Source organism: Isoptericola sp. NPDC057559 (genome assembly GCF_042801555.1).
In the GTDB taxonomy this organism is placed as follows: Bacteria; Actinomycetota; Actinomycetes; order Actinomycetales; family Cellulomonadaceae; genus Isoptericola.
On the sequence record NZ_JBHVFQ010000021.1, the window covers coordinates 1 to 51,464 of the forward strand.

The 51,464-nt window shown below is 75.5% G+C and carries 44 protein-coding genes; 30 read left to right on the forward strand and 14 right to left on the reverse strand.

The features are described 5' to 3' along the window. Positions 1–71: 71 nt before the first annotated feature. The 4 genes from pth (at position 72) to ACFU5J_RS16760 (ending at position 5,010) form a co-directional block, all read left to right on the forward strand. The gene (pth, locus tag ACFU5J_RS16745; RefSeq protein WP_430576983.1) at positions 72–674 is read left to right on the forward strand and encodes an aminoacyl-tRNA hydrolase; all 603 of its coding nucleotides are present in this window, start codon (positions 72–74) and stop codon (positions 672–674) included. 114 nt (positions 675–788) lie between these two features. Beyond that, positions 789–1,988 (forward strand): glycosyltransferase, encoded by a 1,200-nt coding sequence (locus ACFU5J_RS16750; protein WP_430579482.1) that lies wholly within the window; start codon positions 789–791, stop codon positions 1,986–1,988. Further along, positions 1,985–3,793 carry a hypothetical protein gene (locus tag ACFU5J_RS16755; protein WP_430579483.1) on the forward strand — a complete coding sequence of 603 codons (1,809 nt, stop codon included), beginning with the start codon at positions 1,985–1,987 and terminating at the stop codon, positions 3,791–3,793. Before ACFU5J_RS16750 ends, ACFU5J_RS16755 begins: the two co-directional genes overlap by 4 nt. Continuing rightward, entirely contained in the window at positions 3,790–5,010 is a 1,221-nt protein-coding gene (locus ACFU5J_RS16760; RefSeq protein WP_430579484.1) for a glycosyltransferase, read from the forward strand. Before ACFU5J_RS16755 ends, ACFU5J_RS16760 begins: the two co-directional genes overlap by 4 nt. On the opposite strand, the gene ACFU5J_RS16765 is transcribed toward ACFU5J_RS16760, so the two are convergent. The 4 genes from ACFU5J_RS16765 to ACFU5J_RS16780 are packed head-to-tail and all read right to left on the reverse strand — an operon-like array spanning position 4,949 to position 10,576. Then, positions 4,949–6,142 carry a glycosyltransferase gene (locus ACFU5J_RS16765; protein WP_430579485.1) on the reverse strand — a complete coding sequence of 398 codons (1,194 nt, stop codon included), beginning with the start codon at positions 6,140–6,142 and terminating at the stop codon, positions 4,949–4,951. The two genes, ACFU5J_RS16760 and ACFU5J_RS16765, sit on opposite strands and share 62 nt — an antisense overlap. After that, positions 6,139–7,164: a glycosyltransferase family 4 protein gene (locus ACFU5J_RS16770; protein WP_430576988.1), complete on the reverse strand. Its 1,026-nt coding sequence runs from the start codon at positions 7,162–7,164 to the stop codon at positions 6,139–6,141. The genes ACFU5J_RS16765 and ACFU5J_RS16770 overlap by 4 nt, the downstream gene beginning before the upstream one ends. Next, complete coding sequence (locus ACFU5J_RS16775) at positions 7,161–8,531, reverse strand: O-antigen ligase family protein (RefSeq protein ID WP_430576989.1); 1,371 nt, start codon at positions 8,529–8,531, stop codon at positions 7,161–7,163. Before ACFU5J_RS16775 ends, ACFU5J_RS16770 begins: the two co-directional genes overlap by 4 nt. After that, complete coding sequence (locus tag ACFU5J_RS16780) at positions 8,528–10,576, reverse strand: glycosyltransferase (RefSeq protein ID WP_430579486.1); 2,049 nt, start codon at positions 10,574–10,576, stop codon at positions 8,528–8,530. Before ACFU5J_RS16780 ends, ACFU5J_RS16775 begins: the two co-directional genes overlap by 4 nt. 197 nt (positions 10,577–10,773) lie before the next feature. Here ACFU5J_RS16780 and ACFU5J_RS16785 point away from each other — a divergent pair, with 197 nt between their 5' ends. The 3 genes from ACFU5J_RS16785 to ACFU5J_RS16795 are packed head-to-tail and all read left to right on the forward strand — an operon-like array spanning position 10,774 to position 14,305. Further along, on the forward strand, positions 10,774–11,808 hold the full coding sequence (locus ACFU5J_RS16785; RefSeq protein WP_430579487.1) for an NAD-dependent epimerase/dehydratase family protein: 1,035 nt from the start codon (positions 10,774–10,776) through the stop codon (positions 11,806–11,808). Further along, a complete protein-coding gene (locus ACFU5J_RS16790) occupies positions 11,805–13,109 on the forward strand; it encodes a methyltransferase domain-containing protein (protein WP_430579488.1) in 1,305 nt (434 codons plus the stop codon). The genes ACFU5J_RS16785 and ACFU5J_RS16790 overlap by 4 nt, the downstream gene beginning before the upstream one ends. Beyond that, on the forward strand, positions 13,106–14,305 hold the full coding sequence (locus tag ACFU5J_RS16795; RefSeq protein WP_430579489.1) for a class I SAM-dependent methyltransferase: 1,200 nt from the start codon (positions 13,106–13,108) through the stop codon (positions 14,303–14,305). The genes ACFU5J_RS16790 and ACFU5J_RS16795 overlap by 4 nt, the downstream gene beginning before the upstream one ends. Here the strand turns inward: ACFU5J_RS16795 and ACFU5J_RS16800 are convergent. Next, positions 14,277–14,843, reverse strand: a complete 567-nt coding sequence (locus tag ACFU5J_RS16800; protein WP_430576994.1) for a dTDP-4-dehydrorhamnose 3,5-epimerase family protein — start codon at positions 14,841–14,843, stop codon at positions 14,277–14,279. The two genes, ACFU5J_RS16795 and ACFU5J_RS16800, sit on opposite strands and share 29 nt — an antisense overlap. Positions 14,844–15,025: 182 nt before the next feature. Between ACFU5J_RS16800 and ACFU5J_RS16805 the strand changes: the two genes are divergently transcribed. Genes ACFU5J_RS16805 through ACFU5J_RS16830 form a run of 6 tightly spaced genes read left to right on the forward strand, consistent with a single transcriptional unit; the run spans position 15,026 to position 21,484 of the window. Continuing rightward, a complete protein-coding gene (locus tag ACFU5J_RS16805) occupies positions 15,026–16,447 on the forward strand; it encodes a glutamate-1-semialdehyde 2,1-aminomutase (protein ID WP_430579490.1) in 1,422 nt (473 codons plus the stop codon). After that, a complete protein-coding gene (locus ACFU5J_RS16810) occupies positions 16,444–17,292 on the forward strand; it encodes a sugar phosphate nucleotidyltransferase (protein ID WP_430579491.1) in 849 nt (282 codons plus the stop codon). The genes ACFU5J_RS16805 and ACFU5J_RS16810 overlap by 4 nt, the downstream gene beginning before the upstream one ends. Next, the gene (locus ACFU5J_RS16815) at positions 17,292–18,500 is read left to right on the forward strand and encodes a polysaccharide pyruvyl transferase family protein (protein ID WP_430579492.1); all 1,209 of its coding nucleotides are present in this window, start codon (positions 17,292–17,294) and stop codon (positions 18,498–18,500) included. Before ACFU5J_RS16810 ends, ACFU5J_RS16815 begins: the two co-directional genes overlap by 1 nt. Further along, entirely contained in the window at positions 18,497–19,144 is a 648-nt protein-coding gene (locus ACFU5J_RS16820) for a PIG-L deacetylase family protein (protein WP_430579493.1), read from the forward strand. The genes ACFU5J_RS16815 and ACFU5J_RS16820 overlap by 4 nt, the downstream gene beginning before the upstream one ends. Next, positions 19,144–20,013: a glycosyltransferase family 2 protein gene (locus ACFU5J_RS16825; RefSeq protein ID WP_430579494.1), complete on the forward strand. Its 870-nt coding sequence runs from the start codon at positions 19,144–19,146 to the stop codon at positions 20,011–20,013. The genes ACFU5J_RS16820 and ACFU5J_RS16825 overlap by 1 nt, the downstream gene beginning before the upstream one ends. After that, the gene (locus tag ACFU5J_RS16830) at positions 20,006–21,484 is read left to right on the forward strand and encodes a DUF4038 domain-containing protein (RefSeq protein WP_430579495.1); all 1,479 of its coding nucleotides are present in this window, start codon (positions 20,006–20,008) and stop codon (positions 21,482–21,484) included. The genes ACFU5J_RS16825 and ACFU5J_RS16830 overlap by 8 nt, the downstream gene beginning before the upstream one ends. Positions 21,485–21,491: 7 nt before the next feature. Here ACFU5J_RS16830 and ACFU5J_RS16835 read toward each other — a convergent pair whose 3' ends face one another. Beyond that, a complete protein-coding gene (locus tag ACFU5J_RS16835) occupies positions 21,492–22,688 on the reverse strand; it encodes a glycosyltransferase family 4 protein (protein WP_430579496.1) in 1,197 nt (398 codons plus the stop codon). 168 nt (positions 22,689–22,856) lie between these two features. Here ACFU5J_RS16835 and ACFU5J_RS16840 point away from each other — a divergent pair, with 168 nt between their 5' ends. Genes ACFU5J_RS16840 through ACFU5J_RS16850 form a run of 3 tightly spaced genes read left to right on the forward strand, consistent with a single transcriptional unit; the run spans position 22,857 to position 26,598 of the window. Continuing rightward, entirely contained in the window at positions 22,857–24,443 is a 1,587-nt protein-coding gene (locus ACFU5J_RS16840) for a lipopolysaccharide biosynthesis protein (RefSeq protein WP_430579497.1), read from the forward strand. Between the two features lie 23 nt (positions 24,444–24,466). Beyond that, complete coding sequence (locus tag ACFU5J_RS16845; RefSeq protein WP_430579498.1) at positions 24,467–25,525, forward strand: glycoside hydrolase family 99-like domain-containing protein; 1,059 nt, start codon at positions 24,467–24,469, stop codon at positions 25,523–25,525. Between the two features lie 8 nt (positions 25,526–25,533). Continuing rightward, positions 25,534–26,598 carry a glycosyltransferase family 4 protein gene (locus tag ACFU5J_RS16850; protein ID WP_430579499.1) on the forward strand — a complete coding sequence of 355 codons (1,065 nt, stop codon included), beginning with the start codon at positions 25,534–25,536 and terminating at the stop codon, positions 26,596–26,598. 43 nt (positions 26,599–26,641) lie between these two features. Here the strand turns inward: ACFU5J_RS16850 and ACFU5J_RS16855 are convergent, their stop codons facing one another. Both ACFU5J_RS16855 and ACFU5J_RS16860 read right to left on the reverse strand, forming a co-directional pair. Continuing rightward, complete coding sequence (locus ACFU5J_RS16855) at positions 26,642–28,027, reverse strand: hypothetical protein (RefSeq protein WP_430579500.1); 1,386 nt, start codon at positions 28,025–28,027, stop codon at positions 26,642–26,644. Between the two features lie 9 nt (positions 28,028–28,036). Continuing rightward, positions 28,037–28,711: a phosphatase PAP2 family protein gene (locus ACFU5J_RS16860; protein ID WP_430579501.1), complete on the reverse strand. Its 675-nt coding sequence runs from the start codon at positions 28,709–28,711 to the stop codon at positions 28,037–28,039. A 222-nt stretch (positions 28,712–28,933) separates the two neighbouring features. Between ACFU5J_RS16860 and ACFU5J_RS16865 the strand changes: the two genes are divergently transcribed. Then, the gene (locus ACFU5J_RS16865) at positions 28,934–29,926 is read left to right on the forward strand and encodes a GDP-mannose 4,6-dehydratase (protein ID WP_430579502.1); all 993 of its coding nucleotides are present in this window, start codon (positions 28,934–28,936) and stop codon (positions 29,924–29,926) included. Then, positions 29,923–30,879 carry a GDP-mannose 4,6-dehydratase gene (locus tag ACFU5J_RS16870; protein WP_430579503.1) on the forward strand — a complete coding sequence of 319 codons (957 nt, stop codon included), beginning with the start codon at positions 29,923–29,925 and terminating at the stop codon, positions 30,877–30,879. The genes ACFU5J_RS16865 and ACFU5J_RS16870 overlap by 4 nt, the downstream gene beginning before the upstream one ends. Positions 30,880–30,904: 25 nt before the next feature. On the opposite strand, the gene ACFU5J_RS16875 is transcribed toward ACFU5J_RS16870, so the two are convergent. Next, a complete protein-coding gene (locus ACFU5J_RS16875) occupies positions 30,905–31,162 on the reverse strand; it encodes a PqqD family protein (RefSeq protein ID WP_430579504.1) in 258 nt (85 codons plus the stop codon). Between the two features lie 243 nt (positions 31,163–31,405). Between ACFU5J_RS16875 and ACFU5J_RS16880 the strand changes: the two genes are divergently transcribed. The 4 genes from ACFU5J_RS16880 to ACFU5J_RS16895 all read left to right on the forward strand — a co-directional run bounded on the left by ACFU5J_RS16880 (position 31,406) and on the right by ACFU5J_RS16895 (position 34,176). Then, on the forward strand, positions 31,406–31,519 hold the full coding sequence (locus ACFU5J_RS16880) for a lasso RiPP family leader peptide-containing protein (protein ID WP_430577010.1): 114 nt from the start codon (positions 31,406–31,408) through the stop codon (positions 31,517–31,519). Positions 31,520–31,602: 83 nt separating this feature from the next. Further along, on the forward strand, positions 31,603–32,757 hold the full coding sequence (locus ACFU5J_RS16885; RefSeq protein ID WP_430579505.1) for an asparagine synthase-related protein: 1,155 nt from the start codon (positions 31,603–31,605) through the stop codon (positions 32,755–32,757). After that, positions 32,754–33,194: a lasso peptide biosynthesis B2 protein gene (locus ACFU5J_RS16890; protein WP_430579506.1), complete on the forward strand. Its 441-nt coding sequence runs from the start codon at positions 32,754–32,756 to the stop codon at positions 33,192–33,194. Before ACFU5J_RS16885 ends, ACFU5J_RS16890 begins: the two co-directional genes overlap by 4 nt. A gap of 4 nt (positions 33,195–33,198) precedes the next feature. Then, a complete protein-coding gene (locus ACFU5J_RS16895) occupies positions 33,199–34,176 on the forward strand; it encodes a hypothetical protein (RefSeq protein WP_430579507.1) in 978 nt (325 codons plus the stop codon). Here ACFU5J_RS16895 and ACFU5J_RS16900 read toward each other — a convergent pair. Further along, positions 34,107–35,996 (reverse strand): ABC transporter ATP-binding protein, encoded by a 1,890-nt coding sequence (locus ACFU5J_RS16900; protein WP_430579508.1) that lies wholly within the window; start codon positions 35,994–35,996, stop codon positions 34,107–34,109. The genes ACFU5J_RS16895 and ACFU5J_RS16900 overlap by 70 nt on opposite strands. Before the next feature lie 138 nt (positions 35,997–36,134). Between ACFU5J_RS16900 and ACFU5J_RS16905 the strand changes: the two genes are divergently transcribed. Further along, positions 36,135–37,283 carry a nucleotidyltransferase family protein gene (locus tag ACFU5J_RS16905; RefSeq protein ID WP_430577015.1) on the forward strand — a complete coding sequence of 383 codons (1,149 nt, stop codon included), beginning with the start codon at positions 36,135–36,137 and terminating at the stop codon, positions 37,281–37,283. On the opposite strand, the gene ACFU5J_RS16910 is transcribed toward ACFU5J_RS16905, so the two are convergent. Beyond that, entirely contained in the window at positions 37,250–37,912 is a 663-nt protein-coding gene (locus ACFU5J_RS16910; protein WP_430577016.1) for a phosphatase PAP2 family protein, read from the reverse strand. The two genes, ACFU5J_RS16905 and ACFU5J_RS16910, sit on opposite strands and share 34 nt — an antisense overlap. Before the next feature lie 28 nt (positions 37,913–37,940). After that, complete coding sequence (lhgO, locus tag ACFU5J_RS16915; protein WP_430579509.1) at positions 37,941–39,152, reverse strand: L-2-hydroxyglutarate oxidase; 1,212 nt, start codon at positions 39,150–39,152, stop codon at positions 37,941–37,943. Between the two features lie 246 nt (positions 39,153–39,398). Here lhgO and ACFU5J_RS16920 point away from each other — a divergent pair, with 246 nt between their 5' ends. The 3 genes from ACFU5J_RS16920 (at position 39,399) to mfd (ending at position 45,306) form a co-directional block, all read left to right on the forward strand. Next, complete coding sequence (locus ACFU5J_RS16920) at positions 39,399–40,040, forward strand: DUF4190 domain-containing protein (protein ID WP_430579510.1); 642 nt, start codon at positions 39,399–39,401, stop codon at positions 40,038–40,040. Positions 40,041–40,217: 177 nt separating this feature from the next. Beyond that, a complete protein-coding gene (locus ACFU5J_RS16925; protein ID WP_430579511.1) occupies positions 40,218–41,336 on the forward strand; it encodes a DUF4190 domain-containing protein in 1,119 nt (372 codons plus the stop codon). A 331-nt stretch (positions 41,337–41,667) separates the two neighbouring features. After that, a complete protein-coding gene (gene mfd / locus ACFU5J_RS16930; RefSeq protein ID WP_430579512.1) occupies positions 41,668–45,306 on the forward strand; it encodes a transcription-repair coupling factor in 3,639 nt (1,212 codons plus the stop codon). A gap of 43 nt (positions 45,307–45,349) precedes the next feature. On the opposite strand, the gene ACFU5J_RS16935 is transcribed toward mfd, so the two are convergent. Beyond that, positions 45,350–45,784 carry a TIGR03618 family F420-dependent PPOX class oxidoreductase gene (locus ACFU5J_RS16935; RefSeq protein WP_430579513.1) on the reverse strand — a complete coding sequence of 145 codons (435 nt, stop codon included), beginning with the start codon at positions 45,782–45,784 and terminating at the stop codon, positions 45,350–45,352. Between the two features lie 174 nt (positions 45,785–45,958). Between ACFU5J_RS16935 and ACFU5J_RS16940 the strand changes: the two genes are divergently transcribed. The 3 genes from ACFU5J_RS16940 to ACFU5J_RS16950 all read left to right on the forward strand — a co-directional run bounded on the left by ACFU5J_RS16940 (position 45,959) and on the right by ACFU5J_RS16950 (position 49,126). Beyond that, the gene (locus ACFU5J_RS16940; RefSeq protein ID WP_430577022.1) at positions 45,959–47,386 is read left to right on the forward strand and encodes a hypothetical protein; all 1,428 of its coding nucleotides are present in this window, start codon (positions 45,959–45,961) and stop codon (positions 47,384–47,386) included. Positions 47,387–47,491: 105 nt separating this feature from the next. Continuing rightward, the gene (locus ACFU5J_RS16945) at positions 47,492–48,400 is read left to right on the forward strand and encodes a phosphotransferase (protein ID WP_430579514.1); all 909 of its coding nucleotides are present in this window, start codon (positions 47,492–47,494) and stop codon (positions 48,398–48,400) included. Positions 48,401–48,457: 57 nt separating this feature from the next. After that, positions 48,458–49,126, forward strand: coding sequence for a DNA alkylation repair protein (locus ACFU5J_RS16950; RefSeq protein ID WP_430579515.1), 669 nt, complete (start codon positions 48,458–48,460; stop codon positions 49,124–49,126). Between the two features lie 7 nt (positions 49,127–49,133). On the opposite strand, the gene ACFU5J_RS16955 is transcribed toward ACFU5J_RS16950, so the two are convergent. Continuing rightward, positions 49,134–49,817 carry a hypothetical protein gene (locus ACFU5J_RS16955; protein WP_430577378.1) on the reverse strand — a complete coding sequence of 228 codons (684 nt, stop codon included), beginning with the start codon at positions 49,815–49,817 and terminating at the stop codon, positions 49,134–49,136. A 180-nt stretch (positions 49,818–49,997) separates the two neighbouring features. Here ACFU5J_RS16955 and eno point away from each other — a divergent pair, with 180 nt between their 5' ends. Then, a complete protein-coding gene (eno, locus tag ACFU5J_RS16960) occupies positions 49,998–51,281 on the forward strand; it encodes a phosphopyruvate hydratase (protein WP_430577025.1) in 1,284 nt (427 codons plus the stop codon). The last annotated feature ends 183 nt before the right edge of the window (positions 51,282–51,464 follow it).

Below are 51,464 nucleotides of genomic sequence, written 5' to 3' on the forward strand. Positions count from 1 at the left end.
GGCGCGAGCTCGGCGCCGTCCCTCGAGGGACGGCGCCGAGCTCGCGCCCACAGCGCGTTGAGAGGACTGGCATGACCGACACCCCCTGGCTCGTCGTCGGGCTCGGCAACCCCGGCCCGAAGTACGCCGGCAACCGGCACAACGTCGGGCAGATGGTGCTCGACCTGCTCGCCGAGCGCACCGGCGCCCGGTTCTCGCGGCACGCCCGCGCGCAGGCCGTCGTCGCCGAGACCCGCCTCGGCGTGCTGCCCGGCGGGCGCCCCGGCCCGCGCGTCGTGCTCGCCAAGCCCACGACGTACATGAACACGTCCGGGGGCCCCGTCGCCGGGCTGGCCAAGTACTACGGCGTGGACCCCGCGCAGGTGGTCGTCGTGCACGACGAGGTCGACATCCCGTTCGACACCATCAAGCTCAAGTCCGGCGGCGGCGAGGGCGGCCACAACGGGCTGCGCGACATCACCAAGGCGCTCGGCACCAAGGACTACGTGCGCGTGCGCGTCGGCGTCGGCCGCCCCCCGGGCCGCATGGACACCGCCGACCACGTCCTCAAGGACTTCTCCGGCACCGAGCGCAAGGACCTCCCCATCCTCGTCGACGACGCCGCCGACGCCGTGGAGATGGTGCTGGCCGAGGGGCTGCTCGCGGCCCAGGGGAAGTTCCACACGAAGGTCTGAGGGGGTCCTGACCGGCCAGTTCACCCGGGTGGAATGGCCCCGCCCGGGCCCATTCCGTGCTCCGGTCTCCTTACGCTCGACGGGCGGTCTCGACCGTCCGCACGAGGAGGAACCATGGGCCCGACGGTGGCACTGGCGCACGACTACCTGACGCAGCGCGGGGGCGCCGAGCGGGTGGCGCTGACGATGGCCCAGGCCTTCCCGTCGTCGCCGCTCTACACGACGCTGTACCACCCCGACGGGACGTATCCCGAGTTCGCGGACGTGGACGTGCGACCCTCGCGGCTCGACCGGGTCGGGCTGCTGCGGCGCAACCACCGGTTGGCCCTGCCGCTGCTCCGCGGCGCGGTCGAGAGCCAGGCCGTGGACGCCGACGTGCTCCTCGCCAGCTCCAGCGGCTGGGCGCACCGCTACCGCGGCGCCCGCCGCACGGTGGTGTACTGCTATGCCCCCGCCCGCTGGCTCTACCAGCGCGACCGCTACCTCTCCGGGGCCTCCGGCCGTGCCTGGAAGGACCGGTGGCGCACGGGGCTCGCCGGGGCGGCGCTCGACCTCCTCGGCCCCGGGCTGCGGGCCTCGGACACGGCCGCCGCCGCACGGGCCGACGTCTACCTGGCCGTCTCGACGGTCGCCCGGGACGCCGTCCGCGAGGCCTACGGCATCGACGCCGAGGTCGTGCCGCCCCCGCCGGCGATGGAGCCGGAGGGCCCCGCGTCCCCGGTGCCCGGCGTGGCTCCCGGCTACCTGCTCTGCGTCGCCCGGCTGCTGCCGTACAAGAACGTCGACGTCGTCGTCGCGGCCGCACGCCGGCTGCGGCTGCCCCTCGTCGTGGTCGGGGTCGGCCCGGACCGCGAGCGGCTCGAGCGGCTGGCCGGCGACGCCCTCGTCGCGCCCGGGACGCCCGCCGCCGGGCGGGAGGACGGCGTGCGGCTCGTCGGCAAGGTCGACGACGCGCAGCTGCGCTGGCTCTACGGCAACGCCTCGCTGCTGGTGGCCACGTCGTACGAGGACTACGGCCTCACGCCCCTGGAGGCGGCGGCGTTCGGCGTCCCGGCGGTGACGCTCGGCACGGGCGGCTATCTCGACACGGTGGTCGACGGCGTGACGGGGCTGTACGTGGAGCGCCCGGAGGCCGCGCAGGTCGCCGAGGGGATCGAGGCGGCGCTGAGGCGCTCCTGGGACCAGGAGGCCATCGGAGTTCACGTCAAGGGGTTCTCCCGCGACGCGTTCGTCGCCCGGCTCCAGGCCGTGGTGGCGCAGGAGGTCGCGGTGGCCCGGGCGCCGGGCACGCGCGGAGAGGTCGGGGTCCGATGACCGTCCGGGAGTTCCTGCGGGTGATGTGGGCGGGCAAGTACCTCGTCGTCGCCTCCGTCGTGCTCGCCCTCGCCGCCGCGGTGGTGTACGCCGACCGGAAGCCGGAACTGTACGAGGCGACCGCCTCGGTCCAGATCAACGCGGTCGACCTGGGCGGGGACACCGCCTCCACCGCCACCACCACCACGGTCGACACCGACCCTCGGCTGGTCGAGGCGCCGGGCGTCCTCAGGTCGGTCGCCAAGGCGGTGGGTGGCGGCGCCGACCCCAAGGCCCTCGCGGGACAGGTGTCCGGCCAGTACGACGCGGGCAGCCAGATCATGACCGTCACCACCACGGCCAGCACGCCGGAGAGCGCGGTCGAGCTGGCGAACGCGGTCGCCTCCGCGTACGTCGGGAGCCTGCCGGGCGTCATCGACGACCAGATCGCGGAGCTCGACGCCCGGCGCGACGCGCTGCGCGACCAGCTCGGCGCCGTCGACAAGCAGGTGGCGGACTCGCCGAAGGACCCCCTGGCCGGTGCGGAGCGCTCCACGATCATCGACCAGTACCAGACGCTCTCCGCGAGCCGGAGCACGCTCGAGTCGATCGTGACGCCCGCGCAGGTGCTGACGCCCGCGACCGGGTCGTCGGCGGTGGTCGTCGGGCTGCCGCGGGCGAGCATCGTCCTCCTGGGGGCGCTCGCGGGGCTCGCGGTCGGCGTGGGCCTCGCCCTGGCACGGCGAGCCCTCGACTCGCGGGTCCGGGCCCGGCCCGACGCTGCGGCGGCGGCCGGGGTCCCGGTGATCGCGGAGCTGTACGGGGTGACGCGCGCCGCCAAGTCCTACCGGCGCACGCCCGTCCTGCCGATCTCGAGCAGGGTCGCGTCCCCGTTCACCGAGTCGATCCGGGAGCTGCGCACCGCGCTGCACGTGGCGATGCAGGACGTGGAGCACGCCGTCGTCGTGGTGACGGCCACGGACCCGCACGCCCCCCGCTCGTTCATCGCGGCGAACCTCGCGGCGTCCTGGGCCATGAGCGGGCGCAGCACGGTCGCGGTGTCGGGCGACCTGCGCAGGCCGGACATGGAGAATCTGCTGCCGCGGCCGAACGGGCCGGGCACCGACCCCGACGGGATGCGACCCACCCAGGTGCCGAACCTCCGGTTCCTCGCGCTCCACGACCCGACGATGGACCCCGCCGACTTCCTGGCGACCGACCGGGTCCGGGCGACGATCGAGGCGGCGCGCGACGCCGGCGAGGTGCTCGTCATCGACGCGCCGCCCGTGCTGGCCGCCGCCGACGCGACGATCCTCGGTGCCTTCGCGGACTGCGTCGTGCTCGTCGCGACGGCGGGCCGCACCGCCCGGAGCGTCCTGGCCGAGGCCGCCGAGCGCCTGCGGATCAACGGGGTGCCGCTGACCGGCGTCGCGCTCGCCGGGGTGAAGGGCGACAGCAGGATGGTCTACGCCTCGACGTACGGCGACCCCGTCGACGCGGAGGCTGCCGCCGTGGCGCCCGAGCCCGAGGAGACGTCGTCCGACGAGTCGTCGCCGACGGGCGCGCCGCCCGTACAGGCGCCCGTACAGGCGCCCGATGACGACGCAGCGGCGCCGGAGGCGGGCGGGCCGCCCCGACCAGCCGCGACGCACCGGCCGGCCGGGCACGGGGGGCAGGCGGGACACTCCCGCCGGCCCCCGACCTTCCCGCCCACCGGCGCCGGCCCGGGCAAGACGACGGCGGACGCGGACACCGGGTCCGACCCGACGCCGGCGGACGTGGCTCCCACGATCGGTCGGCTCCTGCGGACCGCGCGCCGGTCGTGACCGGCCGTCGCCGCCGCGGCGCACGACCCGGGCCGCTGCGGGTGGTGGTCGTCGACCACACGGCGTCGCTGGGCGGCGGCGAGCTGGCCCTGCTGCGGCTCGCGACGGAGCTCGACCCGGAGCGCGTGGAGCTCCGGGCGGTCCTGCTCGACGACGGCCCGCTCGTGGCCCGGCTGCGGGCGGCCGGCGTGCCGACCGTGGTCGTGCCGGCCGGCCCTCGCACCCGGGGGATGGACCGGCACGCGCTCGCGGGCTCGTGGCGCGCGCTCCTCGCGGCGGGCGACGCCGCCCGCCTCGTGGTCCGGGTGGCGGGCCTGCTCCGAGGGTCCGGCGCGGACGTGGTGCACACCAACTCGCTGCGGGCCGACGTCGTCGGGCTGCTGGCCGCGCGGTGGTGCCGGGTCCCGGTGGTGTGGAGCGTGCACGACCGGATCGCCACGGACTACCTGCCCGCGGCGGCCGTCCGCGTGCTGCGCGCGCTCGCGCGGCGCGGCCCGCGGGCGGTGGTCGCGAACTCGCGCGCCACGGCACGGACGCTCCCCGGGGTGCGGGACCTCACCGTGGTGCACCCCGGATTCGCACCGGACCAGGCGCTGCCGTCCTTCGAGGCACGCGTCGTCCCCGACCGCAAGGTCGTCGGGCTGGTGGGCCGGCTCAGCCCCACCAAGGGCCAGCTGGAGCTGGTCCGGGCCGCGCCGGCGGTGCTGGACCGGCATCCCGACGCCCGCTTCCGCCTCGTCGGGGGCGCCCTCTTCGGCGCCGACGGCTACGCGGACGCCGTCGCGAACGAGATCGGCCGCCTCGGGCTGCGCGGCGTCGTGGAGGTCGTCGGGTTCAGCGACGCCCCGGCCGCGGAGATCGACCGCCTCTCCGTGTGCGTCCACGCCTCGCCCGTCCCCGAGCCGTTCGGCCAGGTGGTCGTGGAGGCGGCGGTGCGCGGCGTCCCCGTGGTGGCGACGGACGCGGGCGGCGTCCCGGAGATCCTGCGCCCGCAGGGCCGGGACCTGGGCGTGCTCGTCGCGCCGGGCGACGCGGCCGCGCTCGCGGCGGGGGTCCTGGCCGTGCTCGACGACCCGGGTGCCGCCCAGCAGCGGGCGCGGGCGGCGTACGACGACACGACCCGACGATTCCCGGCGCGCGAGACCGCCCGCGCGGTCACGGCGGTGTGGGAGCGGGCCGCCGCCCCGCGCCGACGGCGTCGACCACGTCCCGCATGAGCGCGACCTGACGCTCCCAGGTGGGGATCGGCTCGGCCGGCTCGTCGGGCGCGGTGGGCGCGTCGGACTCGGCGGAGCGCGACAGGACGGCGTCACGCACGGCGCCGGCGAACCGCTCCGCCGGCGCGACCACGACGTGCGGGTCGGCCGTGTCGCGGAAGCCTGCGACGGGGGTCGAGACGACCGGCCGCCCCACCGCGCGGTACTCGTACAGCTTGAGCGGGTCGAGGCTGTCCGTGAACTCGTCGACGACGTGGGGCACGACGAGGGCGTCCGCGTGCCGCAGGTAGGCCGGCACGGTGTCGAAGGCCCGGGCGCCGAGGAGCACGACGCCCGCGCGGCGGAGGCGGTCGGCGGCGGGCCGCTCGAGCGCGACGGGGCCGACCAGCACCAGGGTGCCGTCGCCGCCGAGCGCGCGGGCGGTGGCCTCGCACAGCGCGACGTCGAGGCGGTCGGTGTGCAGCGTGCCGACGTAGACCGCCGTCGGGCCGTCCGGGAGGTCGTGCGGCCGGGCCGCGGGGCGCCGGTAGCGCTCGAGGTCGACGCCGTTGGTGACGAGCACCAGCGAGCGGGCGTCGGCCTTGCGCGCGGCGAGGGCGGGCGAGCAGACGGTGACGGCCGCGGCGTGCTCCACGAGGTAGCGGTCGCCGTCGGCGACCCGGCGCGACTCCGCGGCGCCGCGGGTCGCGGCCGTCCAGTCGTCGGTCACGTCGTAGAGGGCGGGCCAGCGGCTGCGTCGGGCGAGGGTGGCGCCGTAGGGGTCGTTGACCCACAGCACCGGGCGGGCGAGGCCCAGGCGGCGGGCGGCGCGGACGACGCCGGCGGCCCGCCGGGCGTCGCCGCCCCCGTCGACGCGGCGCGGCAGGAGCTTGGTGGGCTGGAGCAGCCACAGCCGCCGCGGCCCGACGCCGTCCACCGGCGGCGCGGGCCGCAGCCCGCGGCCGCGCCGCGGCCACCCGCCCCGCGAGAGGGCGTGCAGCGGGTCGCTCACCGGTTCGACGAAGAGGACGCGCAGGGTGGGCCGCTCCCGCAGGAGCCCGGCGACGAGGTGCTGGTTGCGGCGCCAGACCTCGTCCCACGGCTCCAGCGACATGACGACCAGGTCGGGCGCGTCGCCCGGCGCGGGGCTCATGACAGCACGCTCCGGTACACCCGCTCGGTGGCCTCGGCCTGGTGCGCGAGGGAGAACTCCGCCTGCTGCCGGGACTGCAGCGCGGCGCCGTACCGGTCGCGCAGGCGAGGGTCGGCGGCGAGACGCGCGAGGCGCTCCCCGGCGTCGACGACGTCGCCGGTGGCGTACAGGCCCGGCCCGCCCGCGGGCCCCAGGGACTCGACGTGGCCGCCCGACCCGTCGGCGACGACCGGGGTGCCGCTCGCCATCGCCTCCAGCACGCTGAGCCCGAAGCCGTCCCCCGGTGTGGGGGCCAGGAAGACCGAGGCGTCGGCGAGGAGCGCCGGGACGTCGTCGCGGTGCCCGAGGAGGTCCACGGCGCCGTCCAGCCCGAGCTCCCCGACGAGCTCCTTGGTCGCGACCTCGAGGGAGCCACCGCCCGCGACCTGCAGACGCCAGCCGCGGCCCGCGAGGCCCGAGGCGGCGAAAGCACGCACACCGGCGTCCACGTGCTTCTCCGGCTCCAGCCGCGACGCGACGAGCACCACGGGCGACCGCAGCGCCGCGCCGCGCGGCGGCGGCCGCCGGTCCACGCCGGCGACGACGACCTCGCTCGGCCCGTCGATCCGGTCCTGCACGTAGCGGCTGATCGCGATCTGGGCCGCCACGGTGCGCCGGACGAGGTGCGCGGCGGCCCGGCCGCCCAGGCTGCGCCCGCGCGCCAGGGCGAAGTGCCGGGTCACGACCAGCGGGACCCGGCGCGTGAGCACCCGGGCGTCGAGGCAGGCGGCGACCTCGGCCGCCGTCATGTGCGCGTGGACGACGTCAGGGCGGGGGACGGCGCCGACGGACCGGCGGGCCCGGGCCACGGTCGACCCGGGCAGCAGCCGGACCGCGTCGCCGACGACGGCGCGCATCGGGCCGGCGGCGCCGCCCACCACGGTGACGTCGTGGCCCGCCCGGGCCTGCGCGAGCGCGAGGCGCGCGACGTGCGCCTCGACCCCGGCGTACGCGTCGGTGACGACGACGTGGGCGATCCTCACGGCGTCCCCACCGGGGCCGGGGTGCGCGGCTCCGTGCCGCGGCCGGACGCACGGGCGGCACGGCGCAGCGCCGTGGGCGGCGGCGCGCCCGGAGCCTTGTCGAACCCCTCCGCGCCCAGGCAGACGCCGACGAGCACGAACGGCAGCGACACGATGATCGCCACCCAGAACTGGTCGAACTGGCTGGCCACGAGGCGGGACGCGAGCAGGGCCACGGCGAGGGTCCCGTACCGCCGGTCCATCCGCCAGGCCACCCCGAGGGTGCCGAGCATGAGGACGGCGAACCCTGCCAGCCCGACGACCCCGACGGACGAGAGCACCTCGGCCACCGCGTTCGGCGGCTGGAAGCCGGGCTCGGGGCCCACCGTCCACCAGCGCAGGCCGGCCCCGAACCACGGGTGCTCCCGCCAGACGGCGAAGCCGCCCTCGATGCCCGCGGCGCGGAACGCGGTCGAGTTGAACGGGTCGGTGCCGGAGAGGTCGTCCTGGACGCGCCCGGCCACGAAGACTGCGGCGGGGACCATCGTCAGCAGCATGAGGACCGGTGCGATCCTGCGGCCGTGGCCCGGGCGCAGGGCGAGCACGATGAGCCCGACGCCGAGGCCGACGATCGCCTGCCGGGACTGGACGGCCATCATGCCGAGGACCAGCACGTAGAACGCGGGGATGCGGAACCACGCGGGCCAGTGCAGCCACGGCTGGCGGACGAAGGCGAGCAGAGCGACGGACATGAACAGCGGCCCGGCGAGGTTCTTGTGCAGCGCGAAGGGCCAGCTCGGGTAGACGGGGGACAGGTTGCCCTGCGCGAGCTGGACCGCCCCGACGGCGCACGCGTTCAGCGCGATGACGAGCACCAGGAGCGTGAGGAGCGTCAGCCCGAGCGTCGCCCGACCGGACCGGCCCACCGCCCAGCCGACCACCAGGGCACCGCCCACGAGGAGCCACGCGTGGAACCACTCCACGCCGTTCTGCAGGAACGGCGTCGCGACCACGGCGAAGAGCGTGGCGAGCTGGTAGACGGCCGAGAGCCACAGCATGGAGCGCAGCGCCGGTGTGAAGGGGCGCGGGGAGAACAGGACGGCGACCCAGAACGTGGCGAACAGCGTCACGTCGCCCAGCGACATGTTGAGGGCGTCGCCGCCCACCCGTGCGGCGACCACGAAGGTCGGCATCGCGACGACCGGGACCAGCGACGGGTCGTAGACGGTCACGCCCACGACGAGCACGACGGCGGCCGCGGCCGCGCCGAGGGTGACGTCGTGCGCGATGACGTAGGTGACGGCCAGGACGGCGACGGCGGCGACGGCCGTCCAGGTGACCGAGCCTGTCGCCGCGCGCAGGTCGACGCGGGGGCCGACGCCGCTCACGGGGCCGTCACCTCGGCGTCCTCCAGCAGGGCGGGGCCGGCGAGATAGGCGCGCAGCCGGCGCTGCGCACCCGCGCGGCGGGTGCCGCGCAGCGCCGCCGACCGCACCGCGGCTCCGGCGACGAGCGCGGCGCGGGCGGCCGCCCAGCCGGCGGTGCCGTAGTGCTTGCGGAGGTAGCGCTCCTGCGAGGCGTGGAAGTGCAGCTCGCGGACCCGGTCGTCGCCCCCGGTCCCCGCGCCCTCGTGGACGACCTCCGCCGTCGGGACGACGGCGTGCCGCCATCCCTGCCGGTCCGCGCGGTACGCCCAGTCGGTCTCCTCGGCGTAGAGGAAGAAGCGCTCGTCGAGCACGCCCACGCTGCGCAGCGCCGACGCCCGCACCAGCAGGGCCGAGCCGATGACGAAGGTGCGCTCCCGCGGGAGTCGGAGCCGCCCGAGCCCCGCGGCCTCCAGCCACGCCCGGGCGGGGGAGGGGAACGGCCACGCGACGCGGCCGGGGGTCCCGGCGGAGTCGACCTGCGCCGGGCCGACGCTCGCCAGGCCCGGGTCCGCGTGCAGGGCGGTGTGGAGCGCGGTCACGGTGTCCGGGCCGACGACGGCGTCCGGGTTGAGCAGGAACAGGTCGGCGCCCGGGTCCTGGCGGTGCGCGAGGGCGAGGTTGACGGCGGCCGCGAACCCGAGGTTCCGCCCCGGGTCGTGGTACGCGCCCTCGCAGGCCTCGGTGATCGCGCGGTGCCGCGGGTCGGACGAGTTGTCCACGACCGTCAGGGGGTAGGCCCCGGCCAGGGGCTCGAGCGCGGTCCGCAGCAGCTCCGGCCGGCCGTAGGCGACCACGACCACCTCGACCCGGGGCCGGTGGGTCGTCCCCCCGGACGCGACCGGCGCGACCGGCGCGGCCGGGACGACCGCCGCGGCCGCGGCGGGCTCGCCGCGCACCGCTTCGTAGACCGCGCGGTACTGCCGGGCGACCTCCGGCCACGAGCACTCGCGGGCGCGGTCGAGCCCCGCCTGGCGGAGCACGCGCGCCGTTCCCGGCCGCGTCGCCTGGTGGATGCCGTCCCGGAGCGCGTCCGGGTCGCCGGGCGCCACGAGCACACCGGCACCCGCGACGAGGTCGGGGACCGAGCCGACCCGGGTCGCCACGACCGGGGTGCCGCACGCCATCGCCTCGACGACGACCCGCCCGAACTGCTCGGCGAGCCCGGGGGTGTCCCGCGACGGCACGACGAGGACGTCGAGCCCGCGGTAGAACGCCGGCAGCTCCTCGGTGTCGAGCGGGCCGAGGAAGACGGCGCGGCCGGCGAGCGGCGCGCCCAGGCGCCGCAGGCGGGCCTCCTCCGGCCCCGCCCCGGCGACGACCAGCTCCAGGCCGGGGTCGTCCGCCACCGCGGCCAGCAGGACGTCGACCCCCTTCTGCGCGGTCAGCCGCCCGGCGTACCCGACGCGCACCCGGCCGCCGGGACGTCGCTCGGCGGGGGCGGCCGACGGGCTGAAGAGCCGGGTGTCCACCCCCAGCGGGATCCGGGTGACGAGGCCCTGCGCGCCCTTGTAGCGCACGATGCGCGCGGCGTCGTGGTTGCACGTGACCACCGCGGCCGCGCGGCGGAGGGCGGCGCTCTCGAGGGCCCGGAACGGCAGGGGGTAGCGCTTGAGCAGGTTCTGCGCCGAGTAGAGCAGGAAGGGCGCGGGGCGGCCCGGGCGGCGGCCGCGGAGCGTGTCGACGAGGCGGCGCACGGCACGGACCGCCAGGACCTCCGCGGTGGCGAGGGCGACGGGCTCCTCGTGGATGTCGAGCACGTCCCACCGCTCGCCGAACAGCCGCCACAGCACGCGCGGGTCGTAGAGGAACAGGGCGGGGTGGCGGCCCAGCGTGGCCGCGGTCTCGAGCTCCTCGCCCGCCCGCGGCGCGGGCCGGACGTCGCGCCCGCCCTCGTCCCACACGGCCGCGGTGAGCACCCGGACGGTGTCGCCGTGGCGGCGCAGCTCGCGCTCCCGCTCGCGCCAGGCGTCCACGACGGCGCTGTGGGAGACACGCAGGACCTTCATGGCTCCCGATCCTCGCCGCCGGACCACGAGCGCGGAACGCCAGGGGCCCGGAATCACCCGGGTCACGGGCCATTTCACCCCGGGCAACCCTCACGCGGGACGCGCGGTGCTGGTTAGCGTCGAGGCGGCTGAGATGCCACCGGTCCGGGGCCACCCTGCCCCGACGACCGGCCGGACGACGACGACGGGGGACGACGATGCGAGTGCTCGTCGATGGTGACCGGGGCTATGTCGGTGCGGTCCTCGTGCCGTTCCTGCAGGCGGCGGGCCACGAGGTGGTCGGGCTCGACGCCGGCTGGTACGACGGCTGCGACTTCGGCCCACCCGTGACGGGGTACGAGCAGCGCACCGGGGACGTCCGCGACGCGCGGCCCGAGGACCTCGTCGGCTTCGACGCCGTCGTCCACCTCGCCGCCATCTCCAACGACCCGCTCGGGCACCTCAACCCGCAGGCCACGTTCTCCGTCAACACCGACGGGGCCGTGCGCATGGCGCGGGCGGCGCGCGCGGCGGGCGTGCCGCGGTTCCTGTTCTCCTCCTCGTGCTCCCTGTACGGGGCGGCGGGCGACGCACCCGTCGACGAGGGCGCCGAGTTCCACCCGGTGACGCCCTACGGGGAGTCGAAGATCCAGGCCGAGCGCGCCCTCTCGGGCCTCGCGGACGACGACTTCTCGCCCACGTTCCTGCGGAACGCGACCGCGTACGGTTCGTCGCCCCGGCTGCGCGCCGACATCGTCGTCAACAACCTCACCGGCACCGCGTACACCCGCGGCGAGGTGCGGCTCGCGTCCGACGGGACGCCGTGGCGGCCCCTCGTGCACGTCGAGGACATCGCGCGGGCCTTCCTCGCCGCGATGGAGGCGCCCCGCGAGGTCGTGCACGACCGGGCCTTCAACGTCGGCCGGGACGAGGACGTCGTCCAGATCCGGACCGTCGCCGAGCAGGTCAGTGAGATCACCGGGGCGCCCGTGACCTTCGCCGCCGGCGCGGGCGCCGACGCCCGCAACTACAAGGTGGACTTCACCCGCATCCGCACCGAGCTGCCCGCCGCCGCGCCCCGCTGGACGGTGCCCGACGGGATCCGGCAGATCTGGGAGGACGCGCACCGTTTCGGCCTCACGACCGACGACTTCGAGGGATCCCGCTTCGTCCGCCTGCACCGGGTGAGCGAGCTCGCCGCCAGCGGCGCCCTCGACCTCGAGAACCTGCGGACTACGGCGGTGCCGGCATGACCGCCGTCTCGGCGGCGCGGCACGCCGCCCCGGCGCCGGACGGGTCCTCCCCGCCCGCGCCGTCGTGCCGCCTGTGCGGCGCGCCCCTGACGCGCACCTTCGTGGACCTCGGGATGTCCCCGCCGTGCGAGAGCTACCCGACCGCCGAGCAGGTCGACGGGCCCGAGGTGTTCTACCCCCTGCACGTGCGGGTCTGCGAGCAGTGCCTGCTGGTCCAGCTGCCCGCCTACGTGCCGGCCGAGGACATCTTCGACGACTACGCCTACTTCTCCTCCTACTCCGCGTCGTGGGTGGAGCACGCACGCCGCTACGTCGACGGCGCCGTCGAACGGCTCGGGCTCACCCCCGACCGGTCGTTCGTCGTCGAGGTCGCGAGCAACGACGGCTACCTGCTGCAGCACGTCGTCGACCGCGGGATCCGCTGCCTCGGGATCGAACCGTCGGGCAACGTGGCCGCCGCCGCCGTCGAGCGCGGCGTCCCCACCGTGGTCGAGTTCCTCGGCGACGAGACCGGGCGCCGCGTGCGCGACGAGCACGGCCCCGCCGACCTCGTCGTCGCCAACAACGTGTTCGCGCACGTGCCCGACATCCTCGACTTCTCCCGCGGGCTGCGGCAGCTCGTCGCCGACGACGGCCTGGTGAGCATCGAGATCCCGCACCTGCTCCGGCTGGTCGAGGGCAACGAGTACGACACCATCTACCACGAGCACTACAGCTACCTGTCGCTGCTGACCACGCAGCGCGTCCTCGCCGCCGCGGGGCTCACCGTGGTGGACGTCGACGAGCTGCCCAGCCACGGCGGGTCGCTGCGCACGTGGTCGACGCCGACGCCCGCAGGGGCGCCTCCGGAGCCGTCGGACGCCGTCGCACGCGTGCTCGCCGCCGAGGCCGCGGCGGGGCTGCACACCGTGGACGGGCACGCCGGGTTCGCCGAGCAGGTCGCCGCCGTCCGCGACGACGTGCTGCGCTTCCTGCTCACCGCGCGCCGTGAGGGCAAGCGGGTGGTCGCGTACGGGGCGCCCGGCAAGGGGAACACGCTGCTCAACCACTGCGGCATCCGGTCGGACCTCGTCGAGTTCGCCGTCGACCGCAACCCGTACAAGCACGGGCGGTTCACACCGGGCATGCACATCCCCATCCACGCGCCCGAGGCGCTCGACGCCGCCCGCCCGGACTACGTCGTCGTCATGCCGTGGAACCTGCGCCGGGAGATCTCCGCCCAGCTCGCCCACGTCGCCGACTGGGGCGGCAGGCTGGTGACGTTCCTGCCGCGCCTCGAGGTCTTCGAGCCGGGCACGTGAGCACCGTCGTGCCCGAGTGGCGCTGCCGGTGGTGCCGGTCCGACCGCGCCACGGTCGTGCTCGACCTGGGCGCCCAGCCGGCAGCCGACCTGTTCCCGGAGCCCGAGGACCCGTCGCCCGACCCGGTGCACCCGCTGCGCATGGTGATGTGCGACCGGTGCCGGCTCGCCCAGCTCGAGCACGACCCGACCGGACCCGAGGAGCCGCGGGGCGTGGAGCCCGCCGCGCTGGTCGCGCAGGCACGCTCGGGCGTCGCGGACCTCCTCGCCGCCGGCCTGCTCCACCCCGGCGCGTGGGTGGGCGAGATGCGCAGCCCGCACGGCGGCTCGTGGCTGGAGCACCTGCCGGAGATCGTGCCCGACGCCGTCCTGCTGGACGGGCCCGGCACGGTGCCGGGGATCGCCGCCGACCTCGTCATCGACTCGCTGGGCCTCATGCACGAGCCCGACCAGCGCGCCGCGTGGGACCTGCGGGTCGACGCGCTCGCCCCCGACGGAGTGCTGGCGCTGCACGTGCACCCGCTGTCGGTCATCGTGCGCGACGGCATGTGGAACGCCCTGCGCCACGGCCACTTCGCCTACTACTCCCTGACCGTCCTCGTGGAGGCGGCTCGCGCCGTGGGCCTCGTCCCCGTGGGGCTCTGGCGGTACCCGCTGTACGGCGGCACCCGGCTGGTCGCGCTGGCGCGCGAAGGGTCGCGCCATGCACGGATCGGGGCGCCGTCCGCCGCCGACCTCGTCGCCGCCGAGCTGGTCGTGGAGGCCGCCGCCGGCACCACCGAGCCGTCCTCGGTGCAGGAGCTCCAGCGCCAGGTGGCCCGCTCGGCGTCCGAGCTGCGGCACTGGCTCGACGCGCGCACCGGGAGCATCGTGGCGTACGGCGCGGCGTCGCGCGCCGTCGCGCTGTTCGCGCTCGCGGGCGTGACCGCCGACGACGTGCTGGCGGTCGTGGACGCGTCGCCGGCGAAGCAGGGCCGGGCGATGCCGGGCGGTCCCGGCCCGCGCGTGCCGGTGCTCGGGCCGGACCTCTTCGCCGAGGTCCGGCCGGACCGGGTGCTGCTGCTGGTGCCGGACCTCCTCGACGAGGTCCGCTCGGCGCACCCGGAGGTGGAGGCGTTCGGCGGGCGCTGGGTCGTCGCCGAGCCGGAGCTCGTCGAGGTCGAGCCGCTCAGCCGGGACGGTGGTCGCCTGCGGTGAGCCGCGCGACGAGCGCGGTCCAGGACCCGGCGGCGGCGTCGCGGTCGCTGACGAGGGTGACGGGCACGGGCCACTCGACGCCGAGGGCGGGGTCGAGGTGGTGCACGGCGACGTCCTCGGAGGGGTCGTGCTCGGCGTCGATGCGGTAGCAGACGTCGGCGGTCTCGGTGAGGGTCTGGTGGCCGTGCAGGCACCCGCGGGGCACGAACAGGACCCGGAAGTCGACGTCGTCGAGGAGGAAGGCCTCGGACCGCCCGAAGGTGGGAGAGCCCGGCCGCGCGTCGACGACCACGTCGTGCACGGCACCGTGCGCCACCCGGACCAGCTTGGCCTCGCCGCCCCCGACGCGGCCGTGCAGCCCGCGCACGACGCCGCGTCGCGACCGCGACTGGCTGTCCTGCACGAACGCCGCCGGGTCGAGGCCCGCCCGGGCGGCGACGTCGGCGTCGAAGGTCCGGGTGAACAGGCCGCGGTCGTCCCGGTGCGGGGTGGGCGCGAGCAGCAGCACGCCGTCGAGAGTGGTGGTCAGCACCTGCATGGCACCACCGTACGAATCGGGCGCCCGGCAGGTCGGGTGAACTCGGTACGGGCACCGGATGAAAAGGCCCGCGGCCCCTTCAACCGTCTGGTACGGCGCCGCAGACTGGCGGCGGGGCCGGCCCCTGCCGGCCCCACCAGGCTCCACGACCCACCGCCCGATCCGCCTCGCTGGGGGACACCATGACGCAGCTGGCGCAGCACACGCCGCGGCCTCGCGGCGCGGCCGTCGCGGGCCCGTCGTTCGACCGCTCGACGGCGGCCCAGGCGCGCCTGCACCGGCTGGTGCCCGGCGGCGCGCACACGTACGCGCGCGGCGCGGACCAGTACCCGGAGGGCATGGCGCCCGTGCTGGCGCGGGGTGCGGGCGCGCACGTCTGGGACGTGGACGGGAACGAGTACGTCGAGTACGGCATGGGGCTGCGCTCCGTCACCCTCGGCCACGGGTTCCGGCCGGTGGTCGACGCCGTCGCGGGGGCGATCGCGGACGGCGTGAGCTTCTCGCGGCCCAGCACGTGGGAGCTCGACGCCGCCGAGGCGTTCTGCGCCCAGGTGTCCGGCGCCGACATGGTGAAGTTCGCGAAGAACGGCTCCGACGTCACCACCGCGGCGGTGCGGCTGGCCCGCGCGGCCACGGGCCGCGACCTGGTGGCCGTGTGCGCCGACCAACCCTTCTTCTCCACGGACGACTGGTTCATCGGCACGACGCCGATGGACGCGGGCATCCCGACGGCCGTCGCCGACCTCACCGTGAGCTTCCCGTACGGGGACCTGGCCGCGGCCGAGGCGCTGCTGGCCCTGCACCCGGGCCGCGTGGCCGCGCTCGTGCTGGAGGCCGCGACGGCGCACGCGAGCCCGCCACCGGGCTACCTCGAGGGGCTGCGCGCCCTGTGCGACCGCGAGGGCGTCGTCCTGGTCTTCGACGAGATCATCACCGGGATGCGGTGGTCGGCCGGCGGCGCGCAGTCGGTGTACGGCGTGGTGCCGGACCTGTCGACGTGGGGCAAGGCGCTCGGCAACGGGTTCGCCGTCTCGGCGCTCGCGGGCCGGCGCGAGCTCATGGAGCTCGGCGGCCTCGCGACCGACGAGCGCCGCGTCTTCCTGCTCTCCACCACCCACGGCGCGGAGACGGCGGGCCTGGCCGCGTGGCTGGCCGTGCACCAGGAGTACGCGGCGCGGGACGTCCCCGCCGTCCTCGCCACGCAGGGCGAGCGGCTGCGCGCGGGCGTGCAGGAGGTGGTCGACGCCGCGGGCCTCACGGGCCGGGTCACGGTCTCGGGGCACCCGGCGTGCCTGGTCTTCGGCACGCTCGACCCCGGCGGGAGGCCGTCGCAGGCGTACCGCACGCTGTTCCTCGCCGAGCTGCTGCGCCGCGGCGTGCTCGCGCAGTCGTTCGTCATCTCCGCCGCGCACACCGACGTGGACGTCGACCGCACGGTCGAGGCGGTCGCGGGGGCGCTGCCGGTCTACGCCGCCGCGCTCGACGCGGGCTCCACGGACGGGTTCGTCGCCGGGCGCCCGGTGGCGCCCGCGCTGCGGGACAGGGCCGCGCCCCGCCGGGTGCGCCACGAGGACGAAGGTTCGACGCCGGGAGGTGCGTCATGAAGGTCGTGCTGTTCTGCGGCGGGCTGGGGATGCGGATGCGCTCCGGCCCGGACTCGCTGCCCAAGCCGATGATGCCGATCGGCTCGCGGCCCGTCCTGTGGCACATCATGAAGTACTACGCGCACTTCGGGCACACGGAGTTCGTCCTCGCTCTCGGGTACGGCGCGAACGCCGTGAAGGACTACTTCCTGACCTACCAGGAGACGCACTCCAACGACTTCGTCCTCACCAAGGGCGGCGAGCAGGTCGAGCTGCTGAGCAGCGACATCAGCGAGTGGCGCATCACCTTCGTCGACACCGGCATGGACACCGCGATCGGCGAGCGCCTGCGCCGGGTGCGCCGCTACCTCGACGACGACGAGGTCTTCCTCGCCAACTACGGGGACGTGCTCACCGACGCGCCGATGGACAGGATCGTCGACGACTTCCTGGCCACGGACGCCGTCGGCTCGCTGATGGCCGTGCCGCCGCAGGACTCGTTCCACGTGGTGCGCTACGACCCGGACGGCACCATGCGCGACCTGGAGCCCGTGGCCGACATGACCATGTGCATCAACGGCGGCTACTTCGTGCTGCGCCAGGGCATCTTCGACTACCTGAACGAGGGCGAGGACCTCGTCATGGACGCCTGCGTCCGCGCCGCCCGCGACGGCCGGTTCCGCGTGCACCCGCACACCGGGTTCTGGGCCCCGATGGACACGCTCAAGGAGCGGTCCGCGCTGGAGGAGATGAACCGCGTGGGCGACCGGCCGTGGGCGGTGTGGGACCGCGCCGGCCGTCCCGCCGCCCGCCGGGTGCCGGAGGTCGACGTGGGCGACGTGTCGCCGCTCCCGCGAGCCGTCTGATGCCGCGCGGGGTCGACGGGACCGTCCGCGCGGGGCTGCTCGGCGAGTTCGGCGTCCACAACTTCGGCAACGAGGCCTCGCTCGCGGCCGTCCTCGAGGTGGTGCGGTCCGAGCCGGGGGTCGTCCCCGTCGTGGTGGCGGACCGGTGCGCGGTGGTGAGGGCCGAGCACGGCGTCGAGGCCGTCCCGCTGCACGACCCGGCCGGCCGCCGCGGCGGTGCGCTCGCGGTCCTCGGAAAGCTGCGCGACGCGCGGCACGCCTGGCGGACCGTGCGGGCCCTCGACGTCGTGGTCGTCCCCGGCACCGGGATCTTCGAGGGGCTGGCGATCGCCCCGGGCGGCGTCCCGCTGACCCTCTTCTGGTACGCCCTCGCGGCGCGTGCCCTGCGGCGGCCGCTCGCCGTCCTGTCTGTCGGCGTCGACGCGGCCTTCCACCCCGTCACGACACGACTGTTCCGGTGGACGCTCGACGCCGCGACGGTCCTGTCCGTGCGGGACGAGGGGTCGGCACGTGCCGCCCGGCGCCTCGGCGTGCGGCGACAGCTCGACGTCGTGCCCGATCTGGTCCTCGGCACGCCGGCCCCTGCCGCTCCGCCGGCCGGGACCGCGCGGGTGGCCGTGGGCGTGATCGACTACCGCGGCATCGGGACGGCCGAGGCCGCCGCGGACCGGGAGGCCTACGTCGGGCGAGTGCTCCGGTTGGTGGACCAGGTGGCCGCGGCGGGCGTCGACGTGGTCGTCGTCGGCGGTGCGCTGCCCGACGCGCCGACGGCCCGCGAGGTCGTCGCCCGTGCCTCCGCGGGAGGCCCGGGCCGCGTCGGCCTCTCGGACGCGCGGTCGCTGGAGGACGTGTCGCGGGCGCTCGCGGGCTCGCGCGTGGTCGTCGCCGCCCGGTACCACAACCTCGTGGAGGCGGTGCGCCTGCGCATCCCCGTCGTCTCGCTCGGGTACGGCGCGAAGCAGGGCCGGCTCCTGGAGCAGTTCGGTCAGGGGGACCACGTGCACGCGATCGACGACTTCGACCCGGACGCCGTCGCGGACCAGGTGCTCGGCCTGGTGCGATCCGGCCCCCCGGACACCGGGCCCGCGCTGGACGACGCGGTCCGCGTGCTCGCCGCGCAGGCGGAGGCGCTCCGCGGGATGCTCCGGGCGTCCGCCCCGGACCCGGTCGCGGGACCGGGCCGCGAACGGTCGGAGGCCGCGCGATGATCCCCCTCTCGCTCCCCGACGGCCGGCTCCAGGTGGTGTGCCTCGCCGCCCACCCGGACGACGTCGAGATCGGCTGCGGCGGCACGCTCCTCGCGCTGGCGGAGCGCGGGTCCGTCGACGCGGCCTTCCTCACCCTGACGGGCGACCCGGGCCGCGAGGACGAGGCGCGACAGGCGTCGCAGGCCTTCGTCCCCGGTGCCACGAGCGCGTTCGCCGGCCTGCCCGACGGTCGGCTGCCGGAGCGGTGGGGGGACGTGCGGGCAGCCCTCCACGAGCACGCGGAGCGGCACCCCGCACCCCAGGTGGTCCTGGCACCCCGGACGGACGACGCCCACCAGGACCACCGCCTCGTCGGGACGATGGCGCCGACCGTCTGGCGCGACGCGCTCGTGCTCCACTACGAGATCCCGAAGTGGGACGGCGACATGGGCCGTCCGTCCACCTACGTGCCGGTGGACGACGACCTGGCGCAGCGCAAGACGGAGCTGCTCGACGCCTGCTACCCGTCGCAGAAGGCGCACGACTGGTGGGACCGTGAGGTCTTCCTCGGCCTCATGAGGCTGCGCGGCATGGAGTGCCGCAGCCGCTACGCGGAGGCGTTCGTCGTGGCCAAGAGCGTGCTCGCCACGGGGAGGGGCTCCTGATGCCGCCGGCGCTGTCCTTCGGCCTGCCCGTGCACGACGGGGAGAGGTTCCTCCCGACCGCACTGGAGTCGTTGCTCGACCAGGACCTCGAGGACATCGAGGTCGTCGTCTCCGACAACGGCTCGACCGACGGGACCGAGGAGATCTGCCGTGCGGCGGCGGCCGCCGACCCCCGGGTGCGGTACCACCGGTCACCGACGAACCGCGGCGGCACCTGGAACTACCGCGAGGTGCTCGCGCGGTCCTCGGCGCCGCTCTTCAGCTGGATGGCGGTCGACGACGTCAAGCTCCCGTCGTTCGCCTCCGCGTGCCTCAAGGGCCTCGACGCGCACCCGGAGGCCGTCCTGGCCACGACGCGGGCCCGCCTGATCGACGGGGCGGGGGTGGTGTTCGAGGACCTCCGGGACACGGCGCTCGGCCTGGACGCGGGGACGGCGCACGAACGCGTGCGGAACCTCTACCGGTCCCAGGCCTCGCACGTCATGTACGGCGTGGTCCGACGCTCGGCCCTGGACCGCGCCAGGCCCCTGCTGCCGATGGTGGGCGACGACATCGTGCTCCTCACCGAGCTGCTCTGCCAGGGCCCCGCCGTCGTCGTCGGAGACCAGGCGTTCCTCCAGCGGCGCGTCCCGGAGCAGCTCTCGCTGCAGGGGCACGAACAGGTCAAGTGGCACGCTCCCTCGGCGCGCGTGCGGTTCGCCTTCCCCCAGACGAGGCTGAACCTCGAGCTCTACCGCGCCGTCGCCACGACCGACCTGCCGTGGCGGGAGAAGGCGCGGTGCTGGGGGACGGTCGCGCCCGCCTGGGTGCTGCCGCGCTGGCGGGCGATGGCGCGGGACGTGGCGACCGCGGCCGGAGTCCATGCCTGAGGGCCGCGCCCCCGGGCGGCGTGGGCGCCGCGGCCGCTGGGTGGCCGCTGCCGCGCTGGTCCTGGTCGTCGGGCTCGCCGGGGTCGCGGCGGGCCGGTGGTGGTGGGAGCGGGAGCACCAGGGCCAGGCGATGCAGATCCCGGACACGCACGGGCCTCGGCCCGCCGAGCTGCCGCAGACCCGACCCGCGACGCAGGCGCGGGGCGAGGGCCCGTTCGTCGCGAGGGTGTCCGACGACGGCCGGTACTTCGAGGACGAGGACGGGCGCCCGATCCTGGTGCGTGGTGACTCGCCGTGGTCGTTGCTCGTCGACGTCGCGCCCGCGGACGCGGAGGCCTACCTCGACGACCGCGCGGGGCACGGGGTCAACGCGATCATCGTGTCGCTGCTGGGCGCCAGGGTGAACGGGGGGCCGTCGGACGACGGCGCGACCGCCGACGGAGTCCTGCCCTTCGTGGGTGGTGACGTGCTGCGGTGGCAGCCGGAGTACTGGGACCGCGCGCACCAGGTCCTCGCCGCCGCGGCCGACCGCGGGATCACCGTCTTCCTCTATCCCGTGGACGGCTGGACCGTCGGGCACGCGTTCGTCCCGGCGGCGCTCGACGAGTGCCGCGCGTACGGCGAGCGGGTGGCGACGTGGGCGGCCGACCTCCCCAACGTCATGTGGATGACCGGTGGCGACTACTTCCCGGCCACGGACGACCTTGCCGCCGGCAGCGACGTGGACCACTGCTTCGCCCAGGTCCGTGCCGGGCTGCGCGCCGTCGGCGACCAGCGGCCGTTCTCCATCCAGCTCGGCTACCCCCGGTCCGTCTCGACGGAGAACCCGTTCTGGGCCGGCAAGGTCGACTTCAACTTCGTCTACACGTACCAGCCGACGTCGGTCGCGGTCCGGCAGGCCTACGACCACCGGCCCGCCCTGCCGGCGTTGCTGGGCGAGGCGAACTACGAGCGGGAGAACAACGACGGTGGGCCGCCGACGACGAACGAGACGCTTCGCCGGCAGGTCGCGTGGGCGCTGACCTCGGGTGCGGCCGGTGACTTCTACGGGAGCGACGACTGGGAGTTCCTCGACGGGTGGAGCTCGCGCCTGGACACCCCGGGGCTCCGCCAGGTGGGGGTGGTCCGGGACGTGATCGAGGCACTGCCGTGGTGGCGGCTGGACCCCGTCGCCGGTGACTCGCTCGTGGTCTCCGGGCGTGGCTCGGCGAGCGCGGGCAGCGGTGACGTGCTGCAGAGCGACGTCCTGACCGCTGCCGCCACCGCCGACGGACGCTACGCCGTCGTCTACGTGCCGACGGCACGCGAGATCGGGCTGGACACCGGGGCCCTGGCGGCCGGCTCGTCGGCGCGCTGGGTCGACCCGGCGACGGGTGCGAAGCAGGCGGTGGGGCTCCGTGCGCACCTGCGCACCCCCGGCCGGAACGCGGACGGTGGCGAGGACTGGTTGCTCGTGGTCGCGCCCGGCTGAGCCGCGCTCAGCGGAAGGAGGTCCCCGCCGGTGCCGCGGACGTGAGCCCGAGGTCCCACAGCGCGCGGTCGAGGCGGCGCCGTGCCGTGCTCCAGTCGTTCGCGCGCGCGTGCCGCAGGCCGCGCGCCCGGACCTCGGCGAGGAGCGCCCGGTCGTCGGCGAGCCCCTCCAACGCCTCGGCGAGCGCGCCGGGGGAGTCGGGCGGGACGATCAGGCCGGCGCCGCCGGCCGCCTCGGGGATGCCGCCGACGCGCGCGGCGACGACGGCTGCTCCGGAGGCCATGCCCTCGAGGACGGTGAGGGCGAAGGGCTCCGCCCACCGGGAGGGCACCACGACCACGTCGGCCGCACGCATGAGGGCCGCGACCTCGGCCCGCGGCTGGAAGGGGAGCCACCGGACGGAGTCGCCCAGCGGTGCCGCCGCGGCCCGCAGCTCCCGCTCGTACCGGGTCAGGGGTGCGCCGGGCGCGAAGTGCGGCGTGCCGACGAGCGTGGCGACGACGTCCGTCCGCCGCAGCCTGACGAGGGCGTCCACCAGGACGTCAGGTCCCTTGTCCGCCACCGTGCGACCGACGAACACGACGCGCAGCGGCCCCTCCGTCGGGGGCACGCCGTCGGCCGGCCGGAAGAGGGTGGTGTCCACGGCGTTGCGCACCACCCGGACCCGGCCGCGCAGGCGGGCCGGCAGCCGGTCGGCGGTCCGGTCGGCGACGAAGTCGCTCACGCAGACGAGCGCCCCGGCGCCGTCGAGCACCCTGCCGGCCTCCCGTACGGAGTAGGTCCGCAGCAGCTCGTTGTGGGCGTACAGCACCGCGGCGTGGCGCCTGCCGTCCACCAGGGGGACCAGCTGCGGCAGGTTGTGGCCGAGGACGACGGACGGCGGCCAGCGCCACTGGTCCGCCAGGGTGGCGGCGAGGGCCCGGCGGGTGGCCGCGCGGGGAAGGCCGACGCGCGCGGAGACGGCGTCGCGGTATCGGTCGGTGCGGCGGGGCGCCACGGCCGTGTACTCCACGACGTCCGCGCTCGGGTAGCGGTCCGCGTACGTCCCGCGCGCGACGACGACGACCGACCGGGGTGCGCCGGCCGGCGTGGCGCCCGCGAGCCCGTGGACGACCGTCGGGAGGGCGCTCCCGGTCGCGGGGGAGAAGTGATCCCCGGGGGTGATGACGTGGAGGTGGCTCCCCGTCCCGACTCCGACGGCCATGGTGCCGAGCCTAGGCGGGGCGGTCCTTCGCACCGGGGGTGAAACGTGCCCGCGCCCGGCTGAAAAACGGCTCCGGCCCTCGGAATGCGTGCGGTCCTCGGAAACGATGTCCGGTGTGACAGGTCGTGCAGTCCTCCCGAACCGCCAGGCGGTCGCTCGGGGTGCCCGGTGAGCACCGAGGAGCGGTCCGCGCCGCCGGCGACGCTCCCCGACGAGGGGGCGCCCCCGGTCATGTCGCGCGCGGAGCTGCAGGACAGGGCCATCAGCGGGGCGCTCTGGACCCTGGTCCACGTGGCGGTGATGCTCCCGCTGGCCTTCGTCGTCAACATCGTCATCGCCCGGGTGCTCGGCGTCGTCGACTACGGGCGGCTCGCCTACCTCTCGACGGTTCTCGCCCTCGTCCTCACCATGATCGACCTCGGGGTGGGGACCGGCCTGGTCCAGTTCGGGTCGAAGGCGCACGCGGCCGGGCGCTACGACGAGGTCAAGCACATGCTTTCGGCCGCCCAGGGCTACAAGATGCTGGTCGGCGTCCCCGTGGTCACCACGGCGGTCCTGCTGCTGATCGACGCGGACCCGGTGCTGACGGGGGTCGCGCTCGTCTTCGGCGTCCTGGTGCCGCTGACCTTCTCGGGAGCGGGCGACGCGCTCGCGATCGAGAACAAGACGAAGCAGAACGCGCAGTCGGCCATGATGGTCAACCTCGTCGCCCAGGTCATGGTCGTGGTCGCCGCCACCACGGTGGGCACCGCCGACTCGATCTGGGCGGTGCGACTCGTCGCCACCGGCGTGGGCGCGGTGGCCTACCTCTTCTTCGTCGCACCGATGTACCGGCGTGTGCTGCTGAGGCCGCGGCTGCGGCGGTTCCCGCCCGGCTTCTGGGCGTTCGCGCTCCCTGCGGGCGCGGCGGGCATGGTCGAGGCGTTCGTCTCGTCGCGCAGCGAGGTCATGGTGCTGACGTGGCTGTCCGAGCCGGAGGCGGCCGGCGTGTTCGCCCTGGCGATCGGCCTCGGCGTCCACCTCTTCGCGCCGGCGCAGTCGCTGCTGGGCCCGCTGGTCCCGGCGATCTCCGGGCTCCGCGAGGTCGACGTCGAGGCGGTGGGCCGCGCGCTGGGGCGGACGCTGCGTGCGTCGTCGACCGCGACGGCCGCGGTCGTCGCCGCCGCGACGCCAGCGTTCGCGCTGCTGGTGCCCACGATCTACGGTCCCGAGTTCGCGTCGGTGCCGCCCGTGCTCGTCGTCCTGAGCATCGCCGGGGGGCTCCTGGTGATGGCGGGCCCGCTGAAGGCGTTCCTCATGGCACGTCTCAAGGGCACCTGGCTGCTGTGGATGAACCTGGCGTGCCTGGTCGTCGACGTCGGGCTCACGGTGGCTCTGGTCCGTCCGCTCGGGGTGTGGGCCGCCGTGCTCGGGAACGCGACGGCGGCCGTGGTCCTGTTCGCCGGCCTGCTCACCCTCGAGGTGCGGTCGCTGGGGCTGTCGGCGGGGCGCACCCTCGGCACGGTGCTGCCGTTCCTGCTGGGCGCCGCGGTGTCGGTGGTGACCTGGTGGGGGATCGACCGCATCGGGGCGCCGCCGGTGCCGTCGGCGGTGCTCGCCGGCGTGCTCGGGCTCGGGCTCTTCGTGGGGACGGTGCGGCTCGCCCGGACCGGGCTCACCCCCGCGGACGCCGAGGCCGTCACCCGGTCCGTGCCGGCACGGCTGCGGCGGGTCGCCGCACCGATGCTCCGGGTCGTCTCCGCGAGCCGGGCATGAGCTCGAACGAGAGGGGCGAGGGGATGGAAGCCAGAGCTGTCGCGTTCTACCTGCCGCAGTTCCACCCGATCCCGGAGAACGACGCGTGGTGGGGTCCGGGGTTCACCGAGTGGACCAACGTGGCACGCGCCCGGCGCCTCTACCCTGGGCACCGCCAGCCGTTGGTGCCCGCGGACCTCGGGTTCTACGACCTGCGGCTGTCCGAGGCACGGGCGGCGCAGTCGGAGCTGGCCGCGCAGTACGGGGTGGAGGCGTTCGCGTACTGGCACTACTGGTTCGGCAACGGGCGGCGGATCCTGGAGCGCCCGTTCGCGGAGGTGCTCGCCTCCGGGGCGCCCGACGTGTCGTTCTGCCTGGCGTGGGCCAACCAGACCTGGAGCGGCATCTGGCACGGCGAGGCCGACCGCATCCTCGTCCAGCAGCACTACCCGGGCGTCGAGGACTACACCGCCCACTTCGAGGCCGTCCTGCCGGCGTTCCGCGACCCGCGCTACCTGCGCGTCGGCGGGCGGCCCGTCTTCTACGTCTTCCGCCCGGAGGAGCTGCCCGACGCCGCCGTCTTCGTCGACCTCTGGCAGGGGCTCGCCCGCAGGGCGGGTCTGGAGGGCCTGTACCTCGTGGCCGAGATGAGCGACCTCCTCGGCGGCGGACCGCGCTACGACCGGGTCAAGGAGGACGGGTTCGACACCGGCGTGTACATGCGGATGCCGGCCGGGACGTCCCGCGCGGAGATGCTGCGGATGCGCGCCCTGCGCCGGCTGGCCGGCGGGCCCGAGGTCTTCCCCTACTCCACGGACTGGGCGGGGCAGAACCGCACCGGCGACCTGGTCCAGCCGTGCGTGTACCCCAACTGGGACAACACGCCGCGCTCCGGACGCGGGGGCGTGGTGCTGCACGGCGCGACCCCGGAGAAGTTCGGCGAGAACGTGCGGCAGGCGGTCGCCTCCGTCGCGCACCGCCCGGCCGACGAGCGCCTGCTGTGGGTCAAGTCGTGGAACGAGTGGGCGGAGGGCAACCACCTCGAGCCCGACCTGCGGCACGGCCGCGGCTGGCTCGAGGCGCTGCGGGACGGCCTGCGATGACCCCGGGCGTGGGACGGGGCACGCGACCGGACGTCGACGCGCGGCCGCTGCGGGTCGCGATCATCTCCTACTACCTGCCCAGCACCAGCAAGCAGGGCATCGGCTACCAGGTGCACGAGCTCGCCACCGAGCTCGCGCGCCGGGGCCACGACGTCACCGTCCTGAGCGACTGCCCGCCGGTGGCGGGGGCGGTGTACGGCCACCGGCACGTGCGCATGACGGGCTCGCTCCGCACCTTCCGGTTCGCGCTCGCGCTGCGCCGCGTGGACCTCTCCTCATTCGACGTGCTGCACGCGTGGGGCGACGACTACTGGCTGTGGCGCCGGCGCGTGCCCCGGCACGTGCGGACCCTCGCCGGGTCGTGCTTCGAGGAGGCGCGCACCATCAAGGGCGTCAAGGAGAAGGCACGGATGGTGCTCCTCGGCCTGTCCGAGGTGCTCGCGTCGCTGGTCGCCGACCACACCGTCGTCATCTCGCCCGAGACGCGCCGCTGGTACCCGTGGGTGCGTGACGTCGTCCCCTGCGGCACCGACGTGCGGCGCTTCCGCCCCGACCCGTCGCGCCGCGCCGACCATCCGGTGGTGCTCTTCGTCGGGTACTGGCGCGGCCGCAAGCGCGGCGCGGAGCTGGCGCGCCAGTTCCAGGAGACCGTGCTGCCGAAGCACCCCGACGCGGAGCTGTGGATGGTCAGCCGGGACGTGCCCGACGACGCCGGCCCCGGGGTCCGCGAGCTGGGCAGGCTGTCGGACGACGAGCTGGCGCTCGCGTTCCAGCAGGCGTGGGCGTTCTGCCTGCCGAGCGACTACGAGGGCTTCGGCATCCCGTACGTCGAGGCGATGGCGTCCGGGCTCCCCGTGGTCGCGACGCCCAACCCCGGGGCGATGTACGTGACCGACGGCGGCCGCACCGCGGTCGTGACCCCGCTGGAGGGTGTCGGGACGGCCCTGGCCGAGCTGCTCGCCGACGACCCCCGCCGGGACGCGCTCGCCCGGTCGGCCCTCGAGCAGGTCCAGGAGTTCACGCTGGACGCGGTCGTCGACCGCTACGAGGCGCTGTACCGCGGCGAGGCCTGACCCCACACCGGGGTCGGAGGCGTCGTCCGACCGGTCGCCCTCGTCACGGCAGGGGCTGCGGGGTGCAGCCGGTCAGCGCGACCTTGAACGACGTCGGCGTGTCCGGCGTCTCGATCATCGCGCCGTCCTCGTCGCCCACCAGCTCGATCGTGTAGACGTCGCCGGGGGAGAGGTACGTGGGCCGCCAGGTGTCGGTGCCGCGCTCCCATTCGATGACGAGCACGTCTCCTTCGAGGACGTAGATCTGGCAGCCGTTCGCCCAGGCCCCCATGTACGGGTGGATCGTGCCGCCGTCGAGATCGCGGACCGTGCGCGAGTTCGAGCCCTCGCGTGCGTTCGTGGAGTAGGCCACCTCCTCGGGCCACGCGAGGGCCCCGCCTACCCAGGGCGTCCAGCCGTCGTCGGCGCACGTCTCGTACGCGTCGCAGTGCCAGAGCGCCAGGGTCGACTCCATGACGACCGCGTCGCCCGGCAGCGTGGGCGTCGGTGTGGGCGTAGGCGTAGGCGTGGGCTCGGGGTCGGGTGTGGTGGCGTCGCCGGGGGTGTGGAGGTAGGTGAAGGAGGCGTCGTCGTTCTGGACGGAGAGGACCTCTCCGGACGCGAGGCCGGTGACGGTGTGCTGTTCGCCGGCGGACAGTCGGGCGAGGGCGCGGTGGGCCCCGGTGGGGGTGCCGGCGTAGAGGGTCGCGGAGCCGGTGACGACGGCGATGGTGTCGCCGTTGGCCGCGGCGGCGGGCAGGTAGACGGCCTCGGTGGTGGTGTACCCGTGGCGCTGGGTGAGGGCGCCGGAGGTCTCGGGCCAGGCGACGGCGTTGCCCGACGTCGACTGCCCCCACGGGCACGGGTCGCCGGTGCAGTTCCACGTGACGGTGCGCGACGCGGCGCCGGCGTCGCCGGTGGGCGTCGGTGTGGGCGTCGGCGTCGGTGTGGGCGTCGGCGTCGGGGTCGGCGTCGGTTCCGGCGCCGTCTCGTCGGCCGGGTCGAAGGTGTACGCGAACCCGCCGTCGTCGTTCTGGAGGGAGAGCACCTCACCGGCGGCCAGGTCGCCCACCGTGAACGAGTCGCCGGCGGACAGCGAGCGGAGGGACCGGTGCGGGCTGTCGAGCGGGCCGGCCCAGACACCCGCGGAGCCCTCGAGCACGGTGATCGTCGCGCCCTCGGCGGCGTCGCCGGGCAGATAGATGGCCCCCGACGTCGTGTACCCGTACCGCTCCGACAGCGCGCCGGAGCCCTCCGGCCACACCGCGGCGTTGCCCGACGTGGAGCCGCCCCACGGGCACGGCTCTCCGGTGCAGGTCCAGGTGACGGCATGCGACGACGTGCGCGAGGCGGGTTCCGCGGCGTCGGCGGCCGCCGGCGCGATCGAGCCCGCGGTCAGCGCGAGAGCGGGGGCCAGGAGCCGTGCGGCACGGCGTCGTCGTGTCGTCATACGGCGACGCTATGCCGCACGTGGCGCGGGCAGGGGCGTGACCTGGGTGAACTTGCCGGGGGGCAGGGGTGAAACGCCGGCCGGGTGGATCGTGCCGGCCACGGACGCCAGGCACCCGGCGAGGAGGAGCGCACCGAGCACGTCCGCGGGGCGGTGGGCGAACGTCACGACGTTGACCAGGCACGCGAGGACGACGGCGACGAGCACGGCCTCCCGCACCACGACCCGCGCATACCCGTCGCGGGAGGGCCACAGGGCCACGACGGCCAGCCCGAGCGTCGTCGTCACGGTCACGTGCGTGCTCGGGAACGTGTTGTAGGCGTAGCCGAAGACCTCGTCGTGGGCCGGCCGGGTCAGCACCATGTCGCGCAGGACGGAGCTGAGCGTCACCGAGGCGACGACGACCGCTGCCCACGCGACCACCGCGCCGCGGCGGCGCCCGCGCAGGGCGAGCAGCCCGACCACGGCCGCGGTGGTGCCGAGCACGACCACCAGGCCCTCGCGCAGGACGCCGGCGACCCCGCGCACGCCCGCGCCCGCACCTGTCAGCAGGCTGAACAGCACGGCGTCGGCCCACTGGCCCCACGGGGCGACCACCCCGCCGACGTAGAGGACGGCGAAGCACAGGGCGAGGACGGAGGCCCGCACGGCGTGGTCGCGCCGTCCGCGATCCGGGCGTGACATGCCTTCGATGGTTCGCTCCGGCGGGCCGCCCGGTCGAGTCCGAGGGCGGATGAAGTTCGGCGACCGGAGGCGGCACCGTCGCAGATTCACCCCGGCCTGGGCCCTGTTCACCCGTTGCCGACGGCCGGATCGCGCCGCTTCGTGTCTAGCGTGGTGACGTCCCAGAAGGGGAGTGCCGCCGGGGGACGGCGCTGGCTCAGCGCTCACAGAACGGTTAACGACATGCCTCGAGCACTCATCACCGGAATCACCGGCCAGGACGGCCTCTACCTGTCCGAGCTGCTCCTCTCGAAGGGGTACGAGGTCTGGGGGCTGATCCGCGGGCAGAACAACCCGAAGCTCGACCTGGTGCGGCGCACCGTGCCGGACGTGCGCCTCGTCGCGGGCGACCTGACCGACCTCTCGTCCCTCCTGCGGGCCCTCGCGGCGTCGCAGCCCGACGAGGTGTACAACCTCGGCGCGATCTCGTACGTCGCGTACTCGTGGGAGAACGCGACGCTCACCAGCGAGGTGACCGGCAAGGGCGTCCTGAACATGCTCGAGGCGGTGCGCCTGCACGCCGGGGACGATCCCCGCAGCGTGCGGTTCTACCAGGCGTCGAGCTCGGAGATGTTCGGCAAGGTGCAGGAGGTGCCGCAGCGCGAGTCCACGCTGCTGTGGCCGCGGTCGCCGTACGGCGTCGCGAAGGTCTTCGGGCACTACATGACGATCAACTACCGCGAGTCGTACGGGATGCACGCGTCGAGCGGCATCCTGTTCAACCACGAGTCGCCGCGGCGCGGGCCGGAGTTCGTCACCCGCAAGGTGTCGCAGGCGGTGGCGCGGATCAAGCTCGGCCTGCAGGACTCGCTCACGCTGGGCAACCTGGACGCCCGTCGCGACTGGGGGTTCGCCGGCGACTACGTCGAGGCGATGTGGCGGATGCTCCAGCAGCCGGAGCCGGGCGACTACGTGGTCGCGACCGGGCAGACGCACTCCATCCGGGACCTGCTCGACGTCGCGTTCGGGTGCGTCGGCGTCGAGGACTGGTCGGGGTACGTGGAGCAGGACCCGCGCTTCATGCGCCCGGCCGAGGTCGACCTCCTCATCGGCGACCCGTCGAGGGCGAGGGACGTGCTGGGGTGGGTCCCGCAGGTCGGCTTCGAGCGTCTCGTCGCGATGATGGTCGAGACCGACCTCGAGGAGCAGGCGGAGCTCGCCGGGATGCGCCGGTGACGGTCGCGCTCGTCACGGGGGTCGCGGGCCAAGACGGCTCGTACCTCGCGGAGCGGCTCCTCGGCGAAGGGGTCCAGGTGCACGGCCTGGTGCGCACCCCCGACCGGCTGGACGTCCTGCCCGCGGGGCTCCACCTGCACGCGGGCGACCTCGCCGACACGGTCGCCGTCGCCGAGCTCGTCCGCGAGACCCGGCCGGACGAGATCTACAACCTGGGTGGGATCAGCTCCGTCGCGGCGTCCTGGGAGCGTCCCGTGGAGACGGGCGCGGTGTCGGGCCTGGGGGCCGTGGGTCTCTACGACGCGGCCTGGCGGCTCCAGGAGGAGATCGGCAGGCCCGTCCGGGTGCTCCAGGCCTCCAGCGCGGAGATCTACGGCAGCCCCGACCGCGCGCCGCAGGACGAGGGCACTGCCTTGCGCCCGACGTCGCCCTACGGCGTGGCGAAGGCGTACGCGCACCAGATGGCCGCCGTGTACCGCGCGCGCGGGCTCGGCGTCTCCGCGTGCGTCCTGTACAACCACGAGTCGCCGCGCCGCCCCGAGACCTTCGTGACCCGCAAGATCTCGGCGGCCGCGGCCCGGATCGCGCGCGACGGCGCCGGCACGCTCGCGCTCGGCAACCTCGACGCCCGCCGCGACTGGGGGTGGGCCCCGGACTACGTCGACGCGATGGTGCGCGCCGTCCGCCACCCGGAGGCAGGCGACTTCGTCGTCGCGTCGGGACGGACCCGGTCGGTCGCGGACTTCGTCGCCGCGGCGTTCGCCGCGGCCGGGATCGACGACTGGGGGGCCCACGTCGAGGTCGACCCACGGTTCGTCCGCCCGGCCGACCCGGCGGAGCAGGTCGGCGACCCGCGTCGTGCGCGGGAGGTGCTGGGCTGGGGCGGCACGCTCCCCTTCGAGGAGATCGTGAGGCGCATGGTGCGGCACGACCTGGCCGTCCTCGGGGCCTGACCCCGCGGCCTGCGGCCCGCAGCCGTCAGTCCTCGACCAGCAGCCCGCGTTCGCGGAGCGCGTCCACGAACGCCTCGGCGTCGCGCTGCGCGAGGTCCGCCGGGATGTCGTACTCCGCGACGAGGGCGCCGGCGAGGTCGTCGGTGGTGCGGTCCTCCTGCAGCAGCTTCGCCGCGAAGGCCCCGGAGCCGTTGGTCGTGAGGTAGGTGGACGAGGAGAGGTCCAGGATCACCAGCTCGCCGTCGATCTCCTGCCAGGTGACGCCGTCCTCACGAAGCTTCATCGCCGTGCCTCTCTTCGTGCCCGTCGTCGTGCCCTCGCCGGCCTCGGGGCGGCCGGTGACCGGGCGTACCGCCCCGAGAATAGGCCGTTCCCGGGCTCCTGGCGGGGCACGGGGCAGGTTTCACCCGACGCAGGGTGAAAGGCGTCCCGGGGCGGGGTGACATCGTCCGGAAGTCCTTGACCGGGGCAGCCCACGGCGCGACGTTGGGCGCGTCCAGCAGGAACGAGGAGAGGGGAGACTCCCATGTACGAGTCACCGCGCATCACCGAGGTGGGCTCGGTCAAGGACGTCACGCTCGAGCAGCAGTTCGCCTTCGACTACGACGGCGACCTGTTCCACAAGGGCAAGGCGTCCTGACCTCCACCCCAGGCCGGGTGCCGTCCGCTCCGACGCCGGAGCAGACGGCACCCGGTCGTCCTCCTCGCAGCGCAGGATCGACGATGACGCCCTACTACCGCCCCACGGCGTTCGAGACGGCCGCCTGCTGGCTGCCCGGGCTCGTCGACGCGGGCGCGCCGTCCCGCGCGGTGTCGGACCCGCTCGACGCGATCAAGCGCGCGGTCCGCCGCGCCACGGCCGGCCGCCCCGTCGCCGTCACCTTCTCGGGCGGCCGCGACTCGTCCGCGGTGCTCGCCGTCGCGACCGCCGTCGCCCGCGAGGACGGTGTCCCGGACCCCGTGCCCGTGACGTTCCGTTACCCCGGCCTCGCGGAGGCCGACGAGTCCGCCTGGCAGGAGTCCGTGGTCGCCCACCTCGGCCTGGCGACCTGGTGGCGGATCACCGTCGACGACGAGAACGACCTCCTCGGTGCCGGTGCCCGCGACAGCCTCCGTCGCCGGGGCCTGCTCTTCCCGGCGACGATGCACGTGAAGGACGCGATGCTGCGCGAGCTGCGGGGGCGCGCCGTGCTCACGGGCGAGGGCGGCGACGAGGTCTTCGGCGACCGCAGGTCCCGCGCCCTCCTGCAGGTCGCGCGCGGGCGCGGGCGCGCGGGCACCCCGCGCCGGGCGGCGCTCGCGTCGCTGCTGCCCCGACCCGTGCGCCGCCGCCGGGAACGCGCGGGGTCGGCGCGCAGCACGCAGGCCCTGGCGTGGCTGACCGACGAGGCCCGGGCCCGCCTCGCGGACGCGGTCGCGCGGGACGGCGCGAGCGAGCCGCTCGGCTACGCCCGAGGGCTCCTGTGGCTGCGGCGTCGCCGGGCGAGCCGCGTCTTCCTCGACACCTATGGTCTGGTGGCCGCCGAGCACGACGTAGCGCTCGCCCACCCGCTGCTGGACGACGGGTTCCTGCGGTCGCTCGGTGCCCGGCACCCCGGGGGCTTCGCCGACCGGACCGCGGGGATGCGGGCCGTCTTCGGCTCCCTGCTCCCCGGCGCGGTGTGCGCCCGGTCGAGCAAGGCGTCCTTCAACCGCGCGTACCTGGGCTCCGCGACGCGTGACTTCGCCGCCCGGTGGGACGGCACCGGCGTGGACCCCGAGCTGGTCGACGTGGACCGCCTGCGCACGGCCTGGCTCTCGGGCTACCCGCCCGGCCCGACCAGCCTGCTGCTGCAGCAGGCCTGGCTCGCGTCCGCGGGCGCCGAGGTGGTCCGATGACCGTCGCGTCGTCCGTGCGCCGGCTCCGTGCGGTCCCCCGCGCGGTGCGGTTCGTCGGAGCGCTCCTCCTGCTCGAGGGCCGGCTGCGGCGCTGGGGCCTGCCGAGGCTCGCCGACCGCTACGGTCTCGCGCTGCTCTCCTCGCCGGCCCCCGCCGCCGGGAACCTCGACCTCGCCGCGCTGGACGACCGGGAGGTACAGGACCTGCGCGTGCTGCGACGGGTGCTGCGGCTCCCCGGCGTCAACGGGACCTGCCTGCGCTCGTCGGTCCTCGCGGGCCAGGTGCTGCGCCGCCATCGACCCGCCCTCGTGCTCGGGGTGGCCAAGTCCGACAGCGTCGTGCGCGCGCACGCCTGGCTGCGGATCGACGACCGGGACCTCGACCTGGACCGGGGAGCGGGATTCCGGCCGCTCGTCGTCCGTACCCAAGGAGCGTGAGAGCGTGGACCGCCAGCTGCTGTACGGCCTCGTCGTCGAGGCGCCGTTCGACCTGCACCAGGACCGGGCGCACGACGACCGCGGCCCGGCCGACGTCACGGTCGTCACCGGGCCGGGCACGGCACAGCGGACGGAGCCGGGCGGGCGACCGGTCCTCCGCCACGCGGTCGCCGGGGACCCCTGGTACTCGGCCTGGGACCTCGGCGCGGAGGGCTTCCTCCTGCGTTTCCACGACGCGTGCGACTTCGAGGTCTCGGCCGACCTGCGGCACGTCGTGCTGCGCAAGGCCGACGGCGTCGACCCGGGTCTCAGCCGGGTGCTCACCACCGGCGGGATGCTCGCGTTCCAGCTCTACCTGAGGGGCGAGGCGGTCCTGCATGCGAGCGCGGTCGAGGACGACGACGGCGTGATCGCGTTCGTCGGGTACTCGGGGATGGGCAAGTCGACGATGGCCACCCTGATGTGCGCGGAGGGGGCCGCGCTCGTGACGGACGACGTGCTGCGCCTGGACCGCACCGACGACGGCTTCGCGGCACGGCTGGGCGCCACCGAGGTGCGGCTGCGCAAGGGGGCCGACACCCTGGTCGACCGGTTCGCCGGGCGGGCGCCCGGGCGGCGCGTGAGCGCCGACGCCCGCCACGTGCTGCAGCTCGGGGCGGGAGCTCGGGACCGGCGCCCGCTCCGGGCGGTCGTGGTGCCGCAGCCGGACCGCGAGGGCGGCGAGCTGGTGGTGCGCCGGCGCACGGGCACGGCGGCCCTCTTCGAGCTCCTGCACTACCCGCGCCTGCACGGCTGGGTGGACGAGCGTTTGCAGGGCGTCCACCTGCGCCACCTCGCCGAGATCGCGCGGTCGGTGCCGGTGCTGGTCGCCGACGTGCCGTGGGGGCCGCCGTTCCACCCGTCCCTCGGCGCTCAGATCGGACGGTCGGTCGCCGCCGCCTCGGAGCGCCCGTTGGTCGGCGCGGAGGCGCCGTCCAGGTAGGACCGGGCCTGGACCGTGAACATCTCCGCGTAGGCGCCGTCGAGCTCCATCAGCTCGTCGTGCGAGCCCTCCTCGACGACCGCGCCGTCGTCGAGGACGACGATGCGGTCCGCCGACCGGACCGTGGAGAAGCGGTGCGACACGAAGAGCGCCGTCCGGCCGTCGAGGGTGGCGCGCAACGACGCGAACAGGTCGTGCTCCGCCAGCGGGTCCATCGCGGCGGTCGGCTCGTCCAGGATGACGAGCGCCGCGTCCCGGTAGAACGCGCGAGCGATCGCGACCCGTTGCCACTGGCCACCCGACAGCTCGGTGCCGCCGGGGAACATCCGCGACAGCCGGGACTCGTAGCCGTCGGGCAGCCCGGAGAGCGCCGCGTCGACGCCCGCGACCCGGGCGGAGCGCCGGACGCGCTCGTGGTCGACGGGGGCCTCCGGGCGCCCCAGCGCGATGTTCCACGAGGCCGTGTAGGCGTAGTGGACGAAGTCCTGGAAGATCACGGCGACCTGCGTCCGCACCGCGGAGGCGCGCAACGAGGCAAGCGGCCGATCGCCCCACAGCACCTCGCCCGACGTCGGCGCGTAGAGGCCGGCGAGCAGCTTGGCCAGGGTCGTCTTGCCGGAGCCGTTCGTCCCGACGAGGGCGACGACCTCCCCGGGGCGCAGCGCGAGGTCGACGTGGCGCAGCGCGGGCCGCTCGGAGCCGGGGTAGGTGAACGAGACGGCGCGGGCGAAGACCCCGGGGAACCCGTCGGGCGGGTCCTCGGCGCCGTCGGCGGCGGCCGCCGCGGCCCGCCCCTCCTCGAGGAACGTGTGCACGTCGTCGAGGAACAGGCCGGACTCGAAGATCTGCTGGACGCCGCCGAAGATGCCCTGGATCTGACCCTGCAGCATCCGGACGGCGACGACGGCCGCACCCGCCTCGGAGAACGAGACGGCGCCGCGGGTGATGAGCAGCGCGAGCACCACGAGCACGGCCGCGAGCACCACGGCGGCCGCGAGGTTGCCCACGCCGTTCGTCAGCGCCCGGCGCCGGACGTGGCGGGCGAGGTCGGCGAGGTAGGTCCGGTACAGCTCGCGGTAGCGCGCCTGGAGCCACCCGGCCGACTGGAACGCCCGGATCTCCTTGGCCTCGTCGCGGCTGCTCTGCACGTAGTTGGTGTAGATGCGCTCGCGCTCGTTGGTCGTCTGCGCCACCTTGAACGCGAACTCCAGCCTGCCCTCGCGGCGGCCCGTGACCAACAGGGGGAGCCCACCGACCGCGAGCAGCGGGAGCAGCACCGGGTGCAGGGCCATGAGCGCGGCCCCGACGCCCACGGTCGCGATCGACGACCCGACCAGGTCGAACATCCCCTGGGTGACCTGGAACGGGCGCGACAGCGCGTTGACCCGGACCCGCTGGAGGCGGTCGTAGAACGCGGCGGACTCGAAGTGCTCGAGCGGCACGCTCGTCGAGACGGCCTGCACCTCCTCGGCCATCAGGCGCGCGACGTGCTCGCCGAGCACCCGGCGGACGGACCCCTGGAGCCCGCCGGCCACGGTCGCGAGGGCGGTGAGCCCGGCGAGGGCGAGCACCGGTCCCGTGACGGACACGAGCGCCGCCGACCCGTCGGTGAGCCCGAGGAGGGAGTCGAGCAGAGCGGCGACCACCAGCACCTGTCCCGCCAACGCGGCCGCGACGAGGACCTGCAGCACCAGCATGGCGACGAAAAGGGGGCGGCTCGCCTGCCACGAGACGCGCAGCGACCCGCCGAGCAGGCGCAGCAGGCGGCGACCCCGCCGCTCGTCGTGCTCGGGCGCTCCGCCCGTCGCGATGTCCGCCACCGACCGCTCCGTCCTCTGCCGGGGCCCGGCCCGGCCTCACACACGCTAGCCGTGCGAGGGGTGCTGGGGGCCGGTCCCGGCGAGAATTCGCCCGCTGCCGCGCAGCCGCGGTCGCCGTTCCGTACCTATCCTGCCTGGATGGGGGCACGGACGACGGCGCGCCGGCCGGTGGCGCAGCTGCTGATCGACTCCGTGACGCCCGCCGGACAGGCCCCGCCCACCCCGCTCGACGGCGTCTCGCTGGAGCTGCTGGCCGACGCCGCGCAGGACCACCGCGTGCTGCCGGCGGTCGCGAAGCGGGTCGCGGACAGGCCGGACTGTCCCGAACCCTGGCGCGCGCCGCTGCGTCGCGCCCGTGACGAGCAGGTCGTGCGGCACCTGGGGGCGCTCGCGGAGCTCACCTCGCTGGGTGCCGCGCTCGACCGCGCCGGGGTGCCGTGGGCGGTCGCCAAGGGCCCTGCGGCCGCTGCGCTCTGGGCGGCGCCGGACATGCGCGAGTACTACGACCTCGACCTGTACGTCCCGCGGGCGGCGTTCCGTCAGGCGGTCGAGGCGCTGGAGGACGCCGGGTGCTCGGGCGTCGACCGCAACTGGCCGCTCATGGCGTCGGACCGCCGGGCGGAGTACGCGATGCGGGGACCGCTGGGCGTCCATGTCGACCTCCACTGGGACATCGCGGTCCCGCACGACGTCCGACGCAGCTTCCGGACGGACCCCGCCGGGATGATCGGGCGGCGTCGGACCGTGGCGGCGGGCGGCGGCCGTGCCGTCCCCACCTTCGACGCCGTCGACACGGTGCTGGTCCTGGCCTTCCACGCCGCGCAGGCCGGGGCGGGCCGCCTCATGTGGCTGGTGGACGTGGCCCAGGCCGTCGCGGCGTGCGACGGGACGCGCGACGAGATCGGGTCGCGGGCCCGCAGCATGCGCCTCGAGGCGCCCGTCGGGCTCGTCGTCGACCGGGCGGCGCGCGTCCTCGGCGACCTCGGCGGGACCGGGCTGCGGGCGCCGCGTGCCTGGCGGAGCTCGGCGGCCGCGCTGGACCGGCGCCACGGCTTCCCGGACCTGCCGGGGGACCCGCACCGCGGCGGGCGCCTCTACGCGAGCGCGCGACCGGGCGGTTGGGGCACGGTGACGGCCTTCGTGGGGGGCGTCCTCGCCCACCGCCGCATCGAGCGCGCGCTCCGTCGGGGTGACACGGACGCCGGCGAGAAGGCGCTGCGCCTCGACGTCCCCGACGCGCGCGCCCGGGACGACTACTTCCGGTTCGTGGACTCCGGGAGGGGCTGAGGGGAGGCCGGCGGGAGACGGTGGGCGAGCAGGACCACCCACGGCGCGAGCACGCCCGCGAGGAGGATCCCGCCCAGGACGTCGGACGGCCGGTGGGCGGACGACGCGACGTTCGCCCACGCGGTGAGCAGGACGCAGGAGGCGAGCGCCGCCGTCTGCCAGGGACGGGCGCGGTCCCGCAGCAGGATCGCGACCGCGACGCACGCGGCCGCGAGGGTGGCCGTGTGGGCGCTCGGGAACGTGTTCTCCAGGTATCCGTTGGCCCCGAGGTACGGCCGGGTCAGGACGAGGTCCCGCAGCGCGGTCGCCAGCGCCAGGGCGACGAGCGGCAGGCTCGCGGCGGCGGCCAGCACCGGACGGGGTTCCCGCCGCGCGGCGGACACGAGCGCCCCCACCAGGCCGCAGGCCACGAGCCCCGGCAGGAGCGCCCGCACGAGCCGGGCGACGCCCGCGGCCGCCGGCTCGGGCGCGGCGAGCAGGGCGAGGCCGGCGACGTCAACCTGCTGCCCCGGCGCGGTGAGCACCGCCGTCACGAAGAGCGCGGCGCACAGGGCGGCCGACACGGCGGAGGCCGCCAGCGCGGCGCCGAGTGTGAACCGCCGCAGGGGAACCCGGGACCGTCGAGCCACGGTCACGGTCCGTGCTGCCCGGCACCGCTCACGAGGCGTTCGCCATCGTCCGGTCCAGCTCGGCCTCCACGTGCCGCGCGATCTCCAGCGACGCGGTGGCGGCGGGCGACGGAGCGTTGATGACGTGCACCTGCCGCGGGGCGGTGCGGATCAGGAAGTCGTCGACGAGGGACCCGTCGCGGTGCAGGGCCTGGGCGCGCACGCCGGCGGGGGCGGGGTGCAGGTCGTCGGCGGTGGTACCGGGAAGCAGCCGCGCCACGGACGCGGCGAACAGCGTGCGGGACATCGAGCGGGCCACCTCGGCGGCGCCGGGCACGAGGTTGCGCCCCGCCAGCCGCCACAGCCCGGGCCAGGACGCCGCGTCCGCGACGTCGCGCCACGCGACGTCGCGGCGCCGGTAGCCCTCGCGCGCGAGGGCGAGGACGGCGTTGGGGCCGGCGTGCACGTCGCCGTGCACGCCGCGCGTGAGGTGCACGCCGAGGAACGGGAACCGGGGGTCGGGCACCGGGTAGACGAGGCCGCGCACGCGGTCGGCGGCGCGGGGGGCGAGGTCGAAGTACTCGCCGCGGAACGGCACGATGCGCGCGCCGGGGTCGACGCCGCACGCCAGGGCCAGCCGGTCGGCGTGCAGGCCGCCGCACACGACGAGGGCGTCGGCGGCGAGCTCGTGCCGGTGGTGGCTGCGGACCACGTCGACGTCGAGGCGCACGTGCGTACCCACCACCTCGGCCGCGTGCAGCGCACGGCCGAGCAGCACGGTGCCGCCGGCGTCGCGGACCTGCCGGGCGAGGACGGCGCAGACCTCGCGGTAGTCGACGACGCCGGTCGTCTCCACGCGCAGCGCGCCGACGCAGGCGATGTCGGGCTCGTGCTCGCGCGCCTCGACGGGGTCGAGCTCGCGGACCGGGACCCCGTTGGCGGCGCCGCGCTCGGCCAGCGCGTGCAGCCGGTCGCGCTCGCCGGCGTCGGTGGCGACGACGAGCTTGCCCGTGGTGGCCACGGGCACGCCGTGCTCGGCGGCGAAGCGCGTCATGGAGGCGGCGCCGGCGACGCCGAGCCGGGCCTTGAGGCTGCCGGGCGCGTAGTAGAGGCCGGAGTGGATGACGCCGGAGTTGCGGCCGGTCTGGTGGCAGGCGAGCTCGTGCTCCTTCTCCAGCACCGTGACCTCGTCGCCGCGGCCGGCGAGGCGTGCCGCCGTCGCGAGCCCGATGATCCCGCCCCCGACGACGATGACGCGCACGTGGCCTCCCCGGTCCGGCAGACGGTGGCGGGCCGGGTCCCTGGCTCGGCCCGCCGCGTCCCAGCATGGCAGCCGGAGCGGCGCGTGAGGAGCGCCGCCGGGGTGAACGACGGGGTGAACCGTGGCGCAGGTCGCGCCACGACCTGCCGCGACGTGCGGCGCGAGGCGTGCGCCCTCCTGCATAGTGGGAGGAGCAGGACGCGGTCGGGCGCGCCCGTCGCGCGGCGTCGACGAGGAGGAACGGTCATGAGCCAGGACGACGGCAACCAGCCAGACCCGTACGCACCGCGGCCGGAGCAGCCGGCGGAGCCCCAGCCGCCGCAGCCGGGGGCGCCGCAGCCGGACGCGGCCCACGAGTACCCGTCCGCGCAGCACCCGGACCAGGGTGCGCCCCCGCCGGACCCCTACCAGCAGCCGCCGGGCTACCCGCAGCCGGGCGCGGGCCAGCAGCCGGGACCGGAGCCGCAGCCGGGCGGCGTGCCGACGTACGGCGACCCGTCGCAGCAGTACGCGCAGCAGCCCTACGGCCAGCAGCAGCCCTACGGCCAGCAGCCGCCGGGGTACCCGCAGCATCCGTACGCCCAGCCGTACGGGCAGCAGCCCTACGCGCCGTCGGCGGGTACGGACGGGTGGTCGATCGCGGCGCTGGTCACGGGCATCCTCGGCCTGGCGGTCGTGCCGGTGGTGCTGGGCATCATCAGCCTCTCGCGGATCTCGCGCACGGGGCAGCAGGGCAAGGGGATGGCGATCGCCGGCATCGTGCTGGGCGCGATCGGGATCGTCGCGTGGATCCTGTTCATCGTGTTCGCGGTGGCGTTCGTGTCCAACATCGACCCGGAGGACTTCAGGACGTCGTTCGACTCGTCCGCGCTCCTGCTGGTGCGGTAGCGCGCCCCGGCGGTTGCGAAGGTCCTGCGTGGAGTCCCGTCGGGCCTGCCGCCGGGGGCCGTCGGGTGGGTAGCATCGCGGGTCGGACGGCGCCCGGCGCGACGACGCACCACCGTGCGCGACGGCGTGGGCACCGGCCGTCCGGAACCGGCCGACGCCGCACCGACCTGGAGGACCATGAGCCACCCGCGCGGGTACGACGCCCACGACACCCCGCCCACCCGGGCGATCCCGCCGCGCGAGGACGGCACCCAGGTCGTGCCGGTCCCGGCGCCGCCGCCCGAGGGCGCCGGGACCCAGGTGCTCCCGCCGTACGGCGCGGACCGGACGGAGGTCTTCGCGGCGCAGGGCGCCGAGAGGACGCAGGTCTTCGCGGCCCAGGTCCTCGGGGCGCAGGGCGCCGACGCGACGCAGGTCTTCGCGGCCCAGGGCGCCGACGCGACGCAGGTCCTCGGGGCGCAGGGCGCCGACGCGACGCAGGCGCTGGCCCCGCAGGCCGCGGACCGGACCGAGGTGTTCGCGGCGCAGCCGCTCGACCGGACGCAGATGCTGGCCCCGCAGACGGCGGGCACGACCCCGCTGCCGGCTCCGCCGCTGAGGACGGCGTCGTCCCGGCCGGTGGGCTCGCGCCCCGCCCCCGTGGCCGCCCCCCAGGCGGCGGCCCCCGCTCCCGCACCGGCTCCGGCGCAGCGCCCGGCGCCGTCGGCCGCGCCGCCCTCGCCGTGGGCCGCGGCGCCGGCTCCCGCTCCGGCCGCCCCCGCGCACGCGGCCCGGCCCCCGCAGCGGCGCGGCACGGAGCCGTCGGCGGTGGCGGCCCTGGTCACCGGGATCTTCGGGTTCGTGGTGCCGCTGCTGGGCGTGGTCGCGATCGTGCTGGGCGGCGTGGGCCTGGACCGCACGCGCCGGCGCGGCACGGGCGGCCGCGGCATGGCGGCCACGGGGCTGACGTTCGGCTCGATCCAGGTGGTGTTCACGGCGATCGTCGTGATCGCGGGCCTGATGCTGTGGAACACGTACGGCGACGACATCGAGCAGGCCCTGGCGCAGGCCGAGGACCTCACGCAGACCGACCTGTCCGTCCCCGACCTGCTGCTGGGCGGCCTCTCGAGCGGCATGTCCTTCGACGACCTCCGGGACCTCGCCGGGACCCTCGGCGACGCCGACCGCCTGCAGGAGCTGGGCGGCCAGTGCCAGGCGGGCGACCCCACCTCCTGCGAGGACCTCCTGGGCAGCCTCCCGGACGGCATCCGCGACCAGCTCCCCGAGGACCTGAGCGGCCAGCTCCCGGGCCGCTGACCCCCCGCCGTCCGGCCCGTCGCCGACCAGGCGGTTGCGCACCTTCCGAGGCCTCGGAAGGTGCGCAACCGCCTGTTCGGCGTCCCGGGAGGGCGGCGTCGGAGGCGCGGCGTAGGCTGGTTCGGCACGCCCGGCACCCCGCCGGTCGCACGGTTCCACGGCCCGACGACGCAGGCGCCCCACGCCTCCGCCGTCCCCGGGAACCCCGTGCGTCCCGGGGAGAGCTGGGCCTGTCGTCGTGCCCGCATCGAGCTCCGACACCTCAGCGCTCCGACACCTCAGCGCCCCGACCGACCAGCGCCCCGACCGCGTCGCACCAGAAGGACCTCGCATGAACCTCACCGGCATCGTCCCCGCCCTCCTCGCCGACCCCGGCGCCGCCGCCGCGCTGGAGCACGTCCGGGCGCGGGGCTTCGCCGACGTCGTGGGGCCGGTGGGCGTGCGCGCGCCGCTGCTGGCGGCGGCGGCCGAGCGGCGCCCGCTGGTGGTCGTCACGGCGACGGGCCGCGAGGCCGACGAGCTCGCCGCGTCCGTGCGCGCGTACCTGCCGGACGAGCAGGCGGACGAGGTCGCCGTCCTGCCCGCCTGGGAGACGCTGCCGCACGAGCGGCTCTCGCCCCGCGCGGACACGGTCGCGAAGCGGCTCGCGGTGTTCCGCCGGCTGGCGCACCCGGCGCCCGAGACCGGCCCGACCGGCCCGATCCGGCTGCTCGTCATGCCGGCCCGGGCGCTGCTGCAGCCGGTGGTCGAGGGCCTCGGCGAGCTGGAGCCGGTCGAGCTGCACACGGGGACGACGGCGGACCTCACGGACGTGTCGGACCGCCTCGTCGGCGCGGCCTACTCCCGCGTGGACATGGTGGAGCGCCGCGGCGAGTTCGCGGTGCGCGGCGGCATCCTCGACGTCTTCCCGCCCACCGAGGACCACCCGCTGCGCATCGAGTTCTGGGGCGACGAGGTGACGGAGATCCGCTGGTTCGCCGTCGCCGACCAGCGCTCGCTCGAGATCGCGGAGCAGGGCCTGTGGGCGCCGCCGTGCCGCGAGATCCTGCTGACCGACGCGGTGCGGCAGCGCGCGGCGGGCCTGGTCGAGCGCCTGCCCGGCGCGATCGAGATGCTCGACAAGCTCGCGGCCGGCGTCGCCGTCGAGGGCATGGAGTCCCTCGCTCCCGTGCTCGTGGACCGCATGGTGCCCGTGCTCGAGCTGGTGCCCGACGACGCGCTGCTCGTCATCGACGAGCCCGAGCGCGTGCGCAGGCGCGCCCATGATCTGGTCGCGACGACCGAGGAGTTCCTCGCCGCGGCCTGGACGGGGGCCGTCGCCGGGGGAGCGGCGCCCATCGACCTGTCGGCGGCGTCGTTCGAGACGTTCACCGAGGTGCGGGACGTCGCGGCCCGTCGCGGTCTGGGCTGGTGGACGCTGTCGTCGTTCGGCCTCGACGCGCCCACCACGGACGGGTCCGACGGGTCCGAGGACGAGCTCGCGGGCAGCGCCGTCGCGCCGACGTCCGAGGTGGACGGCGTCACGACCTTCACCGTGGCCGCGCGCGACGTCGAGTCCTACCGCGGCGACCTGCAGCGCGCGCTCGACGACGTGCAGACGCTGCAGCGCGCGGGCTGGCGGCTGCTGCTCACCACGGAGGGCCACGGCCCCGCGAAGCGCATGGTCGAGCAGCTCTCCGCGGCGGACACGGCGGCCCGGCTCGTCACGGCGCTGGGGGAGGAGCCCGAGGGCGGGGTCGTGCTCGTCGCGCCCGCGCTGGTCGGCAAGGGCTTCGTGGCCACGGACCTGAGGCTCGCGGTGTTCAGCGAGTCCGACCTCACCGGTCGCCAGGGCTCCACGACGCGCGACATGCGCAGGATGCCGAGCCGGCGGCGCAACGTCGTCGACCCGCTGCAGCTGCGCGGCGGCGACTTCGTCGTGCACGAGCAGCACGGCGTGGGCCGCTTCGTCGAGATGGTGCAGCGCACGCTCGGCGCGGGGGCCAACGCGGCGACGCGCGAGTACCTCGTCATCGAGTACGCGTCGTCCAAGCGGGGCCAGCCCGGGGACCGCCTGTTCGTGCCGATGGACCAGCTCGACCAGGTCACCAAGTACACGGGCGGCGAGTCGCCGTCGCTGTCGAAGATGGGCGGCGCGGACTGGAAGAACACCAAGGCGCGCGCCCGCAAGCACGTGCGCGAGATCGCGGGCGAGCTCATCCGCCTCTACTCGGCCCGCATGGCCACGCAGGGCCACGCGTTCGGCCCGGACACGCCGTGGCAGCGCGAGCTCGAGGACGCGTTCGCCTACGTCGAGACGCCCGACCAGCTCGTGACCATCGACGAGGTCAAGGCCGACATGGAGAAGGCGGTGCCGATGGACCGCCTGATCTGCGGCGACGTCGGCTACGGCAAGACGGAGATCGCCATCCGCGCCGCGTTCAAGGCGGTGCAGGACGGCAAGCAGGTGGCCGTCCTGGTCCCCACGACGCTGCTGGTGCAGCAGCACTTCGACACGTTCTCCGAGCGGTACGCCGGGTTCCCCGTGACGGTGCGCGCGCTGTCCCGCTTCCAGTCGGACAAGGAGTCGGCGGAGACGGTCGAGGGGCTCGGCAAGGGCACCGTCGACATCGTCATCGGCACCCACCGCCTGCTCACCGGCTCGGTGCGGTTCAAGGACCTCGGGCTGGTGATCGTCGACGAGGAGCAGCGGTTCGGCGTCGAGCACAAGGAGACGCTCAAGCAGCTGCGCACCAACGTGGACGTGCTGGCCATGTCCGCGACGCCGATCCCGCGCACGCTGGAGATGGCCGTGACGGGCATCCGCGAGATGTCGACGCTCGCCACCCCGCCCGAGGAGCGCCACCCCGTGCTCACCTACGTGGGCGCCTACGAGGAGAAGCAGATCGCGGCGGCGACCCGTCGCGAGCTGCTGCGCGAGGGCCAGGTCTTCTACGTGCACAACAAGGTGGAGACCATCCAGAAGACGGCGTCGCGCCTCGCGGAGCTCGTGCCCGAGGCCCGGATCGGCGTGGCGCACGGCAAGATGAGCGAGCACCAGCTGGACCAGGTGATCCGCGCCTTCTGGGAGAAGGAGCTGGACGTGCTGGTCTGCACCACGATCATCGAGACCGGCCTGGACATCTCCAACGCCAACACCCTGATCCTGGAGCGGGCGGACGTGCTCGGGCTGTCGCAGCTGCACCAGCTGCGCGGCCGCGTGGGCCGTGGCCGCGAGCGGGCGTACGCCTACTTCCTGTACCCGCCGGAGCGGCCGCTGACGGACACCGCGCACGACCGGCTGTCGACCATGGCGGCGCACACCGACCTCGGCGCGGGCATGCAGATCGCGATGAAGGACCTGGAGATCCGCGGCGCCGGCAACCTGCTGGGCGGCGAGCAGTCGGGCCACATCGCGGGCGTGGGCTTCGACCTGTACGTGCGGATGGTGGGCGAGGCCGTGGCCGCCTTCCGCGGCGACGGGGAGGAGGAGCAGCCCGACGTCACCATCGAGCTGCCCGTGGACGCGCACCTGCCCGAGTCGTACATCGCCACGGAGCGGCTGCGCCTCGAGGCGTACCGGAAGATCGCCGCCGCGCAGGACGGGCCCGCCCTCGCCGAGGTGCGCGCCGAGCTCGTGGACCGCTACGGCACCCTGCCCGAGGTCGCCTCCGCCCTGTTCGACGTGGCGGACTTCCGCAACCACGCGCGCCGCGCCGGGCTCACCGACGTCACCGCGCAGGGCAAGTTCATCCGGTTCGCGCCGGTGGAGCTCGCGGAGTCCGCGCAGCTGCGCCTCAAGCGGCTGTACCCGGGCACGATCCTCAAGCCGGCCATCCGCGCGGTCCTCGTGCCCTTCCCGACGACGGCGCGCATCGGCGGCCGGCCCCTGCGCGGCGCGGAGGTGCTCGCGTGGGCGCGCCAGCTCATCGACGCCGTGGTCCTCGGGGAGGTCTCCGCCGCCGCGAGCGTGGGCACGGGCGCGCGCTGACGGGCGGGCCGGCGGGAGGAACGACAGGGGCCGACGGCGGGAGTCAGCCGAACGACTGCGCGGTCGCCCGGTCGACGTCGACCAGGTAGACGATCCGCTCCTCGCCGCGCGGGTAGTCGGCGCCGGTGTACGCGCGGGCGAGGCGGTCCACGGCCGCCCAGCCCGCGTCGCCGAGCAGCACCCGGACCACGTGGCCGCGCAGCATCGCCATCTCCCACGGCCGCTCGGTGTGCGTGACGGAGACCGCGACGCGCGGGTCGCGGTCCACGTTGCGACCCTTCTGCGACCGGGGCCCGGTGAGGAAGGCCAGCCGGTCGCCCTCCCACCCCACCCACAGGGGCACGCTGTGCGGCGACCCGTCCGGCAGCAGCGTCGCGAGGTGCGCGACGTGCGGCTCGGCGACGAGCGTGCGGGCGAGGTCGGGCAGGTGCGCGGGGCCGGGCAGCGGTGCCGGGCCGGCCGCCGGAGCGGTGGTCATGCAGGGGACGACCGGCGCACCGCGCGGAACTGAGCGCCCGCCCCGCTTTCACCTCGTTTCGGCAGGTGGGAACGGCCGCGCGTCCCTAGCATGAGCCGGAGGGGGCGCCGTGCGGGGCCCGCCCGCGCCGTCCCGGCGCGGGGCCCCGGCGACGGGCGACGGACGGAGGCCACCATGAGCGGGACGACCGACGGGACGGGCGCCGGGCTGCCGGAGGACCAGGCGGCGCGCCTGGCCGCGCTCGAACGGGAGAACGCCGAGCTGCGCGCGCGGCTGGCCGCCGGCGGCCCGCCGGTCGTCGTGGCCGCGCCCCCGCCCGCCCGGCGGGAGCCGCGCCACCGGGGTCGTGCGGCGGCCGCCGTCGTGCTGGTCGTCCTCGGCGCGCTGCTCGCGCCCGTCGCGGTGGTGGCCGCGTGGGCGGAGCGCACGCTCACCGACACGGACCGGTACGTCGCCACGGTGGGCCCGCTCGCGTCGGACCCCGCGATCCAGGGCGCCGTCGCCGGGCGGCTCACCGACGTGGTGATGCAGCAGATCGACGTCCAGGCCATCCTCGGCACCGTGGTCGACGGGCTGGAGCAGCAGGGCGTCGGGCCGCGCGCCACGGACGCGCTCACCCAGCTCGAGGGGCCGCTCACCAGCGGCGTCGAGTCGTTCGTGCGCCGCGCGGCCGACGGCGTCGTGACCAGCGACGCGTTCCAGGACGCCTGGGTGCAGGCCAACCGGGTGGCGCACCAGCAGCTCGTCGCGACGATGAAGGGCGAGGGCGGCGAGCTGCTGCAGATCGGTCAGGACGGCCAGCTCACCATCCAGCTCTCCGGCATGATCGACCTGCTCAAGCAGCGCCTGGTGGACCGGGGGCTCGGGATCGCGGCGAGGATCCCGGAGGTGAACGCCACGTTCACCCTCATGCAGACGTCGCAGCTGGTGCAGGTGCAGAACCGGTACGCCCAGCTCGTGGCGCTGGGCACGTGGCTGCCGTGGATCTCGCTCGCACTGCTGGCGGCCGGCGTGCTCGTCGCGCGGCACAAGTCGCGCACCCTCGTGGTGGCCGGGCTGTCGCTCGCGGCCGCGATGGTGCTGCTCGCCGTCGGGCTCGCGATCGCGCGGGGGCTGTACATCGACGCGCTCAAGGACGTGGTGCTGCGGCTGGACGCCGCCGAGGTGCTGTTCGACCAGGTCGTGTCGTTCCTGCGCGTCGCGCTGCGCACGGTGGGCGTGCTCGGCCTGGTGGTCGCGCTCGTCGCCTACCTGGGCGGGAGCAGCGCGTCGGCCCGCTCCCTGCGCGCGGGCGCCGGGCGCGGGTTCGCGTGGGTGCGGGACTACGGCGAGGGGCGCGGCGTGTCGACCGGGCCGGTGGGCACGTGGCTGGGCCGGTACCGCACCCTGGTCCGCGTGGTGATCATCGTCGTCGCCGCGCTGGTGCTGCTGCTCGCGGGCAGCCCCACGCCGGGGCTCATCATCGGCACGGCCCTGGTGGCCGGCGTCCTCATCGCCCTGCTGGAGCTGGTGGCGCGGCCGCCCCTCCCCGAGGACGAGGCCCCCGCGGACGACGGCTCCGGGCCGCCCGACCTGCCGGCCGCGGCGCAGCCCGGGCACTGACCGACCCTACGAGCACGGGTAGCGCGTGCCGACGTCGTGCCGGTGCGGTGAACGTGCGGGCGCGGAAGGCCCGGCGCGCGGGGCGCCCCGCTAGCGTGGCGCGTCGTGACCACCACCGACGTCGAGATCACCGCCGACCTCGTCCGCGACCTGCTGCGCGAGCAGCACCCGGACCTCGCCGACCTCCCGCTGCGCCTCGGCGCCCGCGGGTGGGACAACCAGCTCTGGCGCCTGGGCGACGACCTCGCCGTCCGGCTCCCGTGGGCGACGGACAGCGCCGACGCGCTGCTGCGCAAGGAGCACGCCTGGCTGCCCGGCCTCGCGCCGCTCCTGCCGCTGCCGGTCCCCGTGCCGCAGCGGCTCGGCGAGCCCGGCGCGCTGTTCGGACGGCCGTGGATCGTCACGACGTGGGTGCCCGGCGAGCCCGCCGACCGCGCACCCCTCACCGCCCCGGAGGCGGCCGGCGACCTGGCCGGGTTCCTGTCCGCGCTGCACCGGCCCGCCCCCGACGGCGCGCCCGCGGGCCGCGGCCGCGGCGGCCCCCTGGCGGAGCACACCGACGGGTTCGAGCAGGGGCTCGCGGAGACGGTCGAGCGCGGGCTGGTCACCGACCCGGAGGCCGTGCGCGCCGTCTGGCAGGACGCGCTCGCCGCTCCGGCGTGGGACGGCCCGCCGGTGTGGCTGCACGCCGACCTGCACCCGGCCAACGTCGTCACCGCGGACGGCGGCCTGTGCGGCGTCGTCGACTTCGGCGACCTCTGCACGGGCGACCCGGCCTACGACCTCTCCGCCGTGTGGCGGCTGCTGCCCGCCGGCACGGAGGGCGCGTTCTACGCCGCCTACCGGCCCGGCGCCGACGAGGCCACCCGTCGCCGCGCCCGCGGGTGGGCGGCGGCCGCCGCGCTGGGCGGCCTGCTCGTCGGCGAGGCGGGCGTGCACGGCCGTCCGGGCGGCAAGGCCACCTGGGGCCCGCCGGCCCGCGCCTGCCTGGCCCGCCTCGTCGCGACGGTGTGACCCGAGGGCGCCCGGCCGCGGACGCCGACCCGTCCGGCCGCGCGTAGCGTGGACGTCGTGGAGCTCACCGCGGACGCCGTCGTCGCGGACCTGCGCGCGGTCGCGGACCCGGCGGCGCACCCGAACCGGCACTACGCGGGGCGGGGCGAGGTGCTGGGCGTGCGGATGGGCACGCTCTTCGACGTGGCGAAGCGGTACGCCGCGATGCCGCTCGACGAGGTGCACCGGCTGCTCGACGAGCCCGCGTACGAGCCGCGGCTCGCCGCCTTCTGCGTGCTGGACTTCGCGGTGCGGCGGCGGGTCACGGACGCCGAGCGGGAGGCGCGCTACCGCGTCTACCTCGACCGCCACGACCGCATCGACACGTGGGACATGGTGGACCGGGCGGCGCCGCGGGTCGTCGGGGTCTACCTGCGGGACCGCTCGCGGGAGCCGCTGTTCGAGCTGGCGCGCTCGGACGACCCGCTGCGCCGCCGCACGGCGCTCACCGCGCCGCTGGCGTTCACCCGGCCGCCGCACCCGGACGGCATCGCGGACCTGCTCCGCCTCGTCGAGCTCCTGCACACCGACCCGGACCCGGTGGTCCGCCGGCCCGTCGGCATCGCGCTCAAGCACGCCGGCGCCGCCGACCCTGCGGCCGTGCGCGCGTTCCTCGACCGGATGGGCGACGCGCTCCCGGCACCGGTGCGTCGCGAGGCGCGGCTGAAGCTGCCCGCCGACCCGTGACCCCGTGTCAGGCGGGACCGCCGTCGCCCGTGGCCCGGCCGAGCTGGCCGGCGATGCGTCGTTCGAGGGCGTCGGTGGCCGCGTCCGGCAGGGCGAGGATGCCCTCGAGCTCCTTCGTCGCGCGCCGGTAGGCCGACTGCCGCTCCGCCTGCGAGGAGCCCTCGTCGTCGGCCAGCGCGAGGAGCTTCTTGGCGCGGTCGAGGGCCTGGCGCTCCGCCGGCGAGAAGTCCGACGCCCGTCGGCGTCGTGCCTCCCGCTCGGCGATGTCGAACCGCACCTGCATCTCGCGCACCGCGTCGCGGTACCGGTCCAGGCGGCGCCGGTCGCGCAGCGCGTCCAGGTTCTCGGGACGCAGGTCCTCCGCCTCCCGCCGCGCGCGGTGGAAGTCCACGGTGACCTGCTCGCGCATGTCGGACATCAGCGGGTACTCGACGGCCTTCACGGCGTCGAGCTCGTACTCCAGCCAGCGGTGCTGGGTCTCGTCGTGCGCGGCCACGGTGCGCTCGATCTCGCGGGAGAGCGCCTCGTCGTCGGCCTGCGCGGCCTGCTCGCCGGCGTGCTTGAGGCGGTACATCTCGATCTTGTCGCGCCGTCGCCGCTCGTCCCACACCTGGGCACCGCGGATCCACCCGCCGACGATGCCGCTCAACGGGAAGACCAGCCACCAGTAGGAACCGAGGAAGTCCCACATGCCGTGCACCCTCCCACGCTAGCGGGGGTGACCGCTCCGTGGTCGGGGGCGCCCGGGGTGGAGGGCCGGTCTAGGCTGGGGGCGTCAACCCAGCACCGTCGCGGGCGTCAGCGGCCCCGGGCACCTTCGCCTGGGCCTTGCCGCGCGGTCGCCTGCGAGCCCCGTCTGAAGGAGCAGCCCGTGGCAAGCATCGAAGCCGTTGGAGCACGCGAGATCCTCGACTCGCGCGGCAACCCCACCGTCGAGGTGGAGATCGCGCTGGACGACGGCACGTTCGCCCGTGCGGCCGTCCCGTCGGGCGCCTCGACCGGCGCCTTCGAGGCCGTCGAGCGTCGTGACGGCGACAAGGGGCGCTACCTGGGCAAGGGCGTCGAGGGCGCGGTCAACGCCGTCATCGACGACATCGCCCCCGAGCTCATCGGCTACGACGCCGAGGAGCAGCGCATCATCGACCAGACCCTGATCGAGCTGGACGGCACCCCGAACAAGGGCAAGCTGGGCGCCAACGCGATCCTCGGCGTCTCGCTCGCGGTCACGAAGGCGGCCGCGAAGTCGGCCGGCCTCGACCTGTTCCGCTACGTCGGCGGTCCCAACGCGCACGTCCTGCCGGTGCCGATGATGAACATCGTCAACGGCGGGTCGCACGCCGACTCGACCGTGGACTTCCAGGAGTTCATGATCGCGCCGATCGGCGCGCCGACCTTCAAGGAGGCCCTGCGCACCGGCGCCGAGGTCTACCACGCGCTCAAGAGCGTGCTGAAGGGCAAGGGCTTCTCCACGGGCCTCGGCGACGAGGGCGGCTTCGCCCCCGACCTGCCGTCGAACGTCGCCGCCCTGGACCTCATCGTCGAGGCGATCGAGAAGGCCGGCTTCGCGCCGGGCTCCGACGTCGCGATCGCGATGGACGTCGCCGCCACCGAGTTCTTCAAGGACGGCGCGTACCACTTCAAGAACGGCGAGGTGCACTCGACCGAGGACATGATCAAGCTCTACGAGAGCATGGTCGCGAACTACCCGATCGTCTCCATCGAGGACCCGCTGTCCGAGGACGAGTGGGGCGCCTGGACCCAGTTCGTGGCCGAGGTCGGCGACAAGGTGCAGGTCGTCGGCGACGACCTGTTCGTCACCAACCCGGAGCGCCTCGCCCGCGGCATCGAGGAGAAGGCCGCCAACTCGCTGCTGGTCAAGCTCAACCAGATCGGCACGCTCACCGAGACGCTCGACGCCGTGACGCTCGCGCAGCGCAACGGCTTCACCACGATGACCTCGCACCGCTCCGGCGAGACCGAGGACACCACGATCGCGGACCTGTCCGTGGCCACCAACGCCGGCCAGATCAAGACCGGTGCCCCGGCCCGCGGCGAGCGCATCAACAAGTACAACCAGCTCCTGCGCATCGAGGAGGCGCTGGACGACGCCGGTCGTTACGCCGGCCGTTCCGCCTTCCCGCGCTTCCAGGGCTGACACCCCGGAGGCTCGCAGGACCTGACCGACGGCCGGTCGCCCCCACGGGGCGGCCGGCCGTCGTCGTCCCGCCGTCCGCATCGAGCGTGCTGACTTGATCCGGAAAAAGGGCGGGGGGGGGTGAAGTCAGCACGCGGGATGGCGGGGCTGGGGGGGGCGGCCCCGGCCGGGCCCCGGGGCGGC

Coding starts and splice junctions, on each gene's coding strand:
- ACFU5J_RS16935 (WP_430579513.1), bottom strand. CDS start 45,784: ATGACCACCGCTCCGGCGGCCGGCCCGGCACCGCTGCCCGGCCCCGCG.
- ACFU5J_RS16925 (WP_430579511.1), top strand. CDS start 40,218: ATGAGCCACCCGCGCGGGTACGACGCCCACGACACCCCGCCCACCCGG.
- ACFU5J_RS16855 (WP_430579500.1), bottom strand. CDS start 28,027: ATGACGACACGACGACGCCGTGCCGCACGGCTCCTGGCCCCCGCTCTC.
- ACFU5J_RS16955 (WP_430577378.1), bottom strand. CDS start 49,817: ATGTGGGACTTCCTCGGTTCCTACTGGTGGCTGGTCTTCCCGTTGAGC.
- ACFU5J_RS16920 (WP_430579510.1), top strand. CDS start 39,399: ATGAGCCAGGACGACGGCAACCAGCCAGACCCGTACGCACCGCGGCCG.
- ACFU5J_RS16845 (WP_430579498.1), top strand. CDS start 24,467: ATGGAAGCCAGAGCTGTCGCGTTCTACCTGCCGCAGTTCCACCCGATC.
- ACFU5J_RS16780 (WP_430579486.1), bottom strand. CDS start 10,576: ATGAAGGTCCTGCGTGTCTCCCACAGCGCCGTCGTGGACGCCTGGCGC.
- ACFU5J_RS16750 (WP_430579482.1), top strand. CDS start 789: ATGGGCCCGACGGTGGCACTGGCGCACGACTACCTGACGCAGCGCGGG.
- ACFU5J_RS16810 (WP_430579491.1), top strand. CDS start 16,444: ATGAAGGTCGTGCTGTTCTGCGGCGGGCTGGGGATGCGGATGCGCTCC.
- ACFU5J_RS16825 (WP_430579494.1), top strand. CDS start 19,144: ATGCCGCCGGCGCTGTCCTTCGGCCTGCCCGTGCACGACGGGGAGAGG.
- mfd (WP_430579512.1), top strand. CDS start 41,668: ATGAACCTCACCGGCATCGTCCCCGCCCTCCTCGCCGACCCCGGCGCC.
- ACFU5J_RS16835 (WP_430579496.1), bottom strand. CDS start 22,688: ATGGCCGTCGGAGTCGGGACGGGGAGCCACCTCCACGTCATCACCCCC.
- ACFU5J_RS16865 (WP_430579502.1), top strand. CDS start 28,934: ATGCCTCGAGCACTCATCACCGGAATCACCGGCCAGGACGGCCTCTAC.
- pth (WP_430576983.1), top strand. CDS start 72: ATGACCGACACCCCCTGGCTCGTCGTCGGGCTCGGCAACCCCGGCCCG.
- ACFU5J_RS16890 (WP_430579506.1), top strand. CDS start 32,754: ATGACCGTCGCGTCGTCCGTGCGCCGGCTCCGTGCGGTCCCCCGCGCG.
- ACFU5J_RS16805 (WP_430579490.1), top strand. CDS start 15,026: ATGACGCAGCTGGCGCAGCACACGCCGCGGCCTCGCGGCGCGGCCGTC.
- ACFU5J_RS16940 (WP_430577022.1), top strand. CDS start 45,959: ATGAGCGGGACGACCGACGGGACGGGCGCCGGGCTGCCGGAGGACCAG.
- ACFU5J_RS16880 (WP_430577010.1), top strand. CDS start 31,406: ATGTACGAGTCACCGCGCATCACCGAGGTGGGCTCGGTCAAGGACGTC.
- ACFU5J_RS16800 (WP_430576994.1), bottom strand. CDS start 14,843: ATGCAGGTGCTGACCACCACTCTCGACGGCGTGCTGCTGCTCGCGCCC.
- ACFU5J_RS16765 (WP_430579485.1), bottom strand. CDS start 6,142: ATGAGCCCCGCGCCGGGCGACGCGCCCGACCTGGTCGTCATGTCGCTG.
- ACFU5J_RS16885 (WP_430579505.1), top strand. CDS start 31,603: ATGACGCCCTACTACCGCCCCACGGCGTTCGAGACGGCCGCCTGCTGG.
- ACFU5J_RS16790 (WP_430579488.1), top strand. CDS start 11,805: ATGACCGCCGTCTCGGCGGCGCGGCACGCCGCCCCGGCGCCGGACGGG.
- ACFU5J_RS16875 (WP_430579504.1), bottom strand. CDS start 31,162: ATGAAGCTTCGTGAGGACGGCGTCACCTGGCAGGAGATCGACGGCGAG.
- ACFU5J_RS16815 (WP_430579492.1), top strand. CDS start 17,292: ATGCCGCGCGGGGTCGACGGGACCGTCCGCGCGGGGCTGCTCGGCGAG.
- ACFU5J_RS16905 (WP_430577015.1), top strand. CDS start 36,135: ATGGGGGCACGGACGACGGCGCGCCGGCCGGTGGCGCAGCTGCTGATC.
- ACFU5J_RS16785 (WP_430579487.1), top strand. CDS start 10,774: ATGCGAGTGCTCGTCGATGGTGACCGGGGCTATGTCGGTGCGGTCCTC.
- ACFU5J_RS16755 (WP_430579483.1), top strand. CDS start 1,985: ATGACCGTCCGGGAGTTCCTGCGGGTGATGTGGGCGGGCAAGTACCTC.
- ACFU5J_RS16820 (WP_430579493.1), top strand. CDS start 18,497: ATGATCCCCCTCTCGCTCCCCGACGGCCGGCTCCAGGTGGTGTGCCTC.
- ACFU5J_RS16860 (WP_430579501.1), bottom strand. CDS start 28,711: ATGTCACGCCCGGATCGCGGACGGCGCGACCACGCCGTGCGGGCCTCC.
- ACFU5J_RS16830 (WP_430579495.1), top strand. CDS start 20,006: ATGCCTGAGGGCCGCGCCCCCGGGCGGCGTGGGCGCCGCGGCCGCTGG.